Raw genomic sequence first — 56609 nt, forward strand, 5'->3', positions numbered from 1 at the left:
TTCTTCCTTAATGCTTGAGAATTGAACAGGCAGTTCCCAGCCGCCAAAATCAATCGTCTTTCCACCATATTCCTTATAGACTTCATATAGCGGTGTGCGTTTTAATTCAGTCATCAATAATCCCCCTTAAACTAGTTACGATTTCAGCGCAAAAAACAACAAAAAAGGACAGAAAGCCCCCTTTATCAAAAAGAGGGTCTCTGTCCTTGCACCTGAAAGTTTACCTTAGCCGGCTTTCCCCTTTGGTGGCTGCCCTATTAGTCAGCACTCTCCAGAGCTGCGTCAAATAAGAGTACTTTTGCCTGAGAGATTCACACATTGTGCTTGCTCCTTCGGCGCTACATTTGTAGTCTCTCCCCTTATCATCATCCGCATTATAATAATTTTACAATCGGGTCATACTAAAAAATATACTTATTAAAAAAATTATTTTATTACAATATTTAAAACTTTCAAAGCTATTTCCATCCTACCATTAAAGCATAATGTTGAGCAATAAATATTTGTGCAAAAAAGGAGCTGAAATCATCATGAATGTTCAAATCGAATTTGATTCCTCTTGGCAGGATGAATTTTTACATAGGATTGAAAATGATGGACCATGGGGAAATAAGGAACTTTTTAAGCTGGCGGTTGGAGTCGAAAAAAATCTGATTATCCCTGAATTTGAAGGATTACAGGCACCCAAGCATTTACCTAATCTAACGCCTCTTCCACACCAGCTTGAAACCGCTAAGCAAGTAATTGAGAATATGAACGGAAAAGCTATTCTTGCAGATGAAGTTGGGCTTGGGAAAACGATAGAAGCCGGGCTTATTTTAAAAGAATACATGATTCGCGGACTTGTAAAAAAAGTCCTAATTCTTGTACCTGCTTCCTTAGTAACCCAGTGGTCTTATGAATTGAATAGTAAATTTTTTATTCCTGCTGTCTCCCAACGGAAAAGCTATGTATGGGAGCAATGCGATGTCGTCGTCTCGTCGATCGATACAGCAAAGCGCGAGCCACACCGTGAGATCATCTATAAGCAGGATTACGATCTAATTATTATTGATGAAGCTCACAAGTTAAAAAACAATAAAACAAAAAACTATGAATTTGTTCAAAATTTAAAGAAGAAGTTTTGTCTGTTGCTTACGGCAACTCCAATTCAAAATCGAATAGAAGAAATTTTTAACCTTGTTTCCCTATTAAAGCCTGGACATTTAGGCAGTGAGACTGCATTTTATGAGAAATACAAACGTGACGCCCGCTCATTAAATGACAATGAGCACCTAAAAGAGCTAGTGAACAAGGTAATGATTCGTAACCGTCGCGCTGATACTGGTATTGAATGGACCAAAAGACATGTTGAAACGATTGCAATTGAGTTTACCCCTGAAGAGAGAAATTTGTACGATGCCATCACCGACCTAAAAAGTGAAGGCGATTGGGTTCAAACCAGCGCATTCTCGGTAATGACATTACAGCGGGAAGCCTGCAGCAGCAGGGAGTCCGTCTTTTATACTCTTAAAAATATGCTGCAAAAAAAAGAAAATCCTACTCAAGCATTTGAAGATCAAATCCAGTCGTTAATTAAGAAGGTAGAAACCGTTCAAACAAACTCAAAGGCAGAAAAAACATTGGAGTTAATCCAAAAAATTAATGATAAAGTGATTATTTTTACTGAATATAGAGCAACCCAAATGTACCTTCAATGGTTTTTAAAGCAAAATGGAATTTCATCTGTTCCCTTCCGCGGCGGCTTTAAACGCGGCAAAAAAGACTGGATGCGCGAACTTTTTCAAAAGCATGCTCAGGTACTAATTGCGACTGAAGCTGGCGGAGAAGGGATTAACCTTCAATTTTGTAATCATATTATTAATTTTGATTTACCTTGGAACCCAATGAGACTTGAGCAAAGAATTGGAAGGATTCATCGTCTTGGACAGGAAAAAGATGTGATGATTTATAATTTTGCCATCAAAAACACGGTTGAAGAACATATTCTTAAGCTATTATATGAAAAAATTGAACTATTTGAAAAAGTAATCGGGGATTTAGACGACATTCTTACGAAGCTGGACTTTGGTAATATTGAAGACCATTTAATTGATATATTTGGACAATCCTGCTCTGAGGGTGAAATGAGAATTAAGATGGAAAACTTAACATCGATGATTGATTTAGCAAAAGATATGCAAAAGGGGGATTCACATGCAGCAGCTGGAAATTCATAACTTTCTCATTCGCTATTTTCAAGCGAATGAATGTGAAATAACAGAAAATGGTCCCGGATACTTAACCGTACAGTTAACGATTGAACTCGATAAGGAATTAATGAATCGGCCCTTTTATTGGCATTACTTAGAAAAAACCGGTGGGATAGCAAATCCGATGAAGCTTACTTTTATTACGAACCCACAGATTGTTCCTGAACATATTAAGGGGGAAACCATCCATTTTGGTTCTCCGCGCCTGCACCAAATATTCCAATCAACCAAAAAGCTTTCAAGCTATATTCGACTTTATGAGAATCATCAAAATAGCAGTCAACAAACTCCGCTTATGCCATGGCTGTGCATGAATGTTAAAATATCGTACCAATGCGACCGGAAACGGGATATTTATAAGTCAATCGGCTTGCAGCTCATAAATGGACAAATGGTCGAAGATTTTGACGATCGCCTGCAAACTGTGCAGCTAACACCGAAAATACCAGACTATTCCTTTACCTTATCACCGCTTGTTAAACCCAAAAGTGGTTTATCAAGGATTGAAAACTATCTGAAAGCAATCATTGAAGGCGAGGATCATTCCTGGGCAGAAGATGCCCGGAAGCGTTGGGAGAAGGATTTACAGCTTCTTGACCATTTTTACGAGGATGTAGAAGAAGAAAATGAAAGTTACGAAACCGAGAAAAAGGCATTACAGGATCAATATGAACCAAAAATAAATATCTCATTTATTAATGGTGGTTTGTTTTATTTAACCGATAAGGCAGTTTAATACGAAAAGCGGAAGTGCCTTGACCAGGGAAAAATGCAGTTCAATTTTTCCTAGGGGCGACAGGCCTAAGACGAACCCTGCAAGAAGGCGCTTTTTGCCTTCTTCAGGGGACGGCTTATGACTCGAGTCCCAATGAGCAGCAACTAGACAAGCTTATGACCCAAGCCACTAGGCACTGGAGCTAGACAAAAAAATAAAGAAGCAGACAAAATCTGCTTCTTTACCTTTTTCTTCTATTCTTCAATTCAATATAAAAAATATAAGGAAGTATTCCAAACCAGCGATACCAAAAGGATGCTTTTGCTTGCTTTCGCTCTTCACGCAGTCGTTTTCGCTCATCTTTTGGCTGGTCCGCATATTTAACAAGAGTCTGAGTCATATATTTTACATAATCATTCGTTTTCATGGGCACACCTGCTTTGATTTCTTCACTAAAAGTATATCCATGTTTATAAATTTCAAACGAGGGTCAATCCTAATTTATTTCAGTCCATTTAATCATCCTTTTTAATGTAATATCGAAAAACCCGCGTCCCCCCACGATTTCACCTGTATGCAGTTTAAGAGTAAAGTTAATTTTTTGTACAGTTCCAATTGGACTGTCCGCTTGAAACTCCATTCTTCCTTTTGCATAAGGAAATGAGCCTTTGGCTGGAACTGCACCTCCCGATTGCATTAGTTTTTCTATTTTTTTGAATGAAGAATGAAAATAATACTCCTCCTGAAGAATTGCAGCTGTTTCACGAAACAACATTCTTTCAATTAAAAGCTGATCGACACGAAAGGAAAAGAAAGACAGAAATAGGATGAGCACCACTAAAGTCAATGGGTATGTAAATCCTTTTTCGTTTTTCCTCATATTGCGGCAACCCATTTAATATAGGAATGCACCGCAACACTGTATTCCTTTCCCCAAATATCAACAACATTAATTTCCACTGTGTTTTTAATTTTAGTAAAAGTGACCACAGCTACATTTTGCAGTAATGTCTCATGGCCAGTTGAATTTACACGTCTTCTTATCGTACTGCCATATTTCTCGTAATAAATGGTTTCATTATTATTTGTTAGTACCAACCTGCCTGATAGTACCTCCGCTTTAGAGCCGATACGGATTTCCTTTTTTGCCTGGCTGCAAAATACTTCCCATTCCATTTCCTGTAGTCTCTCATTCGAATCTTTTGTGTCTGCAATAATTGGCAATAATGGAATGATAAAAAATACAATCGTGGTAAAAATTGAAAATGCGAACAGTACTTCAAGGAGTGTAAAAGCTTTTTCATTCGGGTTTAGCACAGATTTCATTTCCTGGAAGAAATGTTTGTTCAACAACTTTTACACACACCTCCTCTTGACCATCCAACGGGGATGGCAGCCAGTAAATCTTATACTCTGTTCCATTATGAAATTTTGAGTAGCTAGCACCAGTCCTGTCTTCAATTAAATTGGCCTGAAGTTCCTCAAACAAAAGTTGTTTGGCCTTTTTATTACGGAGCAGCTGATGAGATTGATTGTTTAGATCTAGTAATAAAGGGATAAAAAACGTGCACAACATAAACAAAGCAGACAATGATAATAAGAGTTCTAGTAAAATAAATCCATCATTCTTCGATAACATAAAACCGTCCCTTTCCAATCAAAACGGTTAATCGGTAACTTTTTATCGGTGTGGTAATAAACATTGTACCGAATCTGTCTACATTCCCATTTGGAGTAAACTTAAAATATAAGGGGATGGTGCCTTGAATCACAGTAATCTTTGGTGAATAATCCCTCTCCAGGATTCTAGCTGTGCCAGCAACAAGGGCATATAGATGATCATTTTCATAGAAGATGACTTTAACGTCCATTTGATGTGATATCGCGTATTGCTGACCGTAATATAAATCTGCTTTAAATTGGGAAATAAAGGCCTTGTCATTTGCAGAAGTGAACTGCGGCTTAAAGCTAAAGGCAGTGATTGAGGAGATTAACATAAAGATTGAGAGTACAATCAGAGATTCAATTAAAGTAAATCCTTTTTGATTGTGGGGCATTAGGGTGTAGTTTTGGCTACGGCGGTTACTTTTCCTTCAGAATCAATCGATACAACCTTAGTTCCATTTGGACAGCCGGTATTTTCAACTAGATATTCTGCAGAAATAAGTTCAGCCATTGTCGGTACCTTATTCTTGTCCATGATATACGACTGAACCTGTGCCTGTACCATTTTCACATAAGCTTCGCAGCCCTTGGTGTTAATATTCGTATTATGTTTTGCTACATTTGGAATGGTAATTATTAATAAAACCGAAATAACTAACATAACAATCATCATCTCAACAAGTGTAAATCCTTTTTCATTTTTCATTTTATATTCCTCCAAGTTTTTTTATTTTGCTTCCGTTTCTTTAAATGCCATCTAATAGATTAAACATTGGCAATAGTATGGCTAAGTACATTGAAACAACTAATAATCCAATAAAAAGATACAGTACAGGCTGAATCATTTTTAAGCTTTTCTCAATTTTTTCTTCCATATTTACTACACAGTGCTGGCTAAAAAATAGTAATTCTTGCTCCAACTTTCCATTTTCTTGTCCATGTTTAATAATCATTGGAAATTCTTTTTCGAAAAAAGGAAAACTAGCTAAAATAAACTCAAGTTTTTCACCAGTTAACAGTTTTTTCTTTATTTCCATTCCTAACTGACTATAAAAAGGCTGCCTGAGATTCTTCTCGAATAATTGGAGAGCTTCAAAAACGGATATTCCACTAGCTAAAAGGAAACTTAATTGAACAGAAAAATATTGGGTAAACAATAATTTGAGGAGGCTTCCTACAATTGGAATTCTTACGAGTTGTGACCTTTGATGTAAGATGGAAACTTTGCGGAATACAAAAGCATAATAGAGGACAGCAATTGCTGTGATTAACACGAATGTACCACCAATAATAGGAAAATAAGTGTCAAAAGAATAAAGTAATTTCATAAAGAAATTTGCTTCTAGTCCCATAGATTGAAAGAGGCTAGTAAATTTGGGCAGTAAGGATTTTTGTACAAAAACAAATAATAATCCAGTAATAAAGATAAGCAAAGCAGGATACTGTAATAGTTTAATAAGTTTTCTTCGATCATTCTCCTTCACTAATGCAAGACTGCTGCCTTCCAAGATCGCTTCAGCAAAGCTTCCATGCTGCTCCGCAAAATAAACATAACCAATTAGATCTTTATGAAAGCCTAAATTACCTAATACATCATGGAATGAACCTCCATTTTTTAAATCAACCAAACATTTATACAACTCCTCCTTTCGATTCTTAGGTAAATGTAAAGAAATCGATTCAATCGCTTCGGCAATGGGGTACCCTCTTGCCAGTAATTCTCCAATTCGTTTTAAAAACTTAGCCTGCTCATCGACCGTCCATTTATGGCGCTTCATGGTCATACACCAAGCGATCGTATTCAGACTCTTTAATATAACCTAGAACAATCCCTTTTTTTATTACTTCCTTTATTGTCCGGTAATCAGATTTAATATTTTCCCCTTTGGCTTCCCTCATCGCAGCATTTAAATTTCTCCCTGATAACAGTTCAAAGACACTTGCCCTTTTCCAGCTTCCATATGAATAGCAATAAGGAGTACATTCCCCTTCACAATATGGACATGTAAGTTCAACTAATCGCTGAGCGGTTACTGCAATCAAGGTTTGTTCCACCTCTAACCAATTTACCCCAAACTCGCGAAGGCGATAAACAGCTCCCTTTGCATCTCTTGTATGCATCGTAGAAAGTACTAAATGCCCTGTCAGCGCAGCTCGTACTGCTATCTTCGCGGTTTCCGCATCACGAATTTCTCCAACCATAATAATGTCTGGATCATGGCGAAGAATCGCCTTTAAACCGGCAGCATAAGTCACACCCGCTTTTTCATTTACTTGAATTTGTAAAACTGAGTCGTAGTTTTTTTCGATGGGGTCTTCAAGGGTAATAACATTTCGATGAAAAAGATGGGCAGTTTCATTTAAAAGGGAATATAAAGTGGTTGTCTTTCCTGATCCAGTCGGACCTGTAAAAATAATAAGTCCATGTGCATGTTTCAGGAGAGCAAGTAATTTTCTGGTCATACCTGGGAAAAGTGAGAGTTGGTGAAAAGGAATCTGTTCTTGTTGAGGCAGTAGTCTAATAACAAGACTTTCACGGTTGTTGGATGGAAGGGTTGATAGCCTAAGACCCATTAACTTTCCGTCCACTTCACAAAAAATTGCTCCGCTTTGAGGGCGTCTTCGTTCTCCGATATCCATATTAGCAGTAAACTTAAAATGAGAAATTAATTTGTCACATTCATCTTTGGGAAGTGATAATCGGGGAATTAATTTGTTTGTTAAGCGAATTTGAATCAGTGTGTCTTTCTTCCGTGGAACAATGTGAATATCTGTTGCTTGGTTCCTGGCAGCATCTGTGATAATCCGATTTGCGAGTATTTCGATTGCACTTACAATGAGTAACACCACCTTTTTATTTTATCTTTGTAGTAATTCGACATCTTTCAAGCTTTTCCTTCAAGATTCTTCTTTTATTTAAAAAATTTTTTTTATTTTCTTTACTTGTGTTATCTCCGAAAATAACTATTGACATACAGTTCGTTCACCTTTTGTATAACATTTGTATAACGTAACCTCTCAGTCTATTCTTTAATTGTGAACAATTTCTAAACATATAGTGTTAACATTGTTAACCTCATTCCCATGTGTAAATTGCTATATTATAATGGGATTAAATTATGGGGGTCCGAGGTGAACAGAGATGGAACAAACATTAAAGATAACAAATGTTTTATCAGATCCAACAAGGTACTACATCTATCAATACATTACGAAACGCCACCAAGAAGTTACGGTACAAGAAGTGGCGGAAAGTTTTAATATCCATCCCAATGTCGCAAGATTACATTTATCTAAGTTAGAAGATGTTAACATGCTAGCATCAGAAACAAAGAAGACAGGTAAAGGCGGCAGGCCAAGTAGATTGTATCGTCTATCAGACGATGTCATCCAATTGCACTTCCCTTTCCGTGATTACATGCTTCTTTCCAAGGTAGCGATTTCTACAATGATTACATTGGGTGAAGCAGGTAAACAAGCACTTTACCTAACTGGAAAGCGATTTGGTGCAGAAATAATCGAACAGGAAATGGCTGGAAGATCCTTTGGTGAAGAAATTGATTTTGAACAGAAATTATCTATACTAAAAAGTGCTGCAACATTGGCAGGATTTTATCCGGAATTTGAAGCAAATGGAGATCAAACCAAAATTTTCTTCCAGATTTATAATTGTCCATTTAAAGAAGTTGCAGAGGAACACGAAAGTGTTTGTGCCATGCATCATGAGTTCTTAATAGGAATGTTTGAAGCATTATTTGATTCCGTAGAATTAATTGAAAAAGAAAATATCATCTCAGGCTGTGAAACCTGCTCATATCAGGCCTTAATTACAAACTAATTTGAAAGCTTATTTACTTTTGAACTCCTTTTCTTTATAATATTGCATGATGGTACCGTAGGGGAAAAGGAGGGATACATATGGATCGTATGTTCAGAGTAATGGGTTTCTGGACAGGTATTTTTACTGTAATGTTCTATCTTGGTGATATGGATAAAACTGCAATGCTTTTCTTAGCCCAAACTGGATTCTTCGTTTTGTTGAGCTATCTAAAACTTTCCGAACGTATGTATATGTATGTTTTCGGAGCATATTTAACCGTATTCTTCGCAGGCTTCACTTATTGGACAACATTTATGATGCCGCTTGGTGGAGGACATTAAGAAGATTTGAACTTACATAAAAAACACCGGAGTTTTCCTCCGGTGTTTTTTATGCTTCAAAAAGACTACAATCATTTAATCCTTTTTGCTGAATAACCAAATGAAAAAACGAACTAATACCAGCAGGCATAATTAGACTTCTTATAGCACGATTACGTTTGCTAACCTCTGAAAATGGATTTGGATCATAATGGTTTTCTAATTCTTTTAAAATACCCGCTTTTAATAAAAACTCATCCTGTCTGAGTTTCGACTCAAACATTAAGCCGGTTTGTTCACCTTTTTTGATGAGCCAATCAAAATGTATATGTGATGTTATGTCCATTTCTCCGGGATTCTCCAGGACATTCTCCACCATTTTATGTTGATAATATCCTCTTAAGCTTCCCTTTCTTCTAGAAGGATGCTTCCAATCTTCTTTGGTGTAACCATAATCTGCGGTGACCACAATACCCTTTTTTAATACCCGCGAGATATCCTCAACCATTCCCGCCATTAACAAAGGTACTTCTAAGCGCTGCTCGTTGGTTAGTTCAAATCCAGTTTCTTCTATAAAGGAGAGAATAGCAGGATGTGTTAATGGCATATTGACCTCATACAAAGTATCATTTTTCATTCCTATCATAACCTCATATAATTGACCCTTTTGTTTCTCGATTACATGAACAGGCAAGGCGTCAAACAGTTCATTTGAAAACACCATCCCATTAAAGGACTGAAGATCATCTAGTTTATTTACTTGTATGATAGGATAATGTGGTTCAAGTAATTCGCTTTGTAACCTCAAATGATAGGGACTGCTTTCTACGATCATGTATTTGATCGGAGTTTGAAAAGAAGTCTCCCATTCCTGTAAAAATGCATAGGCAAAGCGTCCATTACCAGCACCAATCTCGCAAAAATTTGGTTCTAGATTATTCTTTTTACAAATGGCAGCGAACCATTTCGCAACCATTCGACCGTAAATATCAGAAATATTGCTAGTAGTAATAAAATCACCTTTGCCGCCAATTTTCTGTTTATTTTTCATATAATAACCTAAATCTGGATGATACAAAACTGCGTTGATATAATCAGCATAAGAAATTAAACCTGTTGGTGAGTTTGTAATGAAACTCCTTAAATACGAAATCATACTTAAAACCCATTTAAAAACGGATTACTATCCATCTCTTCACCGATGGTCGTTATTGGTCCATGACCTGATAAAACTGCTGTTTCTTCAGGTAAAAATAATAACTTCTCATGAATGCTTTTTATTAGTTGTTTATGATTTCCCCCGGGAAGATCTGTTCGGCCAATACTGTTTTGAAATAGAGCATCACCAGAAATAACAAAACCATCTGTCTCAAAATAATACGACACACTTCCAGGTGAATGCCCCGGTGTTTCAAAGATCGAGAAGGTGAAATTTTCTACCGTTATCGATTCTTCTTTTTTAATAAGGTAGTCTGCTTGTCTTGATTTAATTAACTCTTGCATGGCAAAAAACTTAGATCCATTTAACGCCGGGTTTACTAGCCAGTCTTCTTCCTCTTCATGGATGTAAACCGGGATTTTGTAATAATCTCTCACCTCATCAACGGCACCAATATGGTCAAAATGTGCGTGAGTTAAAAAAATGGCAATTGGGTTGAGTTCTCTTTTTGTTAACCACTTTATTAGCTTTTTCCCTTCACTGCCAGGGTCAAATATCAAGCAGGATTTATCAGGGCTTTCAACGATGTAACAATTTGTTTGCAGAACCCCTAGGGGTATTTGAGACCACTTCATTTAGTACATACCTCCAACTATTTTTACATTAATTTCATTGTACACTATGGAAGCTGCAATGCTAACTTTTTTAGCCCTCGACAAATGAATAAAAAGAATATAAAATAAGAATCGAATGTATATAATATTCTTACATAACTATCTTAGAAATGTGTTGGGCTAAGCTCAAGTATTATCTAATAAAGGGGGCTTTATTAATGGGACTAGTTATTATTTTCGCTTTAGTATCTTTACTTGCTGCATATGGTGCATTCACCGCCCTAAAGAATAAAAATGTATTAGGAGCGTTTTTTGCAGTAGCAACATTGGCTGTGTTTGGCTGGTTTACAGTCATGACCCTAATTGAAAGTGGTTTCCCAACTGGAACACACTAAATAAGAAAAGCGCAAGCGCCCTGTTCAGCGGCGTATGGCCTGGAGCGCTCCAACTGAGATAAAGGAAACACGAAGAGCCGGAGGCGATTCGATGTTGACTTATCGTAGGTAGGTAAAAATCCTGAAGGGATTTTTACTCGCGGAGAGCGAAGGACACTAGCCGCTAGGGCGCTGGAGCTGGACAGTAATCTAAGTTCAAAACTTATACCTTATAATACTTAAAATCAAAAGACTGCCTCAACGGCAGTCTTTTATTTTTTTACTAGTTCATATATTTCTTTTGTAGGGAGATGAATGATTTTCTCATATCGATTTCCATACAAGACGGAATCACCCGAAGGGGATTGAAGTATAGGTTCATTTTTAAGACCTTTTAAAATCAGGCTGCTGCTGCCTTCATGAATATCATAGCTTACAAGCTCGAACCCTTCGGTATAAGAATCTGCCTCAGTACTTTTGAGTGGCTTAAGAGTAATAAACGTCCCTTTACTTTCATTAAAATCATAATAAGGAACTAACCAACTCGAAAACATGGTTAAATGAGGGATTGAAAAAGCAGAAAGCTGTTTTTGGTCTTGGTTATAAAAGGTATACGTTGCCTGTACCTTTTCCTCATCGTTAACGGTAACTGTCATGAGCATGTTATGGTAGCTTGAATAATGAAGAACCTCCGGAAAAACAGTTTCCTCCACTTTCGTTCCTAAATTCTTTCTTATTAATGGAGCAAAAAGAGCAGGACTGCTATCATCCCAGTTCAAGAAAGCAATTTCTTCTTCTCCCAGCCATTTTACAAATGGTTGAGGAATCGATAGTTCAGTTGTGTTACTTTTTTCGATATCTAAGAGCAACATTTGAAAAGTCCAATCCTCATCGAATGCAGAGATTAAAATTTGCGACTCATTATATGGGTTCCATTCAAAGTCTAATTCATACGAAGGGATTGATTGTTTAAAGAGTTCAGAACCTTGAGACGTTACAATCGTAACCTGTCCTTCATAAGTAGATGGTGATGATTGTATAAGAATATATTGTTTGGCAGGGCTAATTTGGATGGTGACAATCGGTACGTCACTTGTATAAAGTAATTCACTATTACCAGTTAGTAGATCATAGAGGTATATGGAAGATGATTGTCCCAGATTTGTTATGTATAGTAATTGGTTGTCGGAAAGCCAGCCGCCAATTTTATAAAAATCACCCTCAGTAATATTAATTGGGATTTTCCATTCTTCTTTTACCTGTGTTGACGGGTCATTTTTCTTGTCGTCGTCTTTCGAAGGGCTGGGCTTGGCATCTTGTAGATGTGTGCAAGCACTAATGATAGAGGAAAAAACGAGCAAAAGCGAAATATGAAAAATAAATTTTATTACCTTTTTAAACTGCATTTTCCCCCTCCCTCCTTTTTCTATTCATAGATTAGTACGTTTCCTTTACAAAAATGTTTCAATTTTAACAGAATTATTCCAAAAATAAGAAAAAAGTCGCATACACGACTTTTTCCTATCTATAAATAACCAACACAATAGTTAATTTTAATGTCATTGGTTTCATTTTACAAGTCATCAATCTAACTATTTATAAATAAAGTGAAGCTAAAAAAATCCCCTCGACTTTTTTAAGAATGTCATCAAATTGAGATAAGGGTAATGGATTTATTCCCCTTCCAAGTTCTATCGTGAAACCAGGTCGTTTATACTCTTGAATATACCAATCCTTAAATCCCGCATGACTATCAATATTTCGAATGGACTTGTATCCACTGACTCGCTCGAATTCTTTTGCCAGTATTTCAGATTCGGGTGGTTCAAATCCTTCATATCCCCAATAAAATTCCTCCCCTTGCGTATGCAAGGCTAGAATGCGGTCAAATGGATTACCTTTGATCATATCAGCCATAGCTATTGCCTCTGGTTCAGATAGAGGCGACTTTCCTGGGTAATCCCTAGGTGCAGGTGACTTGGGCTCCTTTCTAGCTTGCTCAATCTCCCAATTTGCTGGAAACTGATTGTTTAGGTCCACCCCTCTAATATTTGCTTTCCAATGGACAAATTCATTACTTCCTTCATTTATGTTCATCACATCATCATGACGGCTTGCAGGCGGACCATTTAATACCAGGTCTACACCATCTGGGTTAACCATTGGGACCAGTGATAATTCTGTTTCATTATATAAATTTATCGTATTTATTCCTCTAATTGCACTTCGATTCGTTAATGAAATGAGGTAATGATTGACGAGGTTCATTAATACCATTGTAGTAATCCATTCATTCGCATGAAAAGAGGCATTCATATGAACTTTTTTTAACCCCTTTCCAATTCTAATTTCTTGAATCGGATTGCCTAAAACACTTTTACCTATTGTTTGCACATTTATAAATGGGTAAAACCTTTTAAGAGTAGTAATTTGCTTCATTAGAATCTTTGAACTAAATGGTAATTTTGAACGAACATGCTGCTGTGTAATACGTTCTGGTAAATAAAGAATTTCTCCGGGTACTAATTTATTGGGATTTTTCATTTGATTAAGGACCATTATGGAATCCATAACTAAATTTTTTGCATTAGCTATTTTCCATAACGTATCTTCTTCTTTTACGGTATATGGAATGGACACATACCCTGGAATCATTATTTTCATACCCGGTTTTAAACTCGATGGATCTATATTCTCGTTCGAATCGACAATAAGTTCAAGTGGAATCATAAATAATCGGCCAAAATACGATAACGAGTCTCCTTCACGGACCCGAACCTCCATATTTTTCTCCCCCCTTCCATCATAAGAATCATATGATGTGAAATGGAGGAAAATGAACAAAACAAAACCTGCTTGTGAAGGCAGGTTTTGTTAAATGCTATTTTATTTAGCTAGCTTATTTTTTATTAGCCAGGCCGCACCAATTGCTCCTGCATCATTCCCAAGTGTGGCAAGCGCTAGATTTGTAGACTCTCTTACAGAAGTAAAAGCATACTGTGAAAAGTTTTCCTTAACTTTGTTTAATAAAATATCTCCAGCACGAGAGACTCCTCCGCCAAGAACAATTAATTCCGGGTTCAAAGTATTTGCAATATTAGCTAGAGCAAACCCTAAATGCAAAGCGACTTCATCCAGTATCTTTGTCGCCAATTCGTCTTGAACCCGCGCACAATCAAAAACATCCTTAGCCGTAACTTTCCCGTTATCTTGATGAATCTTAGCCAGCTGTCCCTTTGCCCCAGCATTTGAAAGTTCAATTTCAGCTAATCGAACAATTCCAGTGGCAGAAGCAATTGTTTCAAGACAGCCTGTTTTGCCACAGTTACAAGGTGCTCCTCCAACAGGAATGGATGTGATATGACCAATTTCACCAGCTGCGCCACTAATCCCTCTCACAATATTACCATTAGCAATAACTCCACCGCCTACACCCGTTCCCAGGGTCACACATACTAGGTCACTTGTACCCTTACCTGCACCATTCCACATTTCACCTAATGCTGCACAGTTCGCGTCATTTTCGATTGCCACTGGCAGTTCTGTTAGTGTTTGCAGGCTTTCCTGTAATGGAAAGTTATCCTTCCAACCTAAGTTTACAACGTTTCTAATAATACCAGTATTATAATCTACTGGACCAGGTGCTCCCATACCAAGTCCAACTAATTTTGATTTTTGCTCTTTTAACTGTTCTAGTTTTTGATTGATCGTATTTGCAATATTCCTGGTAATATTTTGTCCCTCATTAGAGTTATCAGTAGGAATTTCCCACTTATGAAGGATTTCGCCGTTCATATTAATAAATGCTAATTTAATTGTTGTCCCGCCAAGGTCAACGCCAACAATCCATTTTTCCGTCATTGTCATCACCTATCTTTTTTTTCCTTTTCTTTTAAAAATCTTATTTCGTGTCTTAATATTAACAGTGCTGTCGAGTAATCCTTCGGATCTATCAGCTGAGCTTGATATAGCTCTTTTACTTCTGACTCCATTAATTCTAAGTCAGCAATTCGATCACCAATATAAATAATCGTTCCATATTGTTTCAAAAATTGCTGAATATCATAAATTGATTTCATTTTATTTAGACCTCTTATATAAAGAATGAAAAACATTAATAAAAGTATACCCTTTTGTTTTAACTCCCTCAAGCTGTTCTTTCAGTGATTACAAGTCAGCTGTCAATACCTCTAATGACCTTCTGCAGGGAGTAATCGATTAAGCTCCTGCACCAATTCTGTGTATTCTCTTTGGCTTGGTTTTAATTCTGCGGCTTTTTCAGCATTTTCCTTGGAACTAGTTAGGTCATTTTCCTCTAAATAAATTAATGAAAGATTGTAATAGGCTTCAGGTAAATCAGGATCTAATTTTATAACCTGGTGTAGATGTAGTTTAGCCTCATCAAGCCTATCCAACTTAATTTCAATAAAAGATAATGCGAAATATACCTCAGGTGATATATTACTAGCGTTATCCACATATTTTGTTATAACCTCGTATGCCTGTTGATAATTTTCCTGCTTAATATATTCTTGGGCTAACATAATGGTCGATCTTTCGTTGCCACCCGATTCAGAATTCTGAAACCCATAGAATAAAGAGCCATAAATAATCGCTGCCGAAACAAGGGTAAACAACAATTGTAAGAATGGTTTTTTCTTATTCGGGAAATGCATGATACCAGCAGCAAGAAAACCACCAGCTAACCCACCAAGATGTCCAGCATTATCTACGATTGAAACCGTGAATCCAAATATTAAATTAAAAATCAAAATGGTTATAACACTCGGACCCATTGTCCGGAAAAAAAGCTTCGGGTAAATGAGTGCAAAATAAAGCAATGCTCCAAAACAACCAAATATAGCCCCACTTGCTCCCGCAGAAATATTAGGGCTAAAGATAAAACTGGCAATAACCCCTGATATACCTGCGAATAGATAAATAAATAAAAATCTAGTACTCCCAAATATCCTTTCAACTGCTGGTCCTAAGAAATACAAAGCTAAGGAATTCATTGCCAAATGTAAAAACCCTATATGTAAGAAAATTGGCGTAATAAATCTCCACCACTCTCCCGCGAAGATTAAAGGATTAAATTTTGCCCCATACTTAATCAATGTCGATGTATTGGTACTTCCTCCTTGAATCTCTAACAATAAAAAAACCGCAACCTGTATAACCAGAAAGAAGTATGTATAAAACGGCCTGCCATTCGTAAAAATTTCTTTTTCTTCTTTTACCACTTGGAGCGCAGAATCTAACGCAGCTTTCTTTTGAAGGTCCACCTCATGCTCCGAATACTCATTAGGGACTGAAAAGGTGACTGCTGTTCCTATTCTTTCAGATAGAACTTCAAGCCCCGCCTCGTATTGTTCACGCGTCAACAAGACAGAGTTTACAATCGTTTTTTTTCCCTGAGGAAAGATAAATGGATGTTGCAGCCGAAACTCGTAATCATCTACAGGAGGAAATTGACTGATATAAATATTCACAACTGAAAGTTCACTCCGGCCAATCTGTTTTCGAACCTTTTCACCATTCGAGGCTGTAAATTCTATATCTCGCTGCATGGAATTGCTCCAGTCTAAATCCTGTCGTAACAAACGAATGATTGGGGCTTTTTTATTCTCGAGTTTTTCCAGCCATAATTCTTTTTGATTTTCAAATAATTGAATAATTCGGTAGCCTTGCCCCGAAATAAAGAAATGAGCTAATTTCCAAAATAAATAATCCTCTTTAACGTTCAATTCCGCCACTACTTTCTTTTAAACTGCTAGTCAATATTCTCACTAGTTTATTACATTATAAACGATAATCAATCCTAATAAAGGATAACATGTTACGAACAAGCGCATATTTCCAATAAAAAAAGACCATCTGAGGCTTTCACCATTCAGATGGTCTTTCTGCAGGTCTTCCAAATACCGTCTGCATCATTTTACCTTTTACACCCGGAAAACTCATGACCGAACTTACTGCAAGGCGGCGCATCCAGCCAGACCTGAGTAAAAGATTAATAATCCGATATCTGAAACGGTAGGCAAAATATCCAATTGACCCTATCATAAATATGGATGTCAACATACGAGACATTATCATCCCTCCTATCCATATTCTGTGAATAGGAGTCATTTTTTATCCCTACTTTTTTAGTACTTGCTTAACACAGGGTCCATTATTTCTTTCAGTACATTGACTGAGTGAGTGAATTTTTCCTTTTCTTTTTTGTTCAAATCAAGTTCAACTACTTCTCTGATACCACTGCGATTGACCACTGCAGGTACACCTATATAAACATCCTTATGACCATATTCTCCATCTAAATAGGCTGAAACGGTTAAAACTGAATTTTCATTTCGTAAAATTGCTTTTGTTAAACGAACGAGACCCATTGCAATTCCATAATACGTGGCACCTTTTCGCTCGATAATATGATAAGCTGCATCTCGTACATTAATAAATATTTGGTCTAAATCTTCTTGGTTTGTTTCATGTTTATTGGTCCATTCGGATATTTTCATTCCAGCAATGTCAGCATGGCTCCAAACTGGAAGTTCCGTGTCACCGTGTTCCCCAATAATATAGGCATGAACATTCCGGGTGTCGACATCATAATATTGCCCAAGTAAAAAGCGGAAACGGGCCGTATCTAAAATGGTCCCTGAACCAATTACCCTCTCTTTTGGCAACCCTGAAAATTTCCAGACTGCATAAGTTAAAATATCAACTGGATTTGTTGCGACTAGGAATATCCCATCAAATCCACTAGCCATGATTTGTTCAACGATACCCTTAAATATAACGGTGTTCTTTTCAACTAGGTCGAGACGTGTTTCCCCTGGTTTTTGGTTTGCACCTGCCGTAATGACAACAAGATCAGCTTGGTCACAATCTGCATAGCTGCCATACCAAATCTTTGTTCTAGAAGGAGCAAAAGGCAGGCCGTGATTTAAATCCATCGCATCTCCTTCAGCTTTTGATTCGTTTAAATCCACTAATACCAGTTCTTCTGTTATTCCCTGATTTAATAATGCAAAGGCGTAACTTGAGCCTACAAAACCTGTTCCAACAAGGACAACTCTATTCACTTTTACCATGATAATGCCTCCTCAGAAAGAGTAGTGTTTTTACTATCTAATAAAGGTTAACCTGATTACAATTTAATTGTACATTACTTCACAAGCTTTTATCAGTATATAATTCCCAGTGAAATCGTTATCTTACATCTATTTTGTTACTAAATAAATAACTATCATTGCGAACAGAGCAGCGATTAATCCAGATACTAAATTTACCATATCATTATCCACTAATTGATAGCCTTTTATTCTTTTTGCAGGTATACCACAATGGATCCTCTTCTCTGTTTCGATTCCACAATTCCTGCAACTATATACTTGTTGATAAAAGGCTCCAAATATCGTATCAATGATATTACCAAAGAAACCAAACAGGAAAATAAGAAGGAAATGGAAAAACTCCAAATGAAACAGCAGTGTGCCTGTCAAAGCTATTAGCATTGACCCTAGTATCGCCGCCGTAGTGCCCAGCCAGCTGACTGCACCAGAGGTTCCTTTTTCAATTCTTTTTAATGTACGTATGTAAATAGGCTTACTTTTACTAAGGGTGCCAATTTCCGAGGCCCATGTATCTGAATTAGAACTAGCTAGACAAACAAGAAATCCAATCAGCCAAATTATGTCTTGCTGGAAGTAGTAAAAAACACTTAACAATGCAGCACCACCGCCATTGGCCATAACCTGGCGCCAATCTCGTGTCGACCCTTTTGCTAATTTTTCTTCAATTTCTTTTTTTGCGGAACTTTTATATTTTGACCAAAAGCTAGATGTGGCAAAGAAAACTCCCAGAATGAAAAGTCCTTTTATACCAAATCCAAAATAGACTGCTATTCCAACCATAACAGCAGCAATAGCACCATTACCACTTAATGACCTTTCTTTATAACCTGCAAAACCACCTAAAACAATGATTGCGACAAGAATAATCGTTTGAGTCATTTTATATGAATTACCTCATTATTTGTGATAATTTTTGAGACTGGTATATCATGCTTTTCGGTTGGAATTTGCGGAATAACTTGAAAATGAAAAGCGAGAGAAATTGTTTTCCCATCATATCGGGTTAAAAACCGATCATAGTAACCACCGCCAAAACCCAGCCGAAATCCTTCTCTGGTATACGCTAAGCCAGGCACGAATAGAAGATCGATATCCTCAGGTTTCACTTCTATCGTCTGTTCTATTTTGGGTTCAAATAGCCCATAAAAAACAGATTCTAGTTGCGAAAATTCCGTTATTTTATGGAAGGATAATCCCTTTTCCTTAGGATCACACTTCGGAGCAACAACCTCTTTGCCTGTCTCCCAAGCTCTTCGGATAATTTGATAGGTATCGACTTCTGGTTCCTTCGAAACCGTAATCCCAATTACTTTGGCCTCGGTCCAGTCTTCATGTTTAAATAGAGTTTTGGCAATTTCATACGAATAATGTTCATAAAATGGTTTTGAAAGTGAGGAAAGTTTATCCTTCATTTCTTTTCGGATCCTATTTTTTTCATTCATAATAATCGTATTCTCCCTATTTTTTTACAACAAAAAAAGCAGCAGGAAGCCCTACTGCTTATTTTGTTTCGCGATGTGCTGTTGTACGCTTTTCTCTTGGGCAATATTTCTTAAGCTCAAGACGGTCAGGATTGTTTCTTTTATTTTTTGTTGAAATATAGTTACGATCTCCACACTCAGTGCAAGCTAACGTAATATTTACACGCATGTCAATTTCCCTCCAAACGATTAAGCTAGTTCGTTCATACGACTTTTCTATAATATCACTTTTCAAAGGGAAATGCTAGTGTGTTTTTAAAGAAAAGCAAAAGTGCCTTGAACAGGGGCGACAGGCATAAGCCGAGCCGGCGAGAAGGTTGCTCTTTAACCTTCTTGACGGATTGTCTGAAATGTGGAGGCGACTGTCCTGGGACGAAGGCATAAGACGAACCCTGCAAGAAGGCGCTCTTTGCCTTCTTCAGGGGGTGGCTTATGACTCGAGTCCCAAGGAGCCGTAACTAGACAAGCTTATGGCCCGAGACCCTAGGCGCTGGAGCTAGACATTAAAAGTACAGTTATAGATTATTTAATACTTGCATAAATCTTATTTTCTTGTCGTTTCATTCAAATTTGCCCGCTTATTTATAAGAGTGTCTTCCATCACGGTAACGGTTTGCGAAGCAATTCGTTTCCAGCCATATAAACTTTTAACAATTTGTTTACCTTTTACACCAATCTCTTTTGCATTTTCTGGATTTTGCAGCAAAAAGTCAATATTTGTTAGGAGGCTGTCCGCATTTCCTGGAATCATAAGCAAACCAGACTTTGAATGCTTAACAATTCCTTTTAGCCCGCCAGTTTCTGAAACAATCGTGGGTATACCTAGAATCATTGCTTCTAGAGCCACAATTCCAAAGGGCTCATACAAGCTTGGAAAGACGGCAATTTCACTGTTAACTAGCAAAGCATTTCTTTGTTCGTCGGAAACATAGCCAATAAAAGCAACGTAATGATCTAATTGTTTTTCAGAAACCATCTTACGATATCTTTCAAGCATCGGTCCCTTACCTGCTATAACAAAATAGATTTCTTTCCCGCTGTCCTTTGCCACTTGTGCAGCCTCAATAATCGTCTCAAATCCCTTTTCCTGTACAATTCTGCCAACAGAAAAAATATATTTCCTGCCTTTCAGGGATGGAAAAATCGCATCGGGAACAACCTTTACATCCTCTTGTTCAATACCATTTGGAACGATGGTCATTTTTTTATCGGATAAATGAAAATGATTTACTAGTTCTTCTCTCATATAATGACTGCAAACAATAATTTGATCGGATTCCTTAATTAGTCTCAGTTCCTTTTCATGAATAAAACGCTGCATTTCTGTGTGAATTCCATTATTTCTGCCCTGCTCCGTGGCATGAATTGTCGTTAGTAATGGAATTGATAGAACTTCTTTCAATGTAATGGCAGCTGTTCCTACTAACCAATCATGGGCATGAATGATATCAAACTTCATCTTTTCTGCCATTTTTTCACCTTGAAAACTCATGGCTAAATTCAAGCCAGCAATCCAAGCGAGAAAATCATCGTCTTGGTTGTTTAGTGGTGTAACACGATGGACATAAACCCCCTTCATACGTTCATAAACAGGGAGACCGCCATTCCCAGCAGTAATTACGTGAACCTCATAACCAAGTTGGGATAAATGTACAGAGAGACCATTTACATGCCTAGAGAGACCGCCAACTTCATTCGGTGGGTATTCCCAAGTTAGAATTAGTATTTTTAATTTCCGGTCAAAGGAATGTTTTAGGTTCATTTCATTATCCATTTTTTTGTTCCAACTTTTTTGATTCCTCGTAATAGCTGTAGGTACTTACATGATCAATCCATTTTGGCGAATAATGTTCAAGATGTTGATTGAGGACTAATTGATTGTAGACCTCAGTCCCTCCCATATTCGCTGTTTGAATTGCACTTGATCGAAGGATAGGGAAGAATTCTTTATCATTCATTCTAACACCTAATTCTGCAACATAGCTCCTGCTGGCAGTTAATCCTTTAACAAACCAATACCCCTTCTCATAAGGAACCACAATATCATAGTAATGATGTGCATTATTACCAGTGAAATTAATGTCTGTTACATCATATAATCTAACAATATGGACGAGCTCCTCAAATTGTTGATTAAAAAATAATGTAAAGACTTTTTCAGGTATTTTTGAGGCCTCCCAATATACGATTACTTTTCTTGGTGAAACTAGTTTAATCGATAGTTCACCTTTTAATGGCCCTTCTTCGATTGTTTCCTGTTTTGATACACTGCTTTCTTTTTGCTCCTCACTTGCTGCCGCTAAATCTTCTATTTCATCTTCCTGAGCAGTAATATATTTATTCCATCTATATTGGACTTTTCCGACTGTCGTATTTAATTGCGAGGCGATTTTTCGGAAAGATAAACCATCCTCTCTTAATTTGATAATTTCTTCTATCATTGTGATCCTCCATTCTGCAAACTCATATTTTATGCAAGGCTCTTTTCTTAAACTTTGTTGCTTTTTGAACAAAAAATTAATGATTGTACTGTGCTATTATAGAAAACAGCAAAACTTTAATAAGAAAAGAGGTTGCAAACTAAATTCAAAGGAGCAAAATAACTATTGTCACGTTAAAATCGGCTTTAAGATTTTAACAACATCGTTACGAAAACAGCCTTATGCAAAAATAATCTAAATATTCCTTCATAGATAACATTAATGGTAACATCAGTAGCCAAACTGTCAATAAACGCATTTTGTCGTATTTTGCTTTTGTTTTTTCGACATTATTCTTCAAACGCAAAAAGATGAGACATTTTACAATAGTCTCATCTTTTTGGTGTATTATTTTTTATTCATTTAAGTTAAATCGTTTTCCCGTTACTAAATAGATTACATTTTCTGAAATATTGGTTGAATGATCGGCAATTCTTTCAATAAAGCGGCAAACAAATGATAGTTGAATAATCTGGTTCGTAGCGTTCGGATTGTCTGGAACCATTCCAATAAGTTCATGAACCAAACTGCCAAACATTTTATCCACATCATCATCTTTTTCTGCACATTTCTGTGCTAGCATCACATCTTCATCAATATATGCCTTTACTGCCATAGATACCATTTCAAGTGCACGGTCCATCATTTTCGGAATATCCAGGATTTCTTTAAAGTGCTTTTCATTACCAATATGGATAGCAGCTTTTGCTATATTCACTGCCATATCTGCCATTCTCTCAACTTCAGATGAAACCTTTAAGGCTACATTCAGTGTTCGTAAATCTTTGGCAACAGGTGATTCCCGGGCTATCAGCATCAAAGCTTTATCATGAATTTCATCTTCTAATGCATCAATTTTATCATCACCGGCAATTACCTGATTAGCCATTTCAATATCATGATTAATAAGGGCACTGAGTGAATTGCGAACTGCTGTTTCAGCTAAATTTTCCATTTCTAAAAGCTTTTCTTTTAAATCAACTAATTTACTATCAAATTTTGATCTTGTACTCATTCCATCACCTCATTATCCAAATCTTCCTGTAATATAGTCTTCGGTCCTCTTATCTTTTGGAGTGGAGAAGATTTTACTGGTTTCTGAAAATTCTATCACTTCTCCACTTAAAAAGAAAGCAGTTTTCTTTGATATACGTGCAGCTTGCTGCATGTTATGGGTAACGATTATAATACTAAATTCCCTTTTTAATTCCTGAACAAGCTCCTCAACTTTTAATGTCGAGATAGGATCTAATGCGGAGGTAGGCTCATCCATTAAAATTACATCTGGCTCAATGGCCAGGCAGCGAGCAATACATAGGCGCTGTTGCTGACCTCCTGATAATCCATAAGCATTTTGATTAAGACGGTCTTTTACCTCATCCCAAATAGCGGCACCTCTTAAGCTTTTTTCAACAATCTGATCTAAAATTTTCTTGTCACGAATACCGTGGATTTTAGGGCCATATGCAACATTTTCATAAATAGATTTTGGGAATGGATTTGGCTTTTGAAATACCATGCCTACTTTTGTCCGCAATTCTTCTACCTGATAAGATTTATCAAGGATATTTTTTCCTCTATAAAGAATTTCACCGTCTGTTCTTACACCGGGAACTAATTCAATCATTCGATTCAAGGTCTTAATATAAGTTGATTTTCCACATCCTGATGGTCCAATAATTGCCGTAACTTCATTCTCCATAATATCTAGATTTATTTTCTTTAGGGCTTGATTATCACCGTACCATAAATCTAAGTCTTTTGTTCTATAAACAACTTGTTTTTCCACTGGATTGACAATTTTTGCACTAGCTGTAGTTTCCATCATTGTTTGCCTCCCTAATCATATCCATTTAATATCTCTTTTGAAATTTATTTCGAATCAATACAGCAATTGAGTTCATAACGATTAACATAAACAGTAATACGATAATACCTGCAGCCGCTAATGCATGAAACTCTACTTGAGGACGACTGGTCCAATTGTAAATTTGCAATGGCAACACGGTCATGCTATCTAATACTGTTCTTGGTAAAAACGCAAGGAATAATGGCATACCGAGGACAACAAGTGGTGCTGTTTCTCCGATTGCACGTGAAAGTGCCAGAATCGCCCCAGTAAGTATTCCTGGAATAGCGGCTGGTAGAACAATACGAACAATGGTCTGCCATTTAGTAGCTCCTAACCCAAATGACGCCTCTCTTAATTGACTAGGTACTGCGCGAATTGCCTCCTGCGATGCCACAATAATGACAGGCAAAATAAGTAAGCTCATAGTTAGACCTGCAGCTAAAACGCTTGTCCCTAATGCTAATGCACGTACAAATACAGTTAATCCAAGTAATCCAAATACGATGGAAGGGACTCCTGCTAAATTAGAAATATTAACTTTAATGAAATTTGTAATTAGGTTATCTTTAGCATACTCTTCGAGATAAATGGCAGTCCCCACCCCTAGCAATATTGAAACAGGTGCAACAACAGCCATAAGCCACAGGGTCCCGATTAATGCAGCATAAACACCTGCTCTCTCAGGCTTCCTTGAAGGAAGACTTTGTAAAAATTGCAAATCTAAATAGCCAAGTCCTTGAGAGAATATCCGATATAATAGTATTCCTAATATTAATAAAACAAACATGGTTAATGCAAAAAATATCCATTTTGAAAATGTATTTTTAGATAATCTTGGTTTCATCCGCTTTACAACGGAATCATGATTAATTAAATTCATTAATATTCCTCCCTAAAACGACGGGTGATGTATTGAGCTAATAAATTCATCACTAACGTAAATACGAAAAGTGTCATACCAACTGCGTAAATGCTATAGTAGATTGTCGTACCATAACCTACATCACCTTGACTAACTTGGACAATATAAGCAGTCATCGTTTGAATGGAGCCTGTCAAATTCCATTCCAGATTTGGAGTAGAACCACCCGCAACAGCCACAATCATTGTCTCACCAATCGCCCGTGATATAGCCAATACAATGGAGGCAACTATCCCTGAAACAGCAGCAGGTAATACAACTTTAATGGCTACTTCAAACTTAGTTGACCCCAGTGCAAGGGCACCTTCACGCATTGCATTAGGAACCGAAGTCATCGCATCCTCTGAGAGAGAAGCAATCATCGGTGTGATCATGATTCCAATTACAATTCCAGGGCTTAATGCATTAAAAATTTCAAGGGATGGTATAATCTCACGTAAAATGGGAGTAACAAAGGTTAATGCAAAAAAACCATAAACAATCGTTGGGATTCCCGCTAATACTTCTAATATCGGTTTAATAATTCTGCGAATTCGATCTGTTGCATATTCACTCAAATAAATGGCTGCTGCTAATCCGATTGGAACAGCAACAATTGCTGCAATAAGTGATACCTTTAGCGTACCCATCACTAACGGTAGAATTCCGAATGAACCATTGGTTTCGGAAAACGGATACCATTTTTTGCCAGTCAGAAAATCTTTAATCGATACAACATCAAAAAATAAGAACGTTTCAAAAATGAGTGTAAGAACAATACCAATTGTTGTTAATACAGATACCGCCGCCGTAAGGAACAAAATATAAGGCATAATTTTTTCGGTAATTCCTCCGGCGCTCTTTCTTTTTTTCTTCTCTTGAATCATTTTCTGAACAGAGAATGTTTTTGTATTTTGAGTACTCAAAATGAAAACCCCTTTCATTCCAATGACAAGATGAGAAGCACATTTTTCGCGCTTCTCATCTATAGAATTATTCTAATTCTTATTTAAGAGCTTCTAGTTTTTCTAAATCTTTTTTGTACTCTTCTTCAGGTAATTTCACGTAACCAACATCCTCTGATAATGTTCCTGAATTTTCAATAGCAAATTTAACAAAATCATATACTGCTTCGTTATCCTTAACAGCTGCGTTATTTACATATGTGAATAACGGACGTGAAAGGGGTGCATATTCGCCTGATTCGATTGTTTTATTGTTAGGCTCAACAGGACCTTCACCTCCATCGATTTTAACAACTTTCAATGAATCTTTATTCTCTGCATAATAAGCATATCCGAAGTAACCGATTGCGTTCTTGTCGCCTTTAACACCTTGGACTAATACATTATCATCTTCTGAAAGTGTAGCTTTTTGAACGATTGGAGCTTCTTCAAGAATTACTTCATCGAAATAATCAAACGTACCTGAGTCTGCACCAGGAGAGTATAATTTAATCTCTTCATCCGGCCACTCTGGGTTAACGTCAGACCATTTTTTTACTGTTCCATCTTCGATCCAAATTTTCTTTAAATCATCAATTGTTAAGCTTTCAACCCAGTCATTGTCTTTATTTACTACTACTGAAAGTCCATCATAAGCTAATTTAAATTCAGTAACATCAATTCCTTTTTCAGTAAGTGCAGATTGCTCTTCATCTTTAATTGGACGAGAAGCATTAGCAAGGTCCGTTTCACCTGCGATCATAGCCTTAAATCCGCCACCAGTTCCAGATGAACCAACAGGAACTTTTACACCTGGCTGTACTGCACCATATTCTTCAACAATAGCTTCCATAATTGGGAAAACTGTAGATGAACCGTCTATTTTAATCTCACCTTGAAGTTGCTTTACATCTTCGCCAGCTTGTTCTTGTTGTTCTTTGTTGCCTTCAGTTCCTTGTGCTCCACAAGCTGCAGTTACAGCTAACGCTCCAGTCATCATTGCTGTTAATGCTAATTTTTTAAAGCTTTTCATTGCTTTATTCCCCCTAAGAGTTTGGTTTGTCGAATTGTGTTCGTTTTGCTTACAAGACTAATAATATACCCCTTCTGTAAAGCTTGTTTTAATGAATTGTAAAGGTTTTGTAAAAGCATGTATGTCTTTTGTAAATTACAAAGAATTTTGCTTACAGTTATATTGTGCACTTTTATAAAAAAAAAAACCTGACTCAATTGAGCCAAGCTGTAAATAATCTTTTATTCATTTGTTTCTTGTGTGTTCGTGCTTTCATTGTTAACTTCGTTAGTTTGTACCTCTTGATTGGTTTCTGTTTGACCCTGTTTTTTTAGATTAAAATAAGTGTCCATTACTCTCTTACCAATAATATTTGCTGTAGCCGGACCGCTGTTTCCTTGGTATGCCCATGGAACCATAACAGCCATAGCAACCTCTGGATTATTAGATGGTGCATAGTTTACTAGACTCAGATTCATTACTTTAGGCGGTTCTTTTCCAAACTTCTTTCGCTCTGGACCATCATAGTAAGCTTGGGCAGTCCCTGTTTTACCTGCAGGACTGTACTCCGCACCCTTAAAGGTACTAACACCAGTACCATCCCCTACCTGCATAACCATTCTAAAGCCTTCCTGTACACGGTCTATCCATTCGTCCTTGCCATCAATTCGATTTAATATATTTGGTTCGATCTCTTGTACTATCGGACCCAATTCATTATTCTCGAGAACAGGTTCACGAATTTCCTTTACGATATGCGGCTGGACACGATACCCGCCATTTGCAATCGTTGATATATATTGTGCTAATTGCATAACAGTATAGGTATCATATTGACCAATTGCTAAGTCAAGAAGTAAACCCGACTGTTTCGTCGGTCCAGTATAACCGGTACTCTCATTTGGAAGGTCAATTCCTGTTTTTGTTCCAAGACCAAATTGACTAAACGATTGACGCATTGTGTCAAAAGCAGTTAAGTCTAATGGCAGCGGCCTATTCGGTGAATATTGTCCATTGGCCATTTCAATCACTGTCTTCCACATATATACGTTTGATGATACTTGTAATGCTCTTAAATCATTGATCATCCCAAAGTTCTTCCAAGAAGACTTTGGTTGTGTATTTTTTATCAATAAAGGTGAATCATAGTGAGTTGAGCCTGGTCTAATGGCACCTGTATTATAACCTGTTAAGATCGTCGCCCCTTTGACAACAGAGCCAACTTCATAAGAGGTAGTTATATTTCCAAGAGCAAAATCACGCATTTCTTGTTTGTTTGTCTCAGAATTTTTTGCAATTTGCTTTCCAGCCATGGTTAATATTTCACCCGTATGCGGGTCCATTAGGACAACAAATGCACGGTCTAAAAGAGAAGACTTAGAATTTTGCTTTGCATTCCAAAGTTCCTCTTCTATAATTTTTTCAATCTCAAGCTGAAGATTCATATCAATGGTTAAGACAAGATCTTTTCCACGCTGACCTTCTGAAATCACTTCAGTGGATAAAATTTTACCGGCTTTATCCGTTATATTTTTCACTTTGCCTTTTTGTCCATGCAGTACATCCTCATATTGCAGTTCAATATAGCTTTTACCGACCCGATCATTCCGGTTATAGTCACGAGCAAGATATTCGTCTAGTTTATCCTTTGGCAGCCCTTCATCTGATGACGAAACATTTCCAAGGACGGTCTTTAATGTGCTGCCAAATGCATAATACCGTTCCCAATCCGTTGTTGTATCCACACCAGGTAAAGACTCTAGATTTTCACTGACAACTGCAAATTCTTCGGGAGTGACATTTTCATTTTTAACAATTTGTTGCGTTAAAGCATAACCACTGTTAAATTCTCTAAATATCGCCAGGGTTTCTAAATCTTGGTTGGATAAACTAGCTAGGTCCTCAGGTGTAATTCGTTTTAACTGGAGATTATAAATTTCTTTATCATCTAATTCTTTCTGATCGTATAAGTCCCATTCTTTTTCAGTAATTTTTTCTTTTGCTTTCTCGGGATTTTTTAATATCCAGAAATCCTGTTTATCACGTTCACGAACTTTTGAAATATCTTTATCAATCATTTTTGCCAAGACTTCGGCCGTTTCAATCATTTCCTCTTGACTTGTGTCTTGAAACTTTGTATACGTAATGGCATTTAAAGGAGTATTATCCACAATAATTTTGCCGTTACGGTCAAACATTTTTCCTCTTGGTACTGGGTTATTAACAGTTATATCTTCTGTCCGCTCAATTTCACGTTTAAAATCCTCACCATAGACGATTTGGACTAGACCTAAGCGAAGAATAAGAACAGAAAACAACAAAAAGACAACCAAAAATACAATATTTAAACGAAAGGTAACATGTTCCTTCTTTTTCTTCTTAGTATTCAAGCTTTTCACATCCTTGCCATTTAGACATAATACATTTTATTTTAATAGAAAATCACACTTCTTTCTAGGAAAAACACTTACCAATTGACAAGGTCCGACAAAAACACCAGAAGACCTTCTAAATAAAAAAAAGCAATGAGTAATATGAATTACTCATCGCATTATGCTGTAGGTATTTGAACCCTTCTGACAAAAAAGTATATGATTGAATGTCCTGCACCCAAAAATAAAAGCAGGATGGGGATACTCTCCTTTTCATTAAACCATGTTACAGCTGCCAGGAATGACAAAATCGAAATAATTCTTCCTAAATTAATAAATATTTCTCGGACAACAATATACTCTATTCTCATTTCTGCTGCTTTCCAAGACGTACCTATTACATCATATGTCGTTGACACATATGGCACGAGCAAGATTGGATAGGCCACTGCAATCATCGCTGCGTAAATAAGAAGTTTTACATAATTAACATCCCAGACGATTAATAAAACAGCTAAATAAAGGATAATGCCACCAATAAGGATGGCCTTTTTTCGCTTGTTTTTCTTAATTAATCGGGATGCAGCAAAATAGGCTATAAAGGAAATGCCTGAATTAATTAGTCCAAATGTTCCTAAAGCCAGTTCACTTTCAGTTGAGATGTAGACAAATACTGAAATAATAAATAAAAACGTACCTTCTCTAAGACCTTGAAAAAAATGGGCATTGGTGATCAGACGCCAGTTCTCATTATGTTTTCGTTCTTCTAAGATTCGTCTAAAACAATACTTCCCATTAGCAGGACGCGGCTTCAATGAAAAGCTCAAGAAAACAGCAAGTGCAAACAGTGACAAAGAAATCCCAAATACAATTGAATATCCTGTGAATTTCTCAAAACGTGTAATTATGATACCTGCAGCAATGGGTCCAATCATCCCGCCTGTTGAGGACAAAATTCCTAAAAAGCCATTAAAAAAATCCCTTGTTTCTGGTTCAGTTATTTCAAACGTCAATACATTATAGGCAAGCCAATAAAATCCATATCCAATACCGAGAAGGCTCCCTAATAGGAGTAAATAGGTGGAGGCATTTTTGCCGGTGATTAAAACCATCAAGTAAAATACAGCTAATGCAATGACTCCAATCCTTAACACTTTTACCCGATCTACTTTTTTTGCCCATCTCCCCGCTAAAATAAAGGTTAAAGGCTGTAAAATGACAATCGAAAGGTTATATAGTGCAAGATCAGAGAATTCTCCCGTTTGTTTCCATAAGTAAATATTCACAAACGTATTGGATAGTGCAACACTTAAAGAATATAACCCGCCAATAAACAATAACAACGTTAAATCTTTTGTTAATTCGACTTCACCTAAGAACTTAAACTTTTTCGCCATAGTAACTCCCCTTTGTGATAAGGGTTAGTCTTTAACAATCAGAAGGCGATTATACGAAAAAATAAAAAGACAGCTGAATTCAGCTGCCTTTTTAACGAATGATATTATTTTGCTGCAGTATATCTTTTTGAAACTTCATCCCAGTTTACAACGTTCCAGAAAGAAGCAATGTAATCAGGACGACGGTTTTGATAATTTAAGTAATAAGCATGCTCCCAAACATCAAGGCCAAGAATAGGTGTTTTACCTTCCATTAATGGAGAGTCTTGGTTAGGTGTGCTTGAAACTTCTAATTCACCATTATTTACAGAAAGCCATGCCCAGCCTGATCCAAAGCGAGTAGTTGCTGCTTTCGCAAACTCTTCTTTGAAGCTTTCAAAGCTGCCAAACTTGCTGTTGATAGCGTCAGCTAATTCACCAGATGGAGCACCGCCGCCATTTGGAGCTAGAATTTGCCAGAATAAAGAGTGGTTAGCATGACCGCCGCCGTTATTACGAACAGCTGTACGAGCCGCTTCTGGAACTGCGTCTAAATTAGCAATAACTTCTTCAACAGATTTAGATAATAATTCTTCATTGCCTTGTAATGCATTATTTAAGTTTGTCACATATGTGTTGTGATGTTTTGTGTGATGAATATTCATTGTTTCTTTGTCAATGTGTGGTTCAAGCGCATCATAAGCGTAAGGTAATTGTGGTAATTCAAATGCCATTATAATTTCCTCCTATGTAATAAAAAATTTTTCAGCCTTAGTTTTGTTAAAATTCAAAACTTTTTTTGAATATTCCTAAAGCTTCGTAGCTTAAGATTAACAAAGATAACCAGTTGTTTCAAATAAAATGCTTTCATTTACCTAACAAATTTACAATTTCCTTCTTGCTGGTATTTTATACATTTTCTGATTTGAGGAAAAACATTTCTTAATGTTTTCAATAAATTGTCATGTTTCACTTGTTAAAATGATGTTAATTAATGATTAAATCAAATTAAGGGATAAAAGGAGTGGGGATATATGCATAGAACCAGTTTTTCTATTTATAGTTTATTGAATCAATTTTTCCAAAAGACTGAACCTATCCAAAGGCTCAAAGCGGGAACGGTTTTATTTCAAGAGAAGGATTCAGTTGAATATGTATACCTATTGCTCACTGGAACAGTTACTCTAGGGAGAGTTCACATGCGGGGAAAAGATTTTATTTTAAAAATTCTAAACAGCGGTGAATTAATCGTTGAATATCAACTATTTAAACATAATCCCCATTATCAGTCGTATGCGAAGGTGCTAGCTGATAGTGATATTCTTGCTATAAAAAAAGATCAATTTGAAACATTCATCATGAATGACCCTGATGCCATGAATGCTTTTGTTTCTTGGTTGAGCACCAGTTACCTTAAAGCGCAAATGAAATGCCAGGACCTCATTATGAATGGCAAAAAAGGCGGCTTATACTCAATACTAATCCGACTTTGCAATACGTATGGTGTAATGACAGAGGATGGTATTCTTATCGATTTACCATTAACCCACCAGGAACTCGCTAACTTAACGTTTGGTACGAGAGAAGTTATTCAACGTGCTCTAAAAGAATTACGGGAAAAAGATGTCCTAACCTACAATCAGCAAAAATTCACCGTAAAAAAAATAAGATACTTAAAAGAAGAAGTTGATTGCCAAAATTGTGCCCATGAGATATGCGGAGTAAATTAACAAAAAGACCTCCTCACAATTAATGTGAAGAGGTCTTTTCATTTATTACAGCACTACTGATAGGAAGTAGGCAATCATCAGTATTTGAATAATCGTTTTTGTTATAACGCTGCTAACAAATCCGACAACAGATCCAAATCCAATTTTTATACTCTCTTTAAAGTTTCTTTTATTTACTAAAAGCTCCGCACCGACTGCTCCGATAAAGGGTCCGATGAGAATCCCTAAAAACGGGATGACAAACGGCCCCACCAATAGACCAATCGTACTTCCCCATACCCCTGCTTTCGACCCGCCATATTTTTGAATCCCGATCATATTTGCAATATAATCCGCAACAAACAAAAGAATGATAAAGAAACCTTGCACAGTCCAAAAGAACCATCCAAAAGCTTCAAAGGAAAAAAAGACACCATATAATAAATACCCAGCTAATAGGAACAACACACTTGGAATAATTGGATAAACGAGACCAATAAACCCGATGATAAAGAGTATTGATATGATTGACCAATAAACGATCTCCATGATTTTTCCATCCTTTAGAAAATTTATTTTGTACTCTATACGTATAAGTTCCCTAAATAGTTTCAGGAATCAACATTCTTGTTAATAATAACTCCTCAAGCTACAATAGAATGGTGAATCTTTATTAGGGTGGTAATCATGAATATTTTCAAACAATTTTATAAAAGTACACATTCTCCAAGTAACATAGCTTCATTTCGATTTCAGGGCATCGGAAAAACGATTTTATTTGTATTTTTCCTCACGTTCATATCCATTTTGCCTACCATCTATTACTTAAGCACATTGCTTACTGCTGGAATCGAAAGTACAAAATCAGTTATTACGGAAGATATCCCCTCCTTTACGATTGATAATGGGGTCATGTCTGCAGACAGTGATGTACCTATTACCATCGATAAAGGCGATTTTACCATTATTGTCGATCCAACCGGGGTTATTACAAACGAAGAGGTAGAAGACGAAGGTAATGCCATAGCATTGCTTAAGAATGAATTTGCAGTGTCTTCAGGAGGACGAATCGATACTTATCCCTATTCCATGCTGGAAGGCTTAACTCTGACAAAAGATGACTTTAAAGAAATGGTCAATACTGTTGATGGAATGAAGGGAATTATAATTCCTATTATGTCGGCCTTTATCTTCCTTTTTTCAAGTGCAATAAGCTTTATAGAAGTTTCGATTTTAGCTTTGATTGGTTTGGCCTTAAAAAATCTCGCAAGCAGAAGTATCAGTTACCGTCATTTATGGCGAATGGCTGCCTACAGTGTAACGCTGCCAACGGTATTCTTTACCATTATGGCTGCCCTTAATACAACCGTACCAAATAGCTTTATCATCAATTGGTTTGTAGAAATCATCATTTTATTTTTAGCGATAAAAGAAATTCCAAGTAAAAAAACAACAATCGAGAACTAACGCATCCACTGGATGCGTTTTTTTGTTCTTTTTAGATGTGGACAAGCATAGGAATGTACAAACATTCCATTTTGGAGGTGTGTGACACATGAAAAGAATTTTCCTTTTTTTATTTGGACTTCTTACAATTTATGTTATATATATCGATTTAACAGCAGGTACTCTGCCTATGGACAAAACCCAAACAGCAATAAAAACAGCGGTAACCGTGTCTAGTTTTGAAAGTACAATAGAAGCATTCAAAGCCGAGGTAGAACCTGGTGATACGTTAATTTCTATTGTCGAAAACCATATTAAAAAACCTTTACCCGTCTCAATCGACCAGCTGGTTGAGGATTTCCAAAACTTAAACCCAGGGCTGGCTCCAGAAAAGATTCAAATTGGCTCCTCTTACCAGTTTCCTGATTACTCAAAATAGATGGACAAAAACATCTTCCTTGTCAAGATTCATAAAGGACTGATAAAATAAAAGGTGCGAGTTTAAACTAACTAGTATTCGAATCCAATTTGAAGGAGCGAATTTCCTTGAGTGAAATTACACATCGTACCAAAACACGTCCCGTTAAAGTTGGTAATTTAACCATTGGCGGGAGTAACGAATTATTTATACAAAGTATGACAACGACAAAAACACATGACGTTGAGGCAACTGTTGCTGAAATCAAACGCCTTGAAGAAGCAGGCTGCCAAATTGTCCGTGTTGCATGTCCAGACGAACGGGCAGCAAATGCAATTCCTGAAATCAAGAAAAGAATTAACATACCATTAGTAGTTGATATCCATTTTGATTATAAATTAGCGCTTAAGGCAATTGAAGGCGGCGCTGATAAAATCCGAATTAATCCAGGAAATATCGGGAAAAGAGAAAAGGTAGAGGCAGTCGTGAATGCAGCTAAAGAGCGTGGTATTCCAATTCGTATTGGGGTAAATGCCGGCTCACTTGAAAAACGAATCCTCGAGAAATATGGCTATCCAACAGCCGATGGAATGGTGGAAAGTGCTCTCCATCATATCAAGATCCTTGAAGATTTGGATTTTCACGATATTATCGTTTCCATGAAGGCATCAGATGTAAACCTTGCAATTGAAGCATATGAAAAAGCCGCAAAAGCATTTGATTATCCTTTGCATTTGGGTATAACGGAATCAGGAACCCTTTTTGCAGGTACCGTTAAAAGTGCTGCCGGTCTAGGAGCGATTATAAGTAAAGGCATCGGAAATACACTACGTGTTTCTTTAAGCGCCGATCCAGTTGAAGAAGTTAAGGTAGCTAGAGAACTCCTAAAGGATTTTGGACTGTCGTCAAATGCAGCAACATTAATTTCATGTCCAACCTGCGGAAGGATTGAGATTGATTTAATCAGCATTGCAAATGATGTGGAAGAATACATTTCCAAAATAAAAGCTCCTATTAAAGTAGCTGTCCTGGGCTGTGCCGTTAACGGTCCTGGTGAAGCGAGAGAAGCTGATATTGGAATTGCTGGCGCTCGTGGTGAAGGGTTACTATTCCGCAAGGGTGAAATCGTTCGTAAAGTACCAGAAGATCAATTAGTCGATGAATTAAAAAAGGAAATCGATCTGCTTGCTGAGGAATATTTCCAGAAGAAAGCAGCGGAAGAAGCTGAAGTTACAAACTAAAACATCAAGAAACCCGGCAATAGTGCCGGGTTTCTTTTTTCGCCCCTATATTCGCAAGCTGCTGTTAAAAGAACGGGAGGATAAAAATACCGACAACAATCGATAATACACCAATCCCGATTGCCCACGCCCCTAGACCCTCGGCCCCACGGCGTCTGGCAACGAACCCTAACACAATACCTGCTGCACCAAAAAGAATCGGCATGACAAACAGTGATAAAATAGATAGGACTAAAGCTGCCCATCCCATTCCTGTACCTGCATTTGTTCCTGTGCCAGTTCCGGTGTTATCTTTTGACCTTTCCTGGAAAACTGGTCGAGTAATAGAAACAGGTGCGGCTATTTCAGCAGCTGTTTCTTCTCTGTATTCTGAAGTGGTACTTTTTACTTCAGTGTTTGGACTTGGGAGATACCCAGCCACTTTCGTGTCTTTTTTATCTTCCATCAGAATCCCTCACTTTCAGTAATAGGAGCATTTATTATTGTTTGTAACTTTCAGCTTTTTAGTATGGTAAAATAAAGTTAAAAAACTGGATGTTGAAGGTGACTACATATGAAGAAGAGATTTGGAATTGATATTGATGGAACTGTAACCTGTCCATCCGCACTTATACCCTTTATTAATGAAGGATTTGGATTAAATATCACTTTGGCGGACGTGAAAGAATATGACTTAACGAAAGTCGTTAACGTACCAGAGGAAAAATTTTCAAAGTGGTTTATTGAAAAAGAACCGATTATTTACGAGGCATCTCCCCTTGCTGAAGGTGCAGAAAAGATTCTACCCATATGGCAAAAGAAACATGAATTATTTTTTATCAGTGCCCGTGGTTCACACCTTTTAGAGAATACGAAGGAGTGGTTTAAGAAAAAAGGTTTATCCTACGACCATATCGAATTAATTGGATCTCATGATAAAGTTTCAACAGCAAAGCTTCATGGAGTTGATATATTTCTGGAAGATAAACACGACAATGCTGTCATGATTCACGAAGAGTGCGACATTCCTGTCCTACTGTTTAATACCCCCTATAATCAGGATCCTATCCCTAAAGGTGTTGTTCGTGTAAATAATTGGCATGAAGCCAACCATTGGGTTAAAAATTGGCTTGAGTAAAAGAAAAAACAGCATGGGTTTTTATAACCCATGCTGTTTTCCTATTAATAGCACTCTAATTGCATTCCGGGCATCGTCCGTAAATTTCAAATTTGTGCCCTGAGACATCGTATCCTTTTAAATCTTCACTTAAACTGTTCATTGGGCAGGTTTCAATTTCTTTCGTTTTTCCACAATCCAAACAAATGAAGTGATGATGGTGTTGATGACGTGAACAGGAAAAGCGAAAATGTTTTTCACCTGAGAGTTCCGTCATTTCAAGAATCCCCATTTTGACAAAAAGGGAAAGATTCCGATAGATAGTATCAAAACTTAACCCTGGATAGTCTTCTTTTAGCTCATCTAAAACATCCTTTGCTGTTAAGTATTTATCACTATCCGCAAACAATTGAAGCATATCTTCTCTTTTTCCCGTTTGTTTAAATCCATTTTCCTTTAAGAATTGAATGGCTTCATTTACATTCATCCTGCTGCCCCCCCTTTTGAGACCTGTCTTTTAATCAATAATTTTTTGTAAACAATGGTAAAAACCAGAATAGCTACAGCAATCATAACAATCGTACCACCGGGAGCAAGGTCTATATAATAAGAGGTGAATAACCCGCCCAGGACGGCTATTTCTCCAAAAAGAATCGACAAAAAGATGGTTTGTTTAAATCCTTTGGCAATGCGAATACTTGCAGCAACTGGTAACGTTATGAGTGAGGAAACAAGCAGGATTCCAACAATTCTCATCGACGCTGCAATCACAAGTGCAACCATGACAATAAAGATAAAATGAATGCTTTTGGCAGCAATTCCAGAAGCCTTGGCATGTTCCTCGTCAAATGATAATAAAAACAATTCTTTATATAACAAAATAACCGTTAGGACAACCATGATACTAATAACGAAAATCACCAATAAATCGGTACGGCTTACAGCAGCTACACTACCAAACAAATAGCTATATAAATCGGTGTTAAAACCGTCAGCAAGAGAAATAAAGATGACCCCAAGGCCAATACCGCCGGATAATATAATGGGGATAGCCAGCTCTTGATAATGCTTATAAACTCCTCTAAGCTTTTCAATGAATAACGAGCCGCCGACTGAAAAAACCATTCCCATATACAATGGATTTAGTCCACTAAGGGCTAGAACATATTTCTCAAGAAGAAGACTGGCAGCAATTCCAGCAAGGGTAACATGACTTAGGGCATCAGCAATTAATGAAAGTCTTCTAACAACGATGAAGACACCTAGTAAAGGTGCAAGAAAACCTATTAGGATTCCTGTTAGAAAGGCATTTTGTAAAAATTCATATTGAAATATTGCTTGAATCATTCAAATGCTCCTCCGTGGTCATGATGATGAGCTAGAAGATGGACATCTGTTCCATATAATTCAGACATTCCCTCTATTTGATGCTTTTCAAATTCACTCGTATCCCCATGAAAATGTAATCGTTTATTTAAACAAGCCACATGTGTTACTTTATCTGAAATGGTTCCGATATCATGTGTCACCAAAAGAAGCGTAATTCCCCGTTTTTGATTTAAATCTGCAAGCATATGATAAAAAGCATTCACATTTTCCACATCGACACCGACGGTTGGCTCATCTAATATCAATAACTTTGGCTCACTCACAAGTGCCCTGGCAATGAAAACTCTTTGCTGCTGTCCTCCAGAAAGCTCACCAATATTTCGATTGCTATACTTCCCCATACCTACAGACTCCAATGCATCGTGTACTTTTTGGTTATGTACTTTCTTAAAAAAGTGAAACAAACCAATTTTCTTCGTTAATCCACTAGAAACCACTTCAAACACGGTGGCTGGAAACCCAGTATTAAAGGAGTTAGCCTTTTGTGAAACATACCCGATTTGCTGCCAGTCAGAAAATTTATTAATATCTTGTTCAAACAAGCGAATTTCACCTTTTTGAGGTTTCAGAAGTCCCAAAATTAATTTTAACAACGTCGATTTTCCAGAACCGTTGGGACCGACAATGGCTAAAAATGAACCATTAGGAACGGTCAAATTTATATTTTCAAGTACTGTATCCTTTTCATATCGATAAAATAGTTTTTTAATTTCAATAATAGACTGCGATACCATATACCATCACACCTTTAATTATAAGAATGATTCCGATTTAACTTTTGTAGTATACAATATGAAATTCTTAATGTAAAGCTTTTACCTTTACAGTATTTCAGGTTTCGTGTGTAACATTCTATATTTCCCCTTCATACATTAGATGAAGGAGTGATGAGTGTGAAGATTTTTGAGAGCGTAATTAATCATAAAATGAATACCATTACTGGTGACGAACTATTTAAATACGCAGAACAATTTAATATTAAGGTAAATCGGCAGCAAGCTTATAAAGTAGCTCAGTACTTAAGAGGAAAAAATGTAAATATTTTTGATGACCGCGAAAGAGCGGCATTAATTAAAGAAATTGCAAAAATTGCAGGACCTGAAACGGCCAGAGAAGTGAATAAACTGTTTGTAAAATTTACGAAGTAATTAGAAAAGCGCTGGAGCTGGAAAGTAAACAAAAAGCTGCGCCTCGCAGGCACAGCTTTTTGTTAATTTTGTAGAATTTTATCAAGCAGATTTTCATTGAACTCCTGCTCCCGAAGCATTCCGATTTCAAATAAATATGGTGGTTTCTTATTCTTCTTATCTTCTCCAACAAATGGTGTCTCGAGAATCTTTGGGACATCCGTTAACTGCGGATGGTGCACAATATAATTTAATGCTTTGAACCCAATATGACCAAATCCGATATTTTCGTGCCGGTCTTTTCTCGCGCCTGAAGCATTTTTACTATCGTTAATATGAAGAACTTTTAATTTATCGATGCCAACAATTTTATCAAATTCATTCAATACACCATCAAAATCTTCAACAATGTTGTATCCGGCATCGTGAGTATGACAGGTATCAAAACAAACTGAAAGCTTATCACTAAAGTGTACACCTTCAATAATCATCGCCAATTCTTCAAATGATTTGCCACATTCAGAGCCCTTTCCTGCCATTGTTTCTAAAGCAATTTGGACCTGTTCTTTTCCGGTTAGCACTTCATTTAAGCCTTCAATAATTTTTTTGATCCCCTCTTCTGTACCAGCACCAACATGCGCACCAGGGTGTAAAACAATTTGCTTTGCACCAAGTGCTTCTGTTCTTTCGATTTCTGTGCGAAGAAATCTAACACCCAATTCAAATGTATCTGGATTGGTGGTGTTACCAATATTGATGATATAGGGAGCGTGGACTACGATATCAGAAATACCGTTCTCTTCCATGTGTCTCCTGCCTTCTTCAATATTCAGATCTTCTATTTTTTTTCGTCTTGTATTTTGTGGTGCCCCTGTATAAATCATAAACGTATTTGCACCATATGAAACTGCTTCCTCACTCGCAGCCAGCAGCATTTTCGCACCGCTCATTGAAACATGTGAACCAATTTTCAACAAACCTTCTCTCTCCCTTCGAATATTACTTCTTTTTTAATCTTCGCTGCCTCTTTTTTATTTTATCCATTTCCCACTGCATTTTCTTTTTATAGCCCGGCTTTACTTTTTGAGGTTTCTTAACCATTGATTTTGCAGTCTTTTCTGCCTCGTCTTCTTTCTTTACACGTGTCTTTCTTCTATTACGATCCTCTAAGTCAACAAACTCTTCTTTCTTTAGGTCCACGTACTTAAATTGAATTCCCATTTTTTCAAGACGATTTAACGCATCTTCATCAGAAATGTCATAAACTGTGAGAGCAATTCCAGTATTTCCAGCTCTTGCAGTACGTCCGACTCTGTGAACATAAAAATCTAAGTCTGTAGGTAATTCATAATTTATCACATGACTGATTCCTTCAATATCAATTCCTCTTGAAGCAAGGTCTGTCGCAACAATATATTGGAATTCCAAATCTTGTATTTGTTTCATCATTTTTTTACGTTCACGAGGATTAAGATCACCATGTACACGAGCAACCTTCAACCCTTTCGCAATTAAGAAGTTAGCAACTTCTTCTGCCATTTTCTTAGTATTCGTAAAAACGATGGCTAAATAAGGATTGTACTGAATGAGAGCATCGTGAACTAGCTGCTTTTTATTTCGGTGCCTAGACGGTAATAGATAATGGGTCAAATTTTCTGCTGTTTTTCTTTTTGCATCAATATGAATGGTTTTTGGATTCTCCATATACTTTTTAAGAAACGGCTTAAGCTTTTCTGGAATCGTGGCAGAGAATACGAGCATTTGTAATTTCTCTGGCATTTTTGCTGCAACTTGATCCAAATCCTCTATAAAGCCCATATCAAGCATCATATCGGCTTCATCGACTACAAGTACGCCTGAAGTATGAACGAAAAGTGCTTGTTCTACCATTAGGTCTTTAATTCTGCCAGGTGTACCTACAACAATGTGCGGCTGTACTTTTAATTTATCAATCGTTCTTTGCTTGTCTGTTCCACCAATGTAGCATCGAGTCATAATAGCTTGGTCAGGACTGCAGTGCTCTGTTACTTTTAATATTTGATGATAAATCTGCGAAGCAAGTTCTCTCGTTGGAGCAGTGATAACTGCTTGTACCTCTTGACGCTCAGGATTAATTCTTTCAAGAATAGGTAAGACAAACGCAAGTGTTTTCCCTGTCCCAGTTTGAGATTGACCAATCGCACTTTCATTTTTTAAAACCAAGGGTATCATCCGTTCCTGAATTTCAGTCGGCGTATAAAAACCTTGGTCCTTCATAGCTTCTATAATAAACGGTTGAAAATTAAAACGTTCAAAACGATTTTGATTCATGTAATTGCTCCTTATATATTAATGTTTACCGATCATGGATTTATTTTTTACTCTAAGAAGAGCTCCCACTTTTAATTCCATCATGTAATTATAGTCAAAATTCATCTAAATAACCAGTTATTATCATCTTTTACCTTAGAAGTACTTTTAATCAAAAAAAAATCGTTTATCCTGCAGTTTAAACCTAAACCAAATTTAATTATGAGCATACCTTAAATTATAAGGCTTATTTTGAGAGGAGGGCTAACGTATGTATTCTAGGCAGAGATATCCCCAGCATGGGCATATGGGAGCTAATATGATGGGTCAAGGGCACTTTGGAGGCCGCCAGCAAATGATGCCTCCCTTTGGTCACAGTGGATCGATGATGGGTTTTCATCCTCAGCGTCAGCTTAATAGCGCAAGACCCATGATGGGACAACCGATGGGAAGAGGGCAAGGAAGAAGAAATGGCGGCGGTTTACTTTCCAAAATTCTTGGCGGGAATAAACAAGGCAAACAAGCTGCAGGTCTACGGGGTATAGCAGGAGCTGGCCGGGCTGTTCAAGGTGGTTCTGGTGGTTCTGGTGGAATTGGATCAATCCTGCAAACCCTAAGTAATCCAGACGGTCTAACAGGGTTTCTCAACAATACCCAACAAGTTTTAAAATCTGTTCAATCGTTTGGGCCAATGATTCAACAATATGGACCTATGGTCAAGAATCTCCCAATGATGTGGAGATTATATAAGGGGTTTAAAGACTTGCCTTCCGAGGATAAATCAGATAAAAAGACCACAGAAGCTCCAATTTTGGCGGAAGAGGCTGATACAACAAAATTGGACCGCGTTAAAAGAAGCAAAAAAAATCATACTGAATCAGTTGAGGTAGTAAAGAAGCAAACCGGTACCTCAATGCCAAAACTATACATTTAAAGAAAAGATGCTGAAAAAGGCATCTTTTTGTTTTTTTGATAAGGAAATTTTAACAAAAATTTAAAAGGAAAAATGTATCTTTGTATTATTTCTATTAGTTTTATATAATAATTACATAGATTCAAAGTCAAATGTTCCCTAGGAGGACTTAATCATATGCAAATTATAAAGATTTCACCACGCGGGTACTGTTATGGCGTTGTTGACGCCATGGTCATAGCAAGAAATGCTGCTTTAGATAAATCATTACCGCGACCTATCTACATTTTAGGAATGATTGTTCACAATAAACACGTTACTGATGCCTTTGCTGAGGAAGGGATTATTACCCTTGATGGTAAAGACCGTAAGGACATTCTAGATAAAGTAGATACCGGTACAGTCATTTTTACAGCCCACGGTATCTCACCAGAGGTAAGGGAGCTTGCCAAGCAGAAAGGACTCGTAACAATTGACGCGACTTGTCCAGATGTAACGAGAACCCATGATTTAATTGAAGAGAAAACAAAGCAGGGATATCAAGTCATTTATATAGGGAAAAAAGGACATCCTGAGCCTGAGGGAGCTATTGGGGTAGCTCCTGGTGCAGTACATCTTGTAGAGACACCAAGCGATGTAGAAGTTTTAAGCATTAATAGTGGAAAATTGATTGTTACCAATCAAACCACTATGAGTCAATGGGACGTGGCTGATACCATGAAAAAGGTTCATGAGAAATATCCACATGCTGAGGCTTATAATGAAATATGCAACGCCACACAAGTGCGGCAGGAAGCAGTTGCTGGGCAAGCTACTGAGGCGGATGTAACCATTGTGGTTGGAGATCCAATGAGTAATAACTCTAATCGCCTCGCACAGGTCTCAGAACAAATTGCCGGCACCAGGGCTTATCGGATTGCAGATATTTCAGAGTTAGAAATTGATTGGATTAAAGACGCTAAGAATGTTGCCGTTACATCAGGGGCTTCCACTCCAACACCGATTACCAAGGAAGTTATTTCATTCTTAGAGCAATTTGATCCAAATAATGAAGCAACATGGGAACGCCACAAAAAGGTACCGTTAAATCGAATACTGCCAAAAGTAAAAAGATAACCGGTCATTTCGACCGGTTTTTTTAAATATACTGAAACGGATCTGTATTCACTTCAGAAGGGAATATTTCTACTTCATACCCTGATTCCTTGCACATTTTTGTAAGGGTTTTGGTTACGCCCTTTTTCATGATTTTTTCAACATTATGACCTGGATCAATGATATTTAATCCCTCCATCATAGCATCATGTGCTGTATGATAATAAATATCTCCAGTAACATAAACATCAGCACCTCTAAATTTAGCATGCTTGAAATATTTATTCCCATCCCCGCCTAATACAGCAACCTTTTTTACCTTTGAAGTCAAATCGCCAACCACGCGGACCTTATCAACTTCCAGAGCCATTTTTACTTTCTCAACAAACTCACCTAAAGTCATTTCATCCACAGTTCCAATTTTACCAAGTCCAAGAACCTCGCCTTTATTTTCAATAGGGTAAACATCATAGGCAACTTCTTCGTATGGATGTGCCTTAATCATGGCAGAAACAACCTTTTTTATAAGGTGCTCTGGTACGATTGTTTCAATTCTGACCTCATCCACCGATTCTAGTTGTCCTTGCTCTCCGATATATGGGTTTGTCCCTGCCTCTGGTAAAAACCTTCCCGTTCCTTCGGCAGAAAAAGTACAATGGCTATAATTGCCGATGAAGCCTGCACCAGACTTGCCCAGAGCCTGTCTAATGGCTTCTGCGTGACTTTCTGGTGTATAGATGACTACCTTCTTCAGGTTTGTTTCAAATGTAGGCACCAGTACTTCTGGATTCGCTAATTCTAATGCCTCAGCTAAGAGGTCATTCACTCCACCTGCTGCCACATCAAGGTTAGTATGTGCTGCATAAACCGCTATATCATGCTTTATCAGTTTCTCAATCATTCTCCCCTGCACAGTATCTGTCAGGACATTTTTTAGTGGGCGAAAGATTGGAGGATGGTGGGCAATTATTAACTGTACTTGCTTTTCAATCGCTTCATCTATGACCTCTTCCAAAACATCTAAAGCAATCATAACTTTTTCAATCTTCTTATTCAGCCTTCCAATTTGTAAGCCTATTTTATCGCCTTCCATTGCAAGACCTTTTGGTGAAAACTGTTCGAATAGCTGGATGATCTCATGTCCATTGGCTGTCTTCATTTACCAATACCCCCTCGATAAGAGTAATTTTCTGCAACAGCTCCTGTTTTTTCTCCTCCGTTTCAGCTGACGGAGCCGCACTTTCAAGCTGCTTATAAATCCGATTCCAATTTTTCTTTTCTAAACTCCATTTCTTGTTAAATGCCTCTTCTTTTCTGTGAAGAAGGAAAGGTCCAACCAGAAGACCAGTTTCGAATCGTATGTCACGATAAGGTTTTAAAGGATCTCCCTTTTCTGCCACTAAAATTTCATAAATCTTGTTATCTTCTTCAATGATTTCCTCTGCAATCAGTTCCCAATTATGTTCGACTAACCAACTGCGAATCGCAATTGCGTTAATATTGGGCTGTAACACAAGACGTTTTACCGAACCTAGCTTTTCATTTCCACTTTCTAATATACTGGCAATAAGACTCCCACCCATTCCAGCAATAGTAATACAGTCCACTTCGCCAGGCTGAATTACTTCCAGGCCATCTCCCATTCGTACTGATATCCTTCCTGTTAGACCTTCTGCCTGTACATTTTTTTCAGCAGACTGGAAGGGACCTTTTGCAACTTCTCCAGCGATTCCAAAGGAGATTTGTCCGTTTTTTACTAGATAACTTGGTAAATATGCATGATCGGAGCCTATGTCCGCAAGTCTAGATTCTTTAGGGACATATTTTGCTACCGTTTGTAACCGAACTGATAATTTATCCGTATTCACATCTTTCACCACTTTTTTATTTTGGTTGGTATGTAATGTTTATTGTTAAAATCCTAAAGCCGATTTTAACGTGGAAATAGTTATTTTGCACGTTAAAATTTAGTTTGCTGCTCTTTTCTAATAAAATTATCTCTTTCCTGCATAAGCTGGCATAATTATTAAATTTTGTTTCCAAATAGCAACAAAGTTTAAGAAAAGAGCCTATATAATTACATCCAGTATAAAAAAAGTCCTTTACAGAAGCAAAGGACCTTTTCAGAAAAAAATTATTTAATATTTGCTAACCATTCAGCCATGGCTTCTGATTCTTCAGGTTTAACCATGCCGCCTGGCATAGCTCCTCTGCCCTTTGTAACGACTTCAATGATTTCATCTTTGGATAACCTATCTCCAACACCTTTTAGAGCAGGACCCATTCCACCTTGATATGCGTCACCGTGGCAGCTTACACATGACTTGTAAATATCTTCAGGTGCCCTTACAACCTGTTCTGTCTCTGTACCGCCTTCTTTTTCCTTGGCAAGCTCATCCATATCCCCGAGGCCTTTAAAAGACAATAAGAACATTAGTCCGATACCAAATACAAAGATTAGGATGTACCCCATTACCGGATTTCGATTCATGATTTAACCTCCCTTATGTACGTACAACTGTAAATGAAATAGTCTTCTACAAACAATTACTATTTTACTTTAAAAACGTAAGAAGGAAAAGCCCTAAACTTATTTTGTCGCGATAATATTTAGAAAAATGCCTAAAAAGACTAAATCATATAAGGAGTCAGCCTTTGTATTCTTCCCTAATCATCCCTTTACAACCAATTTAACTGGCAAAAACCTTTCTGTGATTTCAAGGGACATTCTCAAAAATTCCGAAAGCATAAAAAAGCACATCTTTCAACAAGCTTCCTTCATAAAAATACTTAAAAATATTTTTAGTTATTTTTGAATACAAATTTCCTGCTGCCACATATGAAAGATTGTGGATTTCCAAAGAAATAACGCTTTATTCCCAAAATAATTTGTGATAAAAAACAAAAAGAATACTTTTACCTATTTGCAAACTGTAAAACAATTCAGTAAAATAAATACAAATACCGAAAGTGCTTACATTTCCAGTTGGAGTACAAGGTGCTCATCCGGGGCTAGACAAAAAAATAGTTTACCTCTCGTAAGAAGTAAACCATCTTTCGTTTTTTATTCTAAGAAGTCTTTTAGGCGTTTGCTGCGACTTGGATGGCGTAATTTACGCAGTGCCTTTGCTTCAATTTGTCTGATACGTTCACGGGTAACACCAAATACTTTTCCAACCTCTTCTAGAGTACGGGTACGTCCGTCATCCAATCCAAAGCGTAAGCGAAGAACGTTTTCTTCACGGTCTGTTAGGGTATCTAGGACATCTTCCAACTGCTCTTTTAATAATTCATAGGCAGCATGCTCAGAAGGCGAGGTTGCGTCTTGGTCCTCGATAAAATCACCAAGGTGTGAATCATCTTCTTCTCCTATAGGAGTTTCAAGAGAGACAGGCTCTTGCGCGATTTTTAGAATTTCTCTAACCTTATCTGGTGTTAAATCCATATCTTCGCCAATTTCTTCTGGTGTAGGTTCGCGGCCTAGGTCCTGAAGTAATTGTCTCTGTACACGGATAAGTTTATTAATGGTTTCGACCATATGCACTGGGATACGAATGGTTCTAGCTTGGTCAGCAATAGCTCTAGTGATAGCTTGACGTATCCACCAAGTAGCATACGTACTAAATTTAAAGCCTTTACGATAATCAAATTTTTCAACAGCTTTGATGAGTCCCATATTACCTTCTTGAATGAGATCAAGAAATAACATACCGCGGCCAACATATCGTTTGGCAATACTAACTACAAGCCTGAGGTTTGCTTCAGCAAGACGTCGTTTTGCTTCTTCATCGCCTTCCTCAATTCGGTTAGCCAGTTTTATTTCTTCTTCAGCAGAAAGTAAATCTACACGCCCAATTTCTTTTAAATACATACGAACAGGATCGTTTATCTTAACTCCAGGAGGAACGCTAAGATCGTTTAAATCAAACTCATCGTCATCGCCTTTTGCTAATTGCTTAGGATTTGGATCTTCCTCGTCACTTTCTCCTACTAATTCAATTCCTTGATCACCAAGAAATTCATAAAATTCATCCATTTGGTCGGATTCTAAATCAAAATTTGCCATTCTTTCCGCAATATCATCGTAGGCAAGGACTCCGGTTTTTTTACCCAGTACCGTTAACTGTTCTTTTACTTGTTCAAAGGTCAATTCGTTCTCGGCCTCTTTTGAACGGGCTGATTTTTCAGCCATATGTCCCCCTCCTTCCAGAATCAAAGACATTAAAATGGAATCTATAGCGATTTACGCAATTGATTGATTTCAGTAGCAATTGCAGCTGCTTTGCTATAATCACTTTGCCGCTCTGCTTCTTTCAGTTCCACTTCTTTTTCTTTTATCTTTAACATTTTTTGATAATTCAACACCTGTTTGATATAATCATTTAATTCTTGATTGCTCAATTCGTCATTTACTGACATCATTTCAATATCAGCGACTATTCTTCTAAGATTGCTATCTTGAATGTAGGTTAAAAATGCACTAGTATCAGGATTCATATGCTCTTCGTAAAAACCAATTAGATATGTTATTATTGCCTGATGTTCATCAGTGTTAAACATGTTCCCCTGTAATAAGTCCTGAACCTTATAAGCTGTATCCCTATCTTTTAGCATATGGGCAATTAAACACCGTTCAGCTGTAAAATGTGCCTTTGGTAATCTTTTCTCCGGTTTTACAATCATACTTGGCTGTTTGACCGGCTGTGTTTGACCACTTGATTTTCTTTTTTCTGTAAAGAAAATTTGTTTTAGCTGTTGCTGTAATGCTTCTAAAGAAATAGAAAACTCTGAGGCAAGCTGACGCAAATAATGATCTTTTTCTACAGCTTTTGTCAATTTACTTATTTCTCTAAGTATAGTTTCGATATAGGCAAGCCGATCTCCTTCAATTTGAAGATTTTTTCCTCTACGAAAATAAAGAAATTTGAATGCCATCCAGGTAAGACTTGCACTTATAACTTCATTACGAAACTTTTCTGGGCCATTTTTTTTTATATATTCGTCTGGATCAAGTCCATCTGACATCATGGCAACTTTAATGGTACATCCAGCTTCCATTAGCATATTACCAGCTCTATAAGCGGCTTCTATTCCCGCCTTGTCTGAATCAAAACAGATTGTTATGGACTGGGTATTTTGCCGGATTAAGGTTATATGCTCTTCTGTCAAGGAAGTACCCATTGTAGCAATCCCATTTTCCACACCAGATCGATCAGCAGCAATAACATCAGCAAAACCTTCAAAAAGAACAGCTTGCTGCAATTTTCGAATATTCGGTTTGGCCAAATGAAAATTATATAAAATTTTACTTTTATTAAAGATAACCGTTTCAGGACTATTTAAATATTTGGGCTCATCTGCCCCTAGCGCTCTCCCTGAAAAAGCAATCGTTTTTCCATTTCGGTCAAAAATTGGGAACATAATTCGATCTCGAAATCGATCAAAATAAGTTCCATCCCTTTCTCGTTTGATAATTAGGCCCGCTTGTTCCATCAATTCTGGAGAAAAGTCTCTCTTGGTAAGAAATTTGTATACAAAATCCCATGAATTTAATGAATAACCAATCTGAAATTTATCAATCGATTCTCGGGTAAATCCTCTGTTCAGCAAATACTCTAGGGCATGTTGGCCATCTTTTGTGTTTACTAATAAGTGATGGTAAAATTTCTGTAAGAGCTCATGCGCGTCAAGCATAGACTGTATTTCTGGAGAAACACTCTTCCCCTTCCCATTACTTGAGAAGTTTACTTGTAAATCAATATTAGCCTTTTCAGCTAATTTAACGGCAGCTTCTAGAAAGGAAATTCCTTCTAGCTCCATTAAAAATGAGAAAACATTTCCTCCCGCTCCACAGCCAAAGCAATGGTAAATTTGCTTATCGATAGAGACGGAAAAAGATGGGGAGTTTTCTCCATGGAAAGGACACAATCCGAAGTAATTTCGTCCTTGCTTTTTTAGTTGAACATATTCACTAATTAATTCAACTATATCAACAGACTGACGAATTTGATTGATTTTTTCTTCGGCAATCCGTTCTGCCATGAAAACATCTCCAATTGTACTTATTCTTCAAAGAAATCTAAATTCCTGCATTTTTCGACAAAAATTTTGTTGATTTCCTCACTAATTTTCTTTGATCATCAGAAAGCAAGTCCAATATTCTGTGTAACAGTAATATCCCCCTTTGTAGTATGGTTCATGATGAATAAGTCCAAAGCTTCTTTTCTGGAATCAACATTTTTCCATGTTGCATTCGCATATGTAGTTTTATTGTTTCCATGGGGATCACAAGAAGCGATAAAAAGAACTTTCAAGGAAAATGTAGTAGGAAATTCGACATTTTCCTCTTTAACTGGTATGAAACACCATCGACAAAAATAGTTGGAATGCCTTTTGTATAGTAATAATTCTACATCACTCCGCATATTCCTTCTTTAAAGTGATAACTTTTCAAAGTAAAGGTAATTGTCGAATTTTTTTCTGAAGGTTCCCTTGACATCTAACAATAAATAGTTTATTCGTATACATGCAAGTCTAAACCTAAAAGATTCATTTTTATCACAATTTTTTATTATAGTACATTCTTTTAGACATTTCCATACTTTTTTCATTCATTAGAAAACACATAATCTAAGATTATGTGCTAAGCTCTTCTTTTATGAACGTAATTTAAGATAACATTGGCTGTTTCTTCTACTGCCTTATTGGTTACATCTATAACCGGACAATGAATTTTATTTACTATTTTTTCAAAGAAGGTTAACTCATCACGAATTCTTTCTATATTTGCATAGCTGGCCTGATCATTTAACCCTAAGGAAATCAACCGTTCTCTTCTTATGTTATTTAGTTTTTGAGGGCTGATTTTTAGTCCAAAGCATTTTTCTGCAGGAACTTTGTATAATTCCTCAGGTGGATCCACTTCTGGTACAAGAGGTACATTGGCAACTTTTAAACGTTTTAAAGCTAGGTATTGTGACAAAGGAGTTTTTGAGGTTCTAGATACTCCAATTAGGACAATATCCGCTTTTAATATTCCTCTGGGGTCACGACCATCATCATATTTAACTGCAAACTCAATGGCCTCTACTTTTTTAAAATAATCCTCATCTAGTTTTCTTACCAATCCGGGTTCGCACAAAGGGGTTTTCCCGCTGAAGATTTGAATTTGATCCATAATTGGACCGATTAAATCAACTGCATATATTCCTGCTTCATCTGCTTTTTCCTTCATGTAAACACGCATATCTGGTTTTACTAATGTAAAAGCAATCATCGCATGGTCCATCGTAACGAGCGAAATAACTTCATCAATGTGTTCTTTATCCTCCACATAAGGAAATCTTTTCAACGTCATCCCTGACCCATTAAACTGGCTGATTGCCGCTTTTGTAACTAATTCAGCTGTTTCCCCCACTGAATCAGATACCACATATATGACAGGCGTAATCATTCTTCCTCAACAGCTCCTCTGGAAAATACTTTTATTAATGTCTACGTCGGAGTCCTTGGGATGTTGTCCTATCACTCATTCCCCAAGGCAACAAATGCTTTTGTGATATTTGTTTTAGTTATTCTGCCAATTACTTCATATCCATTTTCTGATTGTCTTACAACTGGTAAGGCATCGATTTGTTTTTCAATTAATAATTTTGCAACATCAATTAATGAGTCATCCATTTCACACATTGTTATATTCGGCATTCTCGTCATAATAATGTTGATTGGCAGTGCAGTTAGTTCTTGTTTTCCAATGCTCGCTCGGAGCAAATCCTTTCGTGATAACACACCAACCAAAAGTGAGTTTTGGTCTACAACAAATAATGTTCCCACATCCTCAAGGAACATTGTACAAATTGCGTCATATACCGAAACATTTTCCTTCACAATGATAGGAATGGAATTATAATCTCTCACAAGTATCTTCTGAAGGCTTTCAGTTAAAAGCGCAGTCCCTGATTTCCCAGTATAAAAATACCCGACCCGAGGCCTTGCATCTAAAAATCCAGCCATTGTTAAGATCGATAAATCCGGTCTCAAAGTAGCTCTAGTTAGGTTAAGTTGTTCAGCAATACTCTCCCCAGTAATTGGTCCATGCTCCTTCACAATCTCAATGATATGTTCTTGGCGTTTGGTCAGTTCTATTTTTCTCACCACCATATTTAAACATTTGTTAGAGATGCGGTTCGATCCGCCGCACCTCTGATTTTAAACTTTAAAACATGATCTTTTCTTGAATAAAGGAAACTAATTGGGCGATTGGAACTCGAGTTTGTTCCATGGTGTCACGGTCTCTAATTGTTACCATTTTATCTTCTTTAGAATCAAAATCAAAGGTAATACAGAATGGTGTCCCGATTTCATCATGCCTGCGGTAACGTTTTCCGATTGATCCTGCTTCATCATAGTCTACAGAAAAATGCTTTGCCAATGTTTCATAAACTTCTCTAGCTTCTTCAGAAAGTTTTTTCGATAATGGCAGAATTGCTGCTTTAAATGGTGCCAGTGCAGGATGGAAGTGCATAACGGTTCTAGAAGTTCCATCTTCAAGTTGTTCTTCGTCATATGCATCAATTAAAAATGCCAATGTTACCCGGTCAGCACCAAGTGAAGGCTCGATACAGTAAGGTATATATCTTTCATTTGTCTCTGGGTCGATGTAGTTGAAATCTTCTCCAGAGAATTGCATATGCTGCTTCAAATCATAGTCTGTCCGTGAAGCTACTCCCCAAAGTTCTCCCCATCCAAATGGGAATTTATATTCAAAGTCAGTAGTTGCATTACTATAATGAGAAAGTTCATCTTCTGAATGATCGCGTAATCTTAAATTCTCCTTATTTAACCCTAATGAATGAAGCCATTTCTCAGCAAAGTTCTTCCAGTAATCAAACCATGTAAGCTCTTCGCCCGGCTTACAGAAAAACTCAAGCTCCATTTGTTCAAATTCACGGGTACGGAAAGTGAAATTTCCAGGAGTGATTTCATTACGGAAACTTTTTCCGATTTGCGCAATACCAAAAGGTAATTTCTTTCTCATTGTACGTTGCACATTTTTAAAGTTTACAAAAATACCTTGTGCTGTTTCAGGGCGCAGGAAAATTTCATTGGCACTAGACTCCGTTACTCCTTGGAACGTTTTGAACATTAAATTGAACTGACGAATGCCGGTAAAATCATGACTGCCACAGTCAGGACAGGCAATATTATGTTCTTTTACCAGCTCTTCCATCTTATCAAATGGAAGCCCATCAACAATCATCTCTACTCCCTTTTCATCTAAAGCATTTTCGATCAGCTTATCGGCACGATGTCTAGCTTTACAGTTTTTACAATCCATCATTGGATCATTGAAGTTACCGATATGTCCGGATGCTTCCCATGTCCTTGGATTCATTAAGATACTTGCATCTAGTCCAACATTGTATGGTGACTCTTGCACAAACTTCTTCCACCAAGCTTGCTTTATGTTGTTTTTAAATTCGACTCCTAAAGGGCCGTAGTCCCATGTATTAGCCAGACCACCGTAGATTTCTGATCCTGGAAATATAAAACCTCTGTGTTTTGCATGAGAAACTATTTGCTCCATTGATACTTTCATTTCTGTTACTCCTCCTTAATAAAATAAAAAACTCCCATCCCTATGCTTAAATTAAGCATAGGGACGAGAGTTACCCGCGGTTCCACCCTATTTGCCGCTCTAAAAGCAGCCTCTTTTATGTGTTAAACACATTAATTTGCTCAAGAACGCCTTCCTTAGTGCCCTATACCCTAGCTTACACCATCCTAGGTTCGCTTTTATAGTAACTTGCTAAGTACTCTTTTCCATCATAGCAACTATATTATTACATCACATATTATCGAAATCTAAAATAAAAGTCAATAAACTCCTAAAATTGATTTCGAAATTTTTCCATTGACTGAAGAAATTTTTTAGATTTTAAATAAAGTCCTGAATATTCTTCATAGTAAGCAGAAATGATGGTTTTTAATTCATCCTTGGTTTCCTGTTTTACGGAGATATTACCTAATCTCGACAGATCAAAATAATAAAATAAACGTAATAATTTTACAGATGATGGCGATAATTTATAATGGTATGGATCTTTGCCCAAACACCGTTGACATATAAACCCACCTTCACGGATGGAAAAAGAAAAAAGTCCGTCTGTGCTGCCGCAAACGGAACATTGGTTTAATGTGGGATACAATCCCAGCACATTTAGCATTTTCATTTCATAAATATTAGTTAGGATATCTGGATCATATCCTTCATTCATATAATTAAGAGTTTGAAAAAGCAGTTCGAAATGAAATGGGTTTGGTTTTTTATCGTCAGTAGATTTATCTGTTAATTCAACGATATAACTAGCATAGGCAGTTAAAAATATATCTTCACCTATTGCCCGAAAGCTGGTAATCATTTCTCCCTGTTGAACACTGCCTAGTCCACTGCTTCTTTGGACTAAAAAATACCCGTGAGTAAAAAGCTGGGTAATGGAGGAAAGACGGCTGGTTGGCTTTTTAGCCCCTCTTGCCATAACGCCGATCTTTCCCCACTCTCTTGTATAAAGAGTAATAATTTTATTGGTTTCACCATAATCTGTAGTCCTAATGACGATGCCTTCGCATTTTTGAAGCATAGCTGTCACCATCCCGATACATTAGACAAACTTATGAAACGGGAAAATCCATTTGCGCTAGATCTTCATTCTGATTTCCGGGTATTTCTTGGTTTTCCTTCTCGAGCTCTTTAAAGAGAAGATAAGTGTCAATATTGCCTGTCTGTAGGAATACTTTCCACGTAAAATCCATCATCGAAAACCCCACCTTTCATGATTTAGACTAGCCATTTTAAGAATCCCAAACCTTACAATTATCATAGCCTGCCTAAGCAAAAATCATAAGACGAAAATATTGTTAATGTTGTCCATGCATAATTTCACAAGAAAGTTAATAGGTTATTTAGGGTGTATATAGAAAAGCGGAAGCGCCTTCGGAACAAGCAAAAAGCAGCTTGTTCCTGCGATGATTATCCTAAGGAGCTTTCCTTAGTGTACAGCCTCGACAAGCATAAGACGAGCCGGCAGGAAGGTTGCTTTTTAACCTTCATGACGGATTGGCTTATGACCATAGAGGGGCTAGGCGCTGTAGCTAGACAGCACGTATTAGTATTCATCTTCGTTAAAGCCAAAATCGCGCAGTTGGGACATTTTATTTCGCCAATCCTTTTGAACTTTAACCCAAAGTTCTAAGAAAACTTTTGATCCTAGAAGATTCTCAATATCCACTCGGGCGCGCTTCCCGATTTCTTTGAGCATACTTCCTTGTTTTCCAATAATGATGCCTTTTTGAGAGTCTCTCTCCACAATAACTGTAGCCATAACATGGATGATATCCTTTCCCTTTTGCCGTTCCATTTTATCAAGTACTACGGCAAGCGAGTGAGGAATTTCTTCACGTGTTAAGTGCAGCGCTTTTTCTCGAATTAACTCGGTGATAATAAATCTTTCTGGGTGATCGGTTACCTGATCTGCCGGATAATACTGGGGTCCCTCCGGTAAATAGACTTTAATTTGTTCAAGTAATCTCTCAACATTATTCCCCTCAAGTGCGGATATAGGAACAATTTCTTTAAAGTGATATTTATCTTTATAAGATTCAATAAGCGGTAATAATTCATCTGGGTGTATTTGGTCAATTTTATTTATAACAAGAAAGATTGGTGTGTTAACGGTTTGAAATTTTTCCAGAATAAATTCTTCTCCACGCCCAAAGCCTTCCTCAGCATTTACCATAAATAGGATTAAATCAACTTCTTTTAATGTGTTTTGGGCAACCTTCATCATAAAATCGCCAAGTTTATGCTTCGGCTTATGAATCCCTGGTGTATCTATAAAAACCATTTGGGTATCGTTTAATGTTAATACACCCTGAATTTTATTACGAGTTGTCTGAGGTTTATCGCTCATAATAGCAATTTTCTGACCAATAACTCGGTTTAGAAATGTTGACTTTCCTACATTTGGGCGTCCTATAATTGAAATAAAACCAGATTTAAATCCTTTATTTTCATTACTCAGCATGTAAATCCTCCATAGTAAAGGCACCTGGAAGTAACTCAGCAACAGTAGTTTCTAATGTTTCACCTTTTAAGTTGGTTAGAACGACCTTCATGTCCCCAGGACACAGTTCCGAGATTACCTGACGGCATGCTCCACATGGTGAGCAGGGACGATCGGTATCAGCGACAACGGCAAGCATTTTAAAATCTCGATCACCTTGAGAATACGCACTAAATATTGCAGTACGTTCCGCGCAATTGCACATGCTATAAGCGGCATTTTCTATATTACATCCATGATATACTTTTCCATCTGTTGTTAATAAAGCTGCTCCTACCCCAAATTTAGAATATGGAATATATGCTTTTTCTCTTGCTTTCTTTGATTCTTCGATTAATTTCTCGATGTTCAAAAGTTCAATCTTCCCTTCCAGCAATTATTCTGCCGCTTTCTTTATTTTACCCTAAAAATGTCACAAAATCATCACTTGTAGCGAAAAAGTAATAAATAAATTTGAATTTTCTCAAAAGTCAACTAATTTACCTTTTTCAGCTACTAGTTGATAAATTATTGTACCGGATTTACAATTCCATTTCAAATTGCAATAAAATAAACTGTTAATACCCATCTTAGAATATGAGGTACAAAGATGATTACCCCAATGATTACTGCAGTGAGCGCGTAAATAAAAACAGCACCGGCAGCTAAATCTTTTGCTTGTTTAGCAAGGGGATGATACTCTTCTGTAATCAAATCCACTACTCGCTCGATTGCTGTATTTAGTAATTCTAAAGAAAAAATTCCGCCAATTGCAACAATGACAAATAACCATTCTAGTTTACTTATTGAAAAAAAATACGAGCAGCAAATTACACCTATCGAAACCAATAAATGGATACGCATATTTCTTTCTGTCCAAAGGGCAGTCTTTATGCCTGTCAGAGCATAAGAAAAAGATTTCAATAATGAAACTGCTTTATCGTGTGAGTCCATATTCATCTAAAATTTCCTTCTGTCGCGAAAACATTTTTTCTTCCTCCGCTTTTTCCATATGGTCATATCCTAAAAGATGGAGGAAACCATGCACACACAAAAAGCCCAGCTCTCGATTAAATGAATGTCCATACTCTTTTGCCTGTTCTTCTGCCTTCGGTATGGAAACGATTATATCCCCCAATATTCGAGGAATCTCAGCTCCTATCAATTCAATTTCTCCCTCTCCCAGCTCTTCCATTGCAAATGAAATAACATCCGTAGGAGCGTCTTTATCTCTGTATTCACGGTTAATTTCATGAATTCTTTCATTGGAAACAAACGTCACAGATACTTCACTTTGATCATCCACTTG

At 37.1% G+C, this 56609-nt stretch carries 66 protein-coding genes, 1 riboswitch and 1 other annotated feature (2 of these 68 cut by a window edge); of the genes, 13 read left to right on the forward strand and 53 right to left on the reverse strand.

Going from position 1 to position 56609, the window contains the following annotated elements:
• Positions 1–114, reverse strand: partial view of a glycine cleavage system aminomethyltransferase GcvT gene (gene gcvT / locus V7108_RS12675; protein WP_335568447.1) — the 5' end (the start) only. The gene continues 990 nt to the left of window position 1, outside the view; the window shows 114 of its 1104 coding nt (coding positions 1–114); it begins with the start codon at positions 112–114; its stop codon lies off the left edge, out of view.
• Positions 115–280: 166 nt separating this feature from the next.
• A riboswitch (glycine riboswitch) is annotated at positions 281–369 on the reverse strand.
• A gap of 161 nt (positions 370–530) precedes the next feature.
• Between gcvT and V7108_RS12680 the strand changes: the two genes are divergently transcribed.
• Both V7108_RS12680 and V7108_RS12685 read left to right on the forward strand, forming a co-directional pair.
• Complete coding sequence (locus V7108_RS12680; RefSeq protein WP_335568448.1) at positions 531–2219, forward strand: DEAD/DEAH box helicase; 1689 nt, start codon at positions 531–533, stop codon at positions 2217–2219.
• On the forward strand, positions 2197–2988 hold the full coding sequence (locus V7108_RS12685) for a YqhG family protein (RefSeq protein WP_335513752.1): 792 nt from the start codon (positions 2197–2199) through the stop codon (positions 2986–2988). The genes V7108_RS12680 and V7108_RS12685 overlap by 23 nt, the downstream gene beginning before the upstream one ends.
• Before the next feature lie 220 nt (positions 2989–3208).
• Here V7108_RS12685 and V7108_RS12690 read toward each other — a convergent pair whose 3' ends face one another.
• The 8 genes from V7108_RS12690 to comGA all read right to left on the reverse strand — a co-directional run bounded on the left by V7108_RS12690 (position 3209) and on the right by comGA (position 7482).
• Positions 3209–3394, reverse strand: a complete 186-nt coding sequence (locus V7108_RS12690; protein WP_335513751.1) for a YqzE family protein — start codon at positions 3392–3394, stop codon at positions 3209–3211.
• A 69-nt stretch (positions 3395–3463) separates the two neighbouring features.
• Complete coding sequence (comGG, locus tag V7108_RS12695) at positions 3464–3847, reverse strand: competence type IV pilus minor pilin ComGG (protein ID WP_335513749.1); 384 nt, start codon at positions 3845–3847, stop codon at positions 3464–3466.
• Positions 3844–4320 (reverse strand): competence type IV pilus minor pilin ComGF, encoded by a 477-nt coding sequence (gene comGF, locus V7108_RS12700; RefSeq protein ID WP_335513747.1) that lies wholly within the window; start codon positions 4318–4320, stop codon positions 3844–3846. Before comGF ends, comGG begins: the two co-directional genes overlap by 4 nt.
• On the reverse strand, positions 4268–4606 hold the full coding sequence (gene comGE / locus V7108_RS12705) for a competence type IV pilus minor pilin ComGE (RefSeq protein WP_335513745.1): 339 nt from the start codon (positions 4604–4606) through the stop codon (positions 4268–4270). The genes comGF and comGE overlap by 53 nt, the downstream gene beginning before the upstream one ends.
• Complete coding sequence (gene comGD / locus V7108_RS12710) at positions 4590–5024, reverse strand: competence type IV pilus minor pilin ComGD (RefSeq protein ID WP_335513743.1); 435 nt, start codon at positions 5022–5024, stop codon at positions 4590–4592. Before comGD ends, comGE begins: the two co-directional genes overlap by 17 nt.
• Positions 5024–5338 carry a competence type IV pilus major pilin ComGC gene (gene comGC / locus V7108_RS12715; RefSeq protein WP_335513741.1) on the reverse strand — a complete coding sequence of 105 codons (315 nt, stop codon included), beginning with the start codon at positions 5336–5338 and terminating at the stop codon, positions 5024–5026. Before comGC ends, comGD begins: the two co-directional genes overlap by 1 nt.
• Before the next feature lie 40 nt (positions 5339–5378).
• Positions 5379–6410, reverse strand: coding sequence for a competence type IV pilus assembly protein ComGB (comGB, locus tag V7108_RS12720; protein ID WP_335513739.1), 1032 nt, complete (start codon positions 6408–6410; stop codon positions 5379–5381).
• Positions 6397–7482 (reverse strand): competence type IV pilus ATPase ComGA, encoded by a 1086-nt coding sequence (comGA, locus tag V7108_RS12725; protein ID WP_335513737.1) that lies wholly within the window; start codon positions 7480–7482, stop codon positions 6397–6399. Before comGA ends, comGB begins: the two co-directional genes overlap by 14 nt.
• A 292-nt stretch (positions 7483–7774) precedes the next feature.
• Between comGA and V7108_RS12730 the strand changes: the two genes are divergently transcribed.
• Together V7108_RS12730 and V7108_RS12735 are read left to right on the forward strand one after the other, a co-directional pair.
• On the forward strand, positions 7775–8470 hold the full coding sequence (locus V7108_RS12730) for a helix-turn-helix transcriptional regulator (protein ID WP_335513735.1): 696 nt from the start codon (positions 7775–7777) through the stop codon (positions 8468–8470).
• A gap of 80 nt (positions 8471–8550) precedes the next feature.
• Positions 8551–8793: a DUF2626 domain-containing protein gene (locus V7108_RS12735; protein WP_335513733.1), complete on the forward strand. Its 243-nt coding sequence runs from the start codon at positions 8551–8553 to the stop codon at positions 8791–8793.
• A 49-nt stretch (positions 8794–8842) separates the two neighbouring features.
• Here V7108_RS12735 and V7108_RS12740 read toward each other — a convergent pair whose 3' ends face one another.
• Together V7108_RS12740 and V7108_RS12745 are read right to left on the reverse strand one after the other, a co-directional pair.
• Positions 8843–9928 (reverse strand): class I SAM-dependent methyltransferase, encoded by a 1086-nt coding sequence (locus tag V7108_RS12740; RefSeq protein WP_335513731.1) that lies wholly within the window; start codon positions 9926–9928, stop codon positions 8843–8845.
• Positions 9929–9930: 2 nt separating this feature from the next.
• Positions 9931–10566: an MBL fold metallo-hydrolase gene (locus tag V7108_RS12745; RefSeq protein ID WP_335513730.1), complete on the reverse strand. Its 636-nt coding sequence runs from the start codon at positions 10564–10566 to the stop codon at positions 9931–9933.
• A gap of 197 nt (positions 10567–10763) precedes the next feature.
• Here V7108_RS12745 and V7108_RS12750 point away from each other — a divergent pair, with 197 nt between their 5' ends.
• Entirely contained in the window at positions 10764–10940 is a 177-nt protein-coding gene (locus V7108_RS12750; protein ID WP_335513728.1) for a DUF2759 domain-containing protein, read from the forward strand.
• 251 nt (positions 10941–11191) lie between these two features.
• Here the strand turns inward: V7108_RS12750 and V7108_RS12755 are convergent, their stop codons facing one another.
• From V7108_RS12755 to V7108_RS12850, 20 genes are all read right to left on the reverse strand, one after another.
• A complete protein-coding gene (locus V7108_RS12755) occupies positions 11192–12325 on the reverse strand; it encodes a hypothetical protein (RefSeq protein WP_335513725.1) in 1134 nt (377 codons plus the stop codon).
• Between the two features lie 190 nt (positions 12326–12515).
• Positions 12516–13703, reverse strand: coding sequence for a M14 family metallopeptidase (locus V7108_RS12760; protein WP_335513723.1), 1188 nt, complete (start codon positions 13701–13703; stop codon positions 12516–12518).
• Positions 13704–13805: 102 nt separating this feature from the next.
• Entirely contained in the window at positions 13806–14780 is a 975-nt protein-coding gene (locus tag V7108_RS12765) for an ROK family glucokinase (protein ID WP_335513721.1), read from the reverse strand.
• Between the two features lie 5 nt (positions 14781–14785).
• Complete coding sequence (locus V7108_RS12770) at positions 14786–14998, reverse strand: YqgQ family protein (RefSeq protein ID WP_335568449.1); 213 nt, start codon at positions 14996–14998, stop codon at positions 14786–14788.
• Between the two features lie 111 nt (positions 14999–15109).
• Positions 15110–16675, reverse strand: coding sequence for a rhomboid family intramembrane serine protease (locus V7108_RS12775; protein ID WP_335513716.1), 1566 nt, complete (start codon positions 16673–16675; stop codon positions 15110–15112).
• A 130-nt stretch (positions 16676–16805) separates the two neighbouring features.
• On the reverse strand, positions 16806–17012 hold the full coding sequence (locus tag V7108_RS12780) for a hypothetical protein (protein WP_335513714.1): 207 nt from the start codon (positions 17010–17012) through the stop codon (positions 16806–16808).
• A gap of 56 nt (positions 17013–17068) precedes the next feature.
• On the reverse strand, positions 17069–18019 hold the full coding sequence (locus V7108_RS12785) for an L-lactate dehydrogenase (RefSeq protein WP_335513756.1): 951 nt from the start codon (positions 18017–18019) through the stop codon (positions 17069–17071).
• A 126-nt stretch (positions 18020–18145) separates the two neighbouring features.
• Positions 18146–18937, reverse strand: a complete 792-nt coding sequence (locus V7108_RS12790) for a DUF92 domain-containing protein (protein ID WP_335513713.1) — start codon at positions 18935–18937, stop codon at positions 18146–18148.
• Positions 18934–19500 (reverse strand): 5-formyltetrahydrofolate cyclo-ligase, encoded by a 567-nt coding sequence (locus tag V7108_RS12795; protein ID WP_335568450.1) that lies wholly within the window; start codon positions 19498–19500, stop codon positions 18934–18936. Before V7108_RS12795 ends, V7108_RS12790 begins: the two co-directional genes overlap by 4 nt.
• A 58-nt stretch (positions 19501–19558) precedes the next feature.
• Positions 19559–19708, reverse strand: coding sequence for a 50S ribosomal protein L33 (gene rpmG / locus V7108_RS12800; RefSeq protein WP_015594975.1), 150 nt, complete (start codon positions 19706–19708; stop codon positions 19559–19561).
• 375 nt (positions 19709–20083) lie between these two features.
• Positions 20084–21313, reverse strand: a complete 1230-nt coding sequence (locus tag V7108_RS12805) for a glycosyltransferase family 4 protein (protein ID WP_335513709.1) — start codon at positions 21311–21313, stop codon at positions 20084–20086.
• Entirely contained in the window at positions 21306–21980 is a 675-nt protein-coding gene (locus V7108_RS12810; protein WP_335513707.1) for a DUF4912 domain-containing protein, read from the reverse strand. Before V7108_RS12810 ends, V7108_RS12805 begins: the two co-directional genes overlap by 8 nt.
• 394 nt (positions 21981–22374) lie before the next feature.
• Positions 22375–23034, reverse strand: a complete 660-nt coding sequence (phoU, locus tag V7108_RS12815) for a phosphate signaling complex protein PhoU (protein WP_335513705.1) — start codon at positions 23032–23034, stop codon at positions 22375–22377.
• A gap of 12 nt (positions 23035–23046) precedes the next feature.
• Complete coding sequence (gene pstB / locus V7108_RS12820) at positions 23047–23844, reverse strand: phosphate ABC transporter ATP-binding protein PstB (RefSeq protein ID WP_420489191.1); 798 nt, start codon at positions 23842–23844, stop codon at positions 23047–23049.
• Between the two features lie 28 nt (positions 23845–23872).
• On the reverse strand, positions 23873–24751 hold the full coding sequence (gene pstA, locus V7108_RS12825; protein ID WP_335513701.1) for a phosphate ABC transporter permease PstA: 879 nt from the start codon (positions 24749–24751) through the stop codon (positions 23873–23875).
• The gene (gene pstC, locus V7108_RS12830; RefSeq protein WP_335568452.1) at positions 24751–25716 is read right to left on the reverse strand and encodes a phosphate ABC transporter permease subunit PstC; all 966 of its coding nucleotides are present in this window, start codon (positions 25714–25716) and stop codon (positions 24751–24753) included. Before pstC ends, pstA begins: the two co-directional genes overlap by 1 nt.
• A gap of 61 nt (positions 25717–25777) precedes the next feature.
• The gene (locus V7108_RS12835) at positions 25778–26749 is read right to left on the reverse strand and encodes a PstS family phosphate ABC transporter substrate-binding protein (RefSeq protein WP_335568453.1); all 972 of its coding nucleotides are present in this window, start codon (positions 26747–26749) and stop codon (positions 25778–25780) included.
• A gap of 221 nt (positions 26750–26970) precedes the next feature.
• Entirely contained in the window at positions 26971–29118 is a 2148-nt protein-coding gene (locus V7108_RS12840) for a peptidoglycan D,D-transpeptidase FtsI family protein (protein ID WP_335568454.1), read from the reverse strand.
• Positions 29119–29279: 161 nt separating this feature from the next.
• Complete coding sequence (locus V7108_RS12845) at positions 29280–30497, reverse strand: MFS transporter (protein ID WP_335568455.1); 1218 nt, start codon at positions 30495–30497, stop codon at positions 29280–29282.
• A gap of 104 nt (positions 30498–30601) precedes the next feature.
• Positions 30602–31210 (reverse strand): superoxide dismutase, encoded by a 609-nt coding sequence (locus V7108_RS12850; protein WP_335510499.1) that lies wholly within the window; start codon positions 31208–31210, stop codon positions 30602–30604.
• A 300-nt stretch (positions 31211–31510) separates the two neighbouring features.
• On the opposite strand from V7108_RS12850, the gene V7108_RS12855 reads away from it, so the two are divergent.
• Positions 31511–32206: a Crp/Fnr family transcriptional regulator gene (locus V7108_RS12855; RefSeq protein WP_335510501.1), complete on the forward strand. Its 696-nt coding sequence runs from the start codon at positions 31511–31513 to the stop codon at positions 32204–32206.
• Positions 32207–32251: 45 nt separating this feature from the next.
• Here V7108_RS12855 and V7108_RS12860 read toward each other — a convergent pair whose 3' ends face one another.
• Positions 32252–32734, reverse strand: coding sequence for a DUF456 domain-containing protein (locus tag V7108_RS12860; protein ID WP_335510503.1), 483 nt, complete (start codon positions 32732–32734; stop codon positions 32252–32254).
• A 138-nt stretch (positions 32735–32872) separates the two neighbouring features.
• Between V7108_RS12860 and V7108_RS12865 the strand changes: the two genes are divergently transcribed.
• The 3 genes from V7108_RS12865 (at position 32873) to ispG (ending at position 35290) form a co-directional block, all read left to right on the forward strand.
• The gene (locus V7108_RS12865) at positions 32873–33652 is read left to right on the forward strand and encodes a DUF1189 domain-containing protein (protein ID WP_335568456.1); all 780 of its coding nucleotides are present in this window, start codon (positions 32873–32875) and stop codon (positions 33650–33652) included.
• Positions 33653–33740: 88 nt separating this feature from the next.
• The gene (locus V7108_RS12870; protein ID WP_335510507.1) at positions 33741–34070 is read left to right on the forward strand and encodes a hypothetical protein; all 330 of its coding nucleotides are present in this window, start codon (positions 33741–33743) and stop codon (positions 34068–34070) included.
• Between the two features lie 116 nt (positions 34071–34186).
• Positions 34187–35290 (forward strand): flavodoxin-dependent (E)-4-hydroxy-3-methylbut-2-enyl-diphosphate synthase, encoded by a 1104-nt coding sequence (ispG, locus tag V7108_RS12875; protein WP_335510537.1) that lies wholly within the window; start codon positions 34187–34189, stop codon positions 35288–35290.
• Between the two features lie 64 nt (positions 35291–35354).
• Here the strand turns inward: ispG and V7108_RS12880 are convergent, their stop codons facing one another.
• Positions 35355–35735 (reverse strand): DUF4190 domain-containing protein, encoded by a 381-nt coding sequence (locus V7108_RS12880; RefSeq protein ID WP_335568457.1) that lies wholly within the window; start codon positions 35733–35735, stop codon positions 35355–35357.
• Between the two features lie 108 nt (positions 35736–35843).
• On the opposite strand from V7108_RS12880, the gene V7108_RS12885 reads away from it, so the two are divergent.
• Complete coding sequence (locus V7108_RS12885; RefSeq protein WP_335510511.1) at positions 35844–36407, forward strand: hypothetical protein; 564 nt, start codon at positions 35844–35846, stop codon at positions 36405–36407.
• 55 nt (positions 36408–36462) lie between these two features.
• Here the strand turns inward: V7108_RS12885 and V7108_RS12890 are convergent, their stop codons facing one another.
• The 3 genes from V7108_RS12890 to V7108_RS12900 are packed head-to-tail and all read right to left on the reverse strand — an operon-like array spanning position 36463 to position 38509.
• On the reverse strand, positions 36463–36873 hold the full coding sequence (locus V7108_RS12890) for a Fur family transcriptional regulator (RefSeq protein WP_335510513.1): 411 nt from the start codon (positions 36871–36873) through the stop codon (positions 36463–36465).
• Positions 36870–37733 (reverse strand): metal ABC transporter permease, encoded by an 864-nt coding sequence (locus tag V7108_RS12895; protein WP_335510515.1) that lies wholly within the window; start codon positions 37731–37733, stop codon positions 36870–36872. The genes V7108_RS12890 and V7108_RS12895 overlap by 4 nt, the downstream gene beginning before the upstream one ends.
• A complete protein-coding gene (locus tag V7108_RS12900) occupies positions 37730–38509 on the reverse strand; it encodes a metal ABC transporter ATP-binding protein (RefSeq protein ID WP_335510517.1) in 780 nt (259 codons plus the stop codon). Before V7108_RS12900 ends, V7108_RS12895 begins: the two co-directional genes overlap by 4 nt.
• A gap of 159 nt (positions 38510–38668) precedes the next feature.
• Here V7108_RS12900 and V7108_RS12905 point away from each other — a divergent pair, with 159 nt between their 5' ends.
• Positions 38669–38923 (forward strand): DUF2624 domain-containing protein, encoded by a 255-nt coding sequence (locus V7108_RS12905; protein WP_335510519.1) that lies wholly within the window; start codon positions 38669–38671, stop codon positions 38921–38923.
• Between the two features lie 62 nt (positions 38924–38985).
• Here the strand turns inward: V7108_RS12905 and V7108_RS12910 are convergent, their stop codons facing one another.
• Together V7108_RS12910 and V7108_RS12915 are read right to left on the reverse strand one after the other, a co-directional pair.
• Entirely contained in the window at positions 38986–39879 is an 894-nt protein-coding gene (locus V7108_RS12910; protein ID WP_335568458.1) for a deoxyribonuclease IV, read from the reverse strand.
• Between the two features lie 22 nt (positions 39880–39901).
• A complete protein-coding gene (locus V7108_RS12915) occupies positions 39902–41212 on the reverse strand; it encodes a DEAD/DEAH box helicase (RefSeq protein ID WP_335510523.1) in 1311 nt (436 codons plus the stop codon).
• A 250-nt stretch (positions 41213–41462) separates the two neighbouring features.
• On the opposite strand from V7108_RS12915, the gene vrrA reads away from it, so the two are divergent.
• Together vrrA and V7108_RS12925 are read left to right on the forward strand one after the other, a co-directional pair.
• Positions 41463–42125, forward strand: coding sequence for a VrrA/YqfQ family protein (gene vrrA / locus V7108_RS12920; RefSeq protein ID WP_335568459.1), 663 nt, complete (start codon positions 41463–41465; stop codon positions 42123–42125).
• Positions 42126–42281: 156 nt separating this feature from the next.
• Complete coding sequence (locus tag V7108_RS12925) at positions 42282–43220, forward strand: 4-hydroxy-3-methylbut-2-enyl diphosphate reductase (RefSeq protein WP_335568460.1); 939 nt, start codon at positions 42282–42284, stop codon at positions 43218–43220.
• Positions 43221–43242: 22 nt separating this feature from the next.
• Here V7108_RS12925 and V7108_RS12930 read toward each other — a convergent pair whose 3' ends face one another.
• The 15 genes from V7108_RS12930 to ybeY all read right to left on the reverse strand — a co-directional run.
• The gene (locus V7108_RS12930; RefSeq protein ID WP_335568461.1) at positions 43243–44358 is read right to left on the reverse strand and encodes a Nif3-like dinuclear metal center hexameric protein; all 1116 of its coding nucleotides are present in this window, start codon (positions 44356–44358) and stop codon (positions 43243–43245) included.
• Positions 44336–45067 carry a tRNA (adenine(22)-N(1))-methyltransferase gene (locus V7108_RS12935; RefSeq protein ID WP_335510529.1) on the reverse strand — a complete coding sequence of 244 codons (732 nt, stop codon included), beginning with the start codon at positions 45065–45067 and terminating at the stop codon, positions 44336–44338. The genes V7108_RS12930 and V7108_RS12935 overlap by 23 nt, the downstream gene beginning before the upstream one ends.
• Before the next feature lie 266 nt (positions 45068–45333).
• On the reverse strand, positions 45334–45690 hold the full coding sequence (gene cccA / locus V7108_RS12940; RefSeq protein ID WP_335568462.1) for a cytochrome c550: 357 nt from the start codon (positions 45688–45690) through the stop codon (positions 45334–45336).
• A 573-nt stretch (positions 45691–46263) separates the two neighbouring features.
• Positions 46264–47391: an RNA polymerase sigma factor RpoD gene (rpoD, locus tag V7108_RS12945; protein WP_335510533.1), complete on the reverse strand. Its 1128-nt coding sequence runs from the start codon at positions 47389–47391 to the stop codon at positions 46264–46266.
• A gap of 41 nt (positions 47392–47432) precedes the next feature.
• Positions 47433–49241, reverse strand: coding sequence for a DNA primase (gene dnaG / locus V7108_RS12950; protein WP_335568463.1), 1809 nt, complete (start codon positions 49239–49241; stop codon positions 47433–47435).
• A 98-nt stretch (positions 49242–49339) separates the two neighbouring features.
• Complete coding sequence (locus tag V7108_RS12955) at positions 49340–49624, reverse strand: DUF188 domain-containing protein (protein WP_335568464.1); 285 nt, start codon at positions 49622–49624, stop codon at positions 49340–49342.
• A 218-nt stretch (positions 49625–49842) separates the two neighbouring features.
• Positions 49843–50652: a pyruvate, water dikinase regulatory protein gene (locus tag V7108_RS12960; RefSeq protein WP_335520196.1), complete on the reverse strand. Its 810-nt coding sequence runs from the start codon at positions 50650–50652 to the stop codon at positions 49843–49845.
• A gap of 71 nt (positions 50653–50723) precedes the next feature.
• The gene (locus V7108_RS12965) at positions 50724–51359 is read right to left on the reverse strand and encodes a helix-turn-helix transcriptional regulator (RefSeq protein WP_335520199.1); all 636 of its coding nucleotides are present in this window, start codon (positions 51357–51359) and stop codon (positions 50724–50726) included.
• A 55-nt stretch (positions 51360–51414) separates the two neighbouring features.
• A complete protein-coding gene (locus V7108_RS12970) occupies positions 51415–52797 on the reverse strand; it encodes a glycine--tRNA ligase (protein WP_335568465.1) in 1383 nt (460 codons plus the stop codon).
• 56 nt (positions 52798–52853) lie between these two features.
• Positions 52854–53037, reverse strand: a binding site (T-box leader).
• A 49-nt stretch (positions 53038–53086) separates the two neighbouring features.
• On the reverse strand, positions 53087–53839 hold the full coding sequence (gene recO / locus V7108_RS12975) for a DNA repair protein RecO (RefSeq protein WP_335568466.1): 753 nt from the start codon (positions 53837–53839) through the stop codon (positions 53087–53089).
• Between the two features lie 31 nt (positions 53840–53870).
• On the reverse strand, positions 53871–54014 hold the full coding sequence (locus V7108_RS12980) for a YqzL family protein (RefSeq protein WP_075686228.1): 144 nt from the start codon (positions 54012–54014) through the stop codon (positions 53871–53873).
• Between the two features lie 350 nt (positions 54015–54364).
• Positions 54365–55282, reverse strand: coding sequence for a GTPase Era (era, locus tag V7108_RS12985; RefSeq protein WP_335568467.1), 918 nt, complete (start codon positions 55280–55282; stop codon positions 54365–54367).
• Positions 55272–55673, reverse strand: a complete 402-nt coding sequence (locus tag V7108_RS12990) for a cytidine deaminase (RefSeq protein ID WP_335518020.1) — start codon at positions 55671–55673, stop codon at positions 55272–55274. Before V7108_RS12990 ends, era begins: the two co-directional genes overlap by 11 nt.
• Positions 55674–55855: 182 nt before the next feature.
• Positions 55856–56260 (reverse strand): diacylglycerol kinase family protein, encoded by a 405-nt coding sequence (locus tag V7108_RS12995; protein WP_335518017.1) that lies wholly within the window; start codon positions 56258–56260, stop codon positions 55856–55858.
• Positions 56238–56609, reverse strand: the 3' portion of a protein-coding gene (gene ybeY, locus V7108_RS13000; protein ID WP_335518013.1) for an rRNA maturation RNase YbeY. It continues 102 nt past the right edge of the window; the window shows 372 of its 474 coding nt (coding positions 103–474); its start codon lies beyond the right edge, outside the window — the gene reads right to left on this strand; its stop codon occupies positions 56238–56240. The genes V7108_RS12995 and ybeY overlap by 23 nt, the downstream gene beginning before the upstream one ends.

This window comes from Neobacillus vireti (assembly GCF_036962345.1).
Lineage (GTDB): Bacteria > Bacillota > Bacilli > Bacillales > Cytobacillaceae > Neobacillus > Neobacillus vireti_A.

Excerpts from the sequence above, each read along its gene's own strand:
- V7108_RS12680 (WP_335568448.1), top strand. The coding sequence starts at position 531 with ATGAATGTTCAAATCGAATTTGATTCCTCTTGGCAGGATGAATTTTTA.
- V7108_RS12685 (WP_335513752.1), top strand. The coding sequence starts at position 2,197 with ATGCAGCAGCTGGAAATTCATAACTTTCTCATTCGCTATTTTCAAGCG.
- V7108_RS12690 (WP_335513751.1), bottom strand. The coding sequence starts at position 3,394 with ATGAAAACGAATGATTATGTAAAATATATGACTCAGACTCTTGTTAAA.
- comGG (WP_335513749.1), bottom strand. The coding sequence starts at position 3,847 with ATGAGGAAAAACGAAAAAGGATTTACATACCCATTGACTTTAGTGGTG.
- comGE (WP_335513745.1), bottom strand. The coding sequence starts at position 4,606 with ATGTTATCGAAGAATGATGGATTTATTTTACTAGAACTCTTATTATCA.
- comGD (WP_335513743.1), bottom strand. The coding sequence starts at position 5,024 with ATGCCCCACAATCAAAAAGGATTTACTTTAATTGAATCTCTGATTGTA.
- comGC (WP_335513741.1), bottom strand. The coding sequence starts at position 5,338 with ATGAAAAATGAAAAAGGATTTACACTTGTTGAGATGATGATTGTTATG.
- comGB (WP_335513739.1), bottom strand. The coding sequence starts at position 6,410 with ATGAAGCGCCATAAATGGACGGTCGATGAGCAGGCTAAGTTTTTAAAA.
- V7108_RS12730 (WP_335513735.1), top strand. The coding sequence starts at position 7,775 with ATGGAACAAACATTAAAGATAACAAATGTTTTATCAGATCCAACAAGG.
- V7108_RS12735 (WP_335513733.1), top strand. The coding sequence starts at position 8,551 with ATGGATCGTATGTTCAGAGTAATGGGTTTCTGGACAGGTATTTTTACT.
- V7108_RS12740 (WP_335513731.1), bottom strand. The coding sequence starts at position 9,928 with ATGATTTCGTATTTAAGGAGTTTCATTACAAACTCACCAACAGGTTTA.
- V7108_RS12745 (WP_335513730.1), bottom strand. The coding sequence starts at position 10,566 with ATGAAGTGGTCTCAAATACCCCTAGGGGTTCTGCAAACAAATTGTTAC.
- V7108_RS12750 (WP_335513728.1), top strand. The coding sequence starts at position 10,764 with ATGGGACTAGTTATTATTTTCGCTTTAGTATCTTTACTTGCTGCATAT.
- V7108_RS12755 (WP_335513725.1), bottom strand. The coding sequence starts at position 12,325 with ATGCAGTTTAAAAAGGTAATAAAATTTATTTTTCATATTTCGCTTTTG.
- V7108_RS12760 (WP_335513723.1), bottom strand. The coding sequence starts at position 13,703 with ATGGAGGTTCGGGTCCGTGAAGGAGACTCGTTATCGTATTTTGGCCGA.
- V7108_RS12765 (WP_335513721.1), bottom strand. The coding sequence starts at position 14,780 with ATGACGGAAAAATGGATTGTTGGCGTTGACCTTGGCGGGACAACAATT.
- V7108_RS12770 (WP_335568449.1), bottom strand. The coding sequence starts at position 14,998 with ATGAAATCAATTTATGATATTCAGCAATTTTTGAAACAATATGGAACG.
- V7108_RS12780 (WP_335513714.1), bottom strand. The coding sequence starts at position 17,012 with ATGTCTCGTATGTTGACATCCATATTTATGATAGGGTCAATTGGATAT.
- V7108_RS12790 (WP_335513713.1), bottom strand. The coding sequence starts at position 18,937 with ATGACTCAAACGATTATTCTTGTCGCAATCATTGTTTTAGGTGGTTTT.
- V7108_RS12795 (WP_335568450.1), bottom strand. The coding sequence starts at position 19,500 with ATGAATGAAAAAAATAGGATCCGAAAAGAAATGAAGGATAAACTTTCC.
- rpmG (WP_015594975.1), bottom strand. The coding sequence starts at position 19,708 with ATGCGTGTAAATATTACGTTAGCTTGCACTGAGTGTGGAGATCGTAAC.
- V7108_RS12805 (WP_335513709.1), bottom strand. The coding sequence starts at position 21,313 with ATGGATAATGAAATGAACCTAAAACATTCCTTTGACCGGAAATTAAAA.
- V7108_RS12810 (WP_335513707.1), bottom strand. The coding sequence starts at position 21,980 with ATGATAGAAGAAATTATCAAATTAAGAGAGGATGGTTTATCTTTCCGA.
- phoU (WP_335513705.1), bottom strand. The coding sequence starts at position 23,034 with ATGAGTACAAGATCAAAATTTGATAGTAAATTAGTTGATTTAAAAGAA.
- pstB (WP_420489191.1), bottom strand. The coding sequence starts at position 23,844 with ATGGAAACTACAGCTAGTGCAAAAATTGTCAATCCAGTGGAAAAACAA.
- pstA (WP_335513701.1), bottom strand. The coding sequence starts at position 24,751 with ATGAATTTAATTAATCATGATTCCGTTGTAAAGCGGATGAAACCAAGA.
- pstC (WP_335568452.1), bottom strand. The coding sequence starts at position 25,716 with ATGAAAGGGGTTTTCATTTTGAGTACTCAAAATACAAAAACATTCTCT.
- V7108_RS12835 (WP_335568453.1), bottom strand. The coding sequence starts at position 26,749 with ATGAAAAGCTTTAAAAAATTAGCATTAACAGCAATGATGACTGGAGCG.
- V7108_RS12845 (WP_335568455.1), bottom strand. The coding sequence starts at position 30,497 with ATGGCGAAAAAGTTTAAGTTCTTAGGTGAAGTCGAATTAACAAAAGAT.
- V7108_RS12850 (WP_335510499.1), bottom strand. The coding sequence starts at position 31,210 with ATGGCATTTGAATTACCACAATTACCTTACGCTTATGATGCGCTTGAA.
- V7108_RS12855 (WP_335510501.1), top strand. The coding sequence starts at position 31,511 with ATGCATAGAACCAGTTTTTCTATTTATAGTTTATTGAATCAATTTTTC.
- V7108_RS12860 (WP_335510503.1), bottom strand. The coding sequence starts at position 32,734 with ATGGAGATCGTTTATTGGTCAATCATATCAATACTCTTTATCATCGGG.
- V7108_RS12865 (WP_335568456.1), top strand. The coding sequence starts at position 32,873 with ATGAATATTTTCAAACAATTTTATAAAAGTACACATTCTCCAAGTAAC.
- V7108_RS12870 (WP_335510507.1), top strand. The coding sequence starts at position 33,741 with ATGAAAAGAATTTTCCTTTTTTTATTTGGACTTCTTACAATTTATGTT.
- V7108_RS12880 (WP_335568457.1), bottom strand. The coding sequence starts at position 35,735 with ATGGAAGATAAAAAAGACACGAAAGTGGCTGGGTATCTCCCAAGTCCA.
- V7108_RS12885 (WP_335510511.1), top strand. The coding sequence starts at position 35,844 with ATGAAGAAGAGATTTGGAATTGATATTGATGGAACTGTAACCTGTCCA.
- V7108_RS12890 (WP_335510513.1), bottom strand. The coding sequence starts at position 36,873 with ATGAATGTAAATGAAGCCATTCAATTCTTAAAGGAAAATGGATTTAAA.
- V7108_RS12895 (WP_335510515.1), bottom strand. The coding sequence starts at position 37,733 with ATGATTCAAGCAATATTTCAATATGAATTTTTACAAAATGCCTTTCTA.
- V7108_RS12900 (WP_335510517.1), bottom strand. The coding sequence starts at position 38,509 with ATGGTATCGCAGTCTATTATTGAAATTAAAAAACTATTTTATCGATAT.
- V7108_RS12915 (WP_335510523.1), bottom strand. The coding sequence starts at position 41,212 with ATGAATCAAAATCGTTTTGAACGTTTTAATTTTCAACCGTTTATTATA.
- vrrA (WP_335568459.1), top strand. The coding sequence starts at position 41,463 with ATGTATTCTAGGCAGAGATATCCCCAGCATGGGCATATGGGAGCTAAT.
- V7108_RS12925 (WP_335568460.1), top strand. The coding sequence starts at position 42,282 with ATGCAAATTATAAAGATTTCACCACGCGGGTACTGTTATGGCGTTGTT.
- V7108_RS12930 (WP_335568461.1), bottom strand. The coding sequence starts at position 44,358 with ATGAAGACAGCCAATGGACATGAGATCATCCAGCTATTCGAACAGTTT.
- cccA (WP_335568462.1), bottom strand. The coding sequence starts at position 45,690 with ATGAATCGAAATCCGGTAATGGGGTACATCCTAATCTTTGTATTTGGT.
- rpoD (WP_335510533.1), bottom strand. The coding sequence starts at position 47,391 with ATGGCTGAAAAATCAGCCCGTTCAAAAGAGGCCGAGAACGAATTGACC.
- dnaG (WP_335568463.1), bottom strand. The coding sequence starts at position 49,241 with ATGGCAGAACGGATTGCCGAAGAAAAAATCAATCAAATTCGTCAGTCT.
- V7108_RS12955 (WP_335568464.1), bottom strand. The coding sequence starts at position 49,624 with ATGCGGAGTGATGTAGAATTATTACTATACAAAAGGCATTCCAACTAT.
- V7108_RS12960 (WP_335520196.1), bottom strand. The coding sequence starts at position 50,652 with ATGATTACGCCTGTCATATATGTGGTATCTGATTCAGTGGGGGAAACA.
- V7108_RS12965 (WP_335520199.1), bottom strand. The coding sequence starts at position 51,359 with ATGGTGGTGAGAAAAATAGAACTGACCAAACGCCAAGAACATATCATT.
- V7108_RS12970 (WP_335568465.1), bottom strand. The coding sequence starts at position 52,797 with ATGAAAGTATCAATGGAGCAAATAGTTTCTCATGCAAAACACAGAGGT.
- recO (WP_335568466.1), bottom strand. The coding sequence starts at position 53,839 with ATGCTTCAAAAATGCGAAGGCATCGTCATTAGGACTACAGATTATGGT.
- V7108_RS12980 (WP_075686228.1), bottom strand. The coding sequence starts at position 54,014 with ATGATGGATTTTACGTGGAAAGTATTCCTACAGACAGGCAATATTGAC.
- era (WP_335568467.1), bottom strand. The coding sequence starts at position 55,282 with ATGCTGAGTAATGAAAATAAAGGATTTAAATCTGGTTTTATTTCAATT.
- V7108_RS12995 (WP_335518017.1), bottom strand. The coding sequence starts at position 56,260 with ATGAATATGGACTCACACGATAAAGCAGTTTCATTATTGAAATCTTTT.